Source organism: Mesorhizobium erdmanii USDA 3471 (genome assembly GCF_000472705.1).
Taxonomy (GTDB): Bacteria; Pseudomonadota; Alphaproteobacteria; order Rhizobiales; family Rhizobiaceae; genus Mesorhizobium; species Mesorhizobium erdmanii.
The window spans coordinates 1-56,509 of sequence record NZ_AXAE01000029.1; the positions used below are offsets into that span (position 1 = coordinate 1).

Genomic DNA, 56,509 nt, shown 5'->3' on the forward strand with positions numbered 1-56,509 from the left:
CATCGTCAACCAGACACCTCTTTTAGCCCAGCGGTTGAAGCGATTGTAGACCGTGGTGTAGGGGCCATATCGTTCGGGCAGATCGCGCCAAGGCGAGCCAGTCCTCAAAACATAAAATATGCCGTTCACCACACGTCGATCATCGACCCGCTTCTTGCCCAAGCCGTGCGGCGGCAAAAGCGGCTCCACGATTTGCCATTCCGTTTCGCTTAGATCGTAGCGTGCCATCATCGCCTCCAAATCAAAGGCGTTGAATCACTGCTTCGAAAGTCATGCAAGGGTTGAGTACGCGCTCTAGAATCCATGCCGTTCGGCCTGCCGTAGAACGAATACGGTGCAGAAGAGGGTATCCTGTCCGCACCGTTGCGCCGCTCTTAGGTTTCGGCATGGATTCTAGGGTCTGCGCGCGTCGCTTTGCTCCTTGCTCCGCCCTAGAATGACGAAGTTGTGAGATGCCTGGCCTTCACCATTTTATTGACTCAGTCAACTAAGTGATCGATCCTGCGGAGACAGGAGAGAATGCCATGACCGTCCACAATCACCCCGGCAAGGATCGCATCGACGCGGTGCGCGCCTTCAACCGTTTCTATACCCGCCAGATCGGTCTGCTCGACGAGGGGCTGCTGAAGAGCCCGTTCTCGCTGACCGAGGCTCGGGTGCTTTATGAGCTTGCCCATCGCGATGGGCTGGTCGCCAGCGACCTTGTACGCGATCTCGGTCTCGACCCCGGTTATGTCAGCCGTCTGTTGAAGAAATTCGAGGAGCGTGGCCTTGTCGAGCGCGCCGCCAGCGAGGCCGATGCGCGTCGCGCCTCGATTGCTCTGACGCCGACGGGCAGCGAGGCCTTCGCGCCGCTCAACCAGGATTCGCACGATCAGGTGCGGGCGCTGCTCGATCGCCTGGCGCCCGCCGACCAAGACCGGCTGGTCAAGGCCATGCGCACCGTGCAGGACCTGCTTGGCGACAAGCCGGGGACCAAGGCGCCTTACATCCTGAGGCCGCTGCAGGTCGGCGACATCGGCTGGGTCACGCGCCGCCAGGGCATGCTTTATACGCAGGATTATGGCTGGGACGGAACCTATGAGGCGCTGGTCGCCGAGATCCTCGCGGCGTTCGTCAAATCCTTCGACCCGAAATGGGAGCGCAGCTGGATCGCCGAGCGCGATGGCGAGGTCGTCGGTTCGGTCTTCGTCGTGCGCAAATCGCCCGAGGTGGCCAAGCTCAGGCTGCTCTATGTCGAGCCTTCGGCGCGCGGCCTCGGCATCGGCAAGCGGCTGGTCGAGGAATGCATCGGCTTTGCCCGCGCGAAGGGTTACAAGACGCTGACCTTGTGGACCAACGATATCCTGGCCGCCGCCCGGCACATCTACCAGGCGGCCGGCTTCGAACTGATCGAGGAAGAGCCTCACCATTCCTTCGGCAAGGATCTGGTTGGCCAGACCTGGGATCTGAAGCTTTAGTCTTCCCTTCTTCCACAGTGGGGAGGGAGACGCGTTCAGCCCTTCACCGGGATCCAGATCTCCAGCCCGCCATTGCCGCTGCGCGGATCGAATTCTGGGCCGTAGCGTTCGAAGTTAGGTGCGTCGGCTATCTCGTGGCCGGAGGCCGGCAGCCATTTGTTCCAGATCGTGTTGACGCTGCGGCGGATGGTGGAGATGTGCTCGCGATGCGCAAACAATGCATATTTCTGCGCCGGTATGCGCACAAAGCTGAATTCGTTGGGAAGGTCGGAAAAGTCCGAAACCTCGACGCCGGCGATGTAGTCGAAATTGCCGGCATCGTCGCCGTTGGCGCAGACACCATAGGCGACGTCGCCGGTCTCGCCTGGAATGTTGCCGATATAGGGGCCAAAGCGCTGCCACTGCATGGGAATGGCGGCGCTGGTTTCGCAGCTGTAGCGCTCGCCCAGCCCCGCGACGAGGAAGGGTCGGGTGGTTTCGAAGCGCGGTGGTTCGAGATTGGCGAGAAGGGACTGGTCCATCAGAATTGGCTCCACGAGATCGAGTGTCTTTGTCGAGCCTTGCGCGCGCACCAGTTCCGGCGTGGTGCCGAACTGGTCGCGGAAGGCACGGGTGAAAGCCTCGTGCGAGTTGTAGCCGGCCTCGAGCGCCACCGCGAGGATGTCGGGCGCGCCGCCGGCCAGCTTGCGCGCCGCTTCACTCAAGCGGCGTGCCCGCATATAGCCCATGACCGAGCGGCCGGTGGCGGCGCCGAAAGCCCGCGTCACATGGAAGCGTGAGACGCCGCTGCTTTGCGCGACATCGTCGAGCGAAATCGCATCCGGCAGATGGCTTTCAACGAACCACAGAGCTTTCTCGGTCGGGTTCATGGGTTCCTCGCATTTGGCTCCTCACTCTGGCGCCTCGTAGCAACGCCAGTTTGATCGAAATTGCGCAGCACGCAAAATCGAACGGAAACAACCATCGAAGCGATTGCGCAAACGTTTCGATGCCGGTATGGAATCTGCCAACGCCGATAGAGCGGACCGGGAACGCGTCATCTGGGAGGAGCGCTTGCCAGCAGTCGATTTGAGTCGCCATGCCGACAATGGCTGAGGTCGCGCGTCGCGCCGGCGTGTCGGTTTCGACCGTCTCGCATGTCATCAACCGCACCCGCTTTGTCTCGCCGGAGAAGGCACAGCTCATAAATGATGTGATCGCGGCCATGGGCTATCAGCCCAATGAACTGGCGCGGTCGCTTAAAGTCGCCTCGACCAACAGCGTCGGCCTTGCCATCTCGGCGATCTCCAATCCCTATTTCACCGACATCATCTGCGCCGTCGAAGCCGAATGCGCGCGGCTCGGGCTGATGGTGTTCCTCTCCGATACGCAGGAAGATCCGGACCGCGAGCTGCAGGTGGTGCGCGCCTTCCATCAGCGCCGTGTCGACGGGGTGATCCTGGCGCCGTCAGGCGCACCGCAGCGCGCGATCGACTATCTCGCCGACAAGAAACTGCCCTGTGTCCTGATCGACCGTTTCGCCGACGACCGCTTCGACCAGATCGGCGTCGAGAACGAGACGGCGATGCATGCGCTGATCGACCATGTCGCGTCCTTCGGCCACAAGCGCATCGGTTACATTGCCGGCCAGCCGGGTCTTGCCACCACGCGCGAACGCATCGAGGCGTTTCGCAACTCTCTCCTGGCCAATGGACTTGAATGCTTGCCGCACTATGTCTCGCCGGACAACGTCGACACGGCGAGCGCCACAGCATCGACGCATGCGATCCTGTCGTTGGCCGCTCCGCCCACCGCACTGGTTACGGGCAACAACATGGCCACCATTGGGGCAGTCCGCGCCGTCAGCCAAAGGGGTCTTTCGATCCCGCGCGACCTGTCGCTGGTCGGCTTCGATGATTTTGAATGGGCGGACTGTTTCGAACCGAGGCTGACGCTCGTCGAGCAGCCCTGCACCGAGATCGGTCGCCAGGCGGCGGCGCTGCTCAGCGCCCGCATCGCCTCCAGCCACGCCGAACCTCACGCCGTTCGGCTCAAGGCACGGCTCCAGGTGCGTCAATCCTGTGCGAGGCCGGCATGAGCGCGCCCCTGCTTTCGGTTACCGGCGCGGTCAAGCGCTTTGGCGGCGTGCAGGCGCTGCGTGGCGTCGACTTCGATCTGAAGGCCGGCGAGGTTCACGCGCTGCTCGGCGAGAACGGCGCCGGCAAGTCGACGCTGATGAACCTGTTGTCGGGTGTCTACACGCCGGACGAGGGGGAGATCCGCATCGACGGCAAGCCGGTCACCTTCAACAATCCGCGCGAAGCGCAGGCGGCCGGTATCGCCACCATCTTCCAGGAACTCGACCTCGTGCCGTCGCTCGACGTCGCGGCAAACCTCTTTCTCGGACGCGAACTGATGCGACCGGGCGGGCTGCTCGACGTGCCGGCCATGCGCCGCGAGGCGAAGAAACGGCTTGAAGCGATTGAACTCGCCATCGATCCGGCACGGCTGGTCGCCGACCTCTCGATCGGCCAGCGCCAGGTGGTGGCGATCGTCAAGGCGCTATCCTATGCGTCGCGCGTGCTGATCATGGACGAGCCGACGGCTGCCCTGACTGTCGGCGAGGTCGAGCGGCTGTTCGACATCATGCGCAAGCTCGCCGCGACCGGCGTCGGCATCGTCTACATCTCGCACCGGCTGGAGGAAGTGCCCGAGATCGCCGACCGCGTGACTGTCATGCGCGACGGCCGGGTCGCCGGCGTCACCGAACCGAACGCGCCGCAGTCAGAACTGGTCCGCCTCCTGGTCGGTCGGCCGTTGGACGAGCTTTATCCGCAGCGGGCGCAAAGCGCCGGCCGGACATTGCTCAGCCTGAAAGATGCTAGCTTCAGGCTCGCCCGGGAAAGCGCCGGCTGGCAGCCGCCGAGCGGCATCTCGCTGGAGGTCAGGGCAGGCGAGATCGTCGGGCTCGCCGGCATCATGGGGGCGGGGCGCACCGAACTGCTGTCCGCTCTCTACGGCACCGGGCTCGCCGGCCGTTGGGAAGGCGGCGTCGCGGTTGACGGGAAACCGGTCAAGTTGTCCTCGATCGGCGCCGCGCGCGACGCCGGTATCGCCTTCGTCACCGATGACCGTCGTGGCAGCGGCCTGATGCTCAGAATGGCGGTCGGCCTCAACCTCGTTATGTCTGTCATCCGACGCATCTCGCCCGCCGGGCTGATGTCGGCGAGCCGGCAGGCGGATGCGATCAAGCAATCGTTTGGCCAGTTCGACATCCGGCCGAAGAACCCGGACATAGCGGTGGGAGCGCTCTCCGGAGGCAACCAGCAGAAGGTGGTGCTGGCCAAGGAAATCCTTGGCAATCCAAGGCTGCTGCTGCTCGACGAGCCGACGCGCGGCGTCGATGTCGGCGCCAAGGGCGAAATCTATGCGCGGCTGCGGCAACTGGCGGCGCAAGGGCTCGGCATCCTTGTCGCCTCCAGCGAGATGCCGGAACTGATCGGCCTGTGCGACCGGATCGTTGTGCTGCGCCAGGGGCGCAATGTGGCGGAATTCATCGGCGGCGTCGACGAGCACACCGTGCTGGCCGCGGCAAATGGCAGGGAGGCCTGATGTCTGAACAGAAGATTTCGGAGGCAAGCGGCCCGGTGGCCGCAGCACCCGTGCGTCGCGATCCGCTGGCTCTGGTGGTGCGCTTCCAGAGCCTGATCGGTCTCGTCGTGGTGGCGATCGGCGGCATCATCTTCTCGCCGCGCCGCCATGGAGAGATCCTGTTCCTCAACCCCGACAACATCGCCAACATCGTGCGCGCCGTGTCGGAGACCGGGATCATCGCCATCGGCATGACCTTCGTCATCATCACCGCCGGCATCGATCTGTCGGTCGGCGCGGTGCTTGGCCTCTCCAGCGTCGTCACCGCATCGATGATGATTTCGGGCGGCTTCGGCCTCATCCCGACCATCCTCGCGGTGCTCGTCATGGGCATCGTCTTTGGCGCCATCCAGGGCACTATTTCGACTCGTTTCAGGCTGGAACCGTTCATCGTCACGCTGGCCGGCCTGCAGGCGGCGCGCGGTCTGGCGCTGGTCGTCTCCGGCAACCAATACATCAACATTTCCTATGGCGAGGGGCCGGGCCTGGCGCCGCCGGTGTTCGCGGTGCTCGGCGAGCGGCTGTTCAACAACACCGTGCCGGTGGCGACCCTGGTCTTCGTCGTCTTTGCTGCCATCGCCACCATCGTGCTCAACACCACGCGCTTCGGCCGCTACGTTTTCGCCGTCGGCGGCAATGAGCGCGCCGCACGCATCTCCGGCGTGCCCGTCTCCATGGTGAAGATATCGGTCTATGCCATCACCGGCTTTGCCGCGGCGCTGGCAGGCATCGTGCATGCCGGCCAGTTCAATTTCGGCAGCGCCAATGACGGCATGGGCTATGAGCTGACGGCAATCGCCGCCGTGGTCATTGGTGGCACCAGCCTGTTCGGCGGCGCCGGCTCGATGGTCGGCACCGTTGCCGGCACCATCATGCTGGGCGCGCTCGCCAACATCCTGCAGCTCAACAACATCACGCCCGCCATGCAACTGCTCGCGACAGCCGCGATCATCGTTCTGGCGGCAGTGCTTCAATCCCTCGTTCGCCGCCGCGAGGGTTTGGGCCGTTGATGCATGCCGCGCAAAAAGTGAAATCGGTTTTGCGACAACGACATGCATCAACAAACAGGAGGAGAGACGGCAACGTTGACGTCAACCAAATGTCCGGCCCCCGGCCAGACGAGGAGGAGAGTGAGTAATGAAAACGATTTTCAGAAGCGTGCTTCTGGCAGGCTCGTGCCTGTGCGTTGCCGGCACTGCCTATGCCGCCGAGCCACTGGTGAAAGCCTGCGCCAAGGACGGCCAGTTCATCATCGGCTTCTCGCAGGCCAACAATGCCGAACCCTACCGCCAGCACGTCAATGACGAGCTGACCGCGGCGGCGAAGGAAGTGCCCGGCTTCACGCTGCAGATCGCCGACGGCGCCGGCAACGTCAACACGCAGACCTCGCAGGTCGACAATTTCATCACCCAGAAGGTCGACATCCTGCTGATCTCGCCCTTCGAGGCAGCGCCGCTGACGCCGGCTGTGAAGCGCGCCATGGATGCCGGCATTCCGGTCATCGAACTCGACCGCAAGACCGTTGGCGATCCCGGCAAGGACTACACTGCCTTCATCGGCGGCGACAATTACAAGATCGCGCTCGAGGCAGGCAAATATACCGCCAAGACCTTGCTGCCCGAAGGTGGCGAAGCAGCCGTGTTGGAAGGGTTGCCGAGTTCCACCCCGGCAGTCGAGCGGCTGAACGGCTTCAAGGACGGCGTCAAGGAAAATGCCAAGATACAGGTGGTGGCCGAGCAGGCTGCCGACTGGGTGCCGGATAAAGCCCAGACCGCCTTCTCGGCGATGCTCCAGGCGCATCCTGATATCAAGGTGCTCTACGCCTCGAACGACATGATGGCGGCAGGCGCGCTGCTTGCCGCCAAGGGGGCGGGCAAGCAGGTAAAGATCATCGGCACAGACGGCCTGCCGGGGCCGGCCGGCGGCATCGAGGCTGTTGCAAAAGGTGACTGGGCGGCGACCTTCACCTATCCGACCGGTGCCAAGGAAGCGATCGAGATGTCGAAGAAGATTCTGCTCGATTGCGCCTCGTCGGTGGAGCCGACGGTCACCGTCGACACCACTGCGATCACGCCTGAAAACGCCAAGCAGCTGTCAGGCAAGTAGGCGCGGCTGCCTTTCAGCTATGCGATTCAGGGCGGGGTTCACTCGAACTCCGCCCATCACTGAGCAGCCGCTGGCGGCGCCGAAAGTCCGCATCACATGAAAGCGCGGCACGCCGCTGCTTTGGGGCGGCACTGTCGAGTTTTACGGCCTGCGGGAGATGCATCCGGCCGATCCACCCTGGCAGCTTCGGCCTTTCGAGCTCCGAAATCCCGATCCGTTTTCTTAAAATTTGCCGATGTTTCGATGACCGGCTGCGATGCCGGGATTGACACCGTCGCTTGTGTTGGTATGTTATACTATAACAAAATTTGCGGATCTTGCGGACGTGTTGAGGGTCGGACCAGAAAACCGTTGCGGCGCGATCTGCGGAAATCTACGATGCTCGGGTGATGGTCCCCGCGCCGAAAGGCACGGGGTGAAAAGGGAACACGGTGAGACCCCGAGGGATCGAGACCGTGGCTGCCCCCGCAACTGTAAGCGGTGAGCAAGATCCGACATGCCACTGGCCGGCAAGGCTGGGAAGGCAGGATTGCGCTGAGACCCGCGAGCCAGGAGACCTGCCATCACTGAGTTGACCGGACGGGGTGTGCCGGGAGGAGACGTGGACGTCGGTCTTGTCGGCCGGCTCGCCAACATCCTTCCGTCGCCAGTTTTGGAAAGTGACGGAAAGTTGGACGGCGCCATCGATCATCGCATCATCGTGTGCACGCTTTGCCGTGACATCCCGACCGGCATCAAGTCGGGCGCAAGCGTGTGCGCCGATTTGCGGTCCCGGTTTTCGGCCCGCCACGAGCCCGCCTTGGCGTATGGCTTCACGATCGAAGGCGTCGAATGCATGGCGGGCTGCGCGCGGCCGCTGACGGTGGCATTCCAGGCGCCGGGCAAGGCGTCTTATCTTTTCGGGTCCATCGACGCCGAAGCCGACGCCGGCGATCTGGTGCGATTTGCCAGGCTCTACGCCTCGCTCGCCGACGGCTGGTGCAATTCCGGGCAACGTCCGCCGCGGCTGGCCGGCAAGACGCTGGCCCGCATCCCGGCGCCGGGCAAGCTTGCAGGTGACCGTCGATGACAACTGCACTCCTCGAATCCCGCGACCTCTGCGCGATCGCGAATGGCCGGGACTTGGTCCATGCGGTCAGCCTGTCGGTGGCGTCAGGCGATCGTCTTGCCATCATCGGTCCCAATGGCGCCGGCAAGACCACACTGCTGCGCATGCTGTCGGGTATGCTCAGGCCAAGTTCGGGCGAGGTGAAGCTTGGCGGGCGACGCCTGGACAGGATCTCGACCGCCGAGCGGGCTTTGTGCATTGCCGTCGTCGGCCAGACCGACCAGCCGGATCCGCGGCTGGCGGTGATCGACTATGTCGAGCTTGGCCGCGTTCCGCATGCCGGCTTGAGGCGCAGGAGCGAGGAGCGCGATATCGTCGTCGACGCGCTGCGCCGGACCGGCCTGTTGCCGCTGCTTGGCCGCACCATCGGTTCGCTGTCGGGCGGCGAACGCCAACGCGCCCAGTTGGCGCGCGCCATCGCACAGCAGCCGAAAGTGCTGTTCCTCGACGAGCCGACCAACCATCTCGACCCACGTGCCCGCGCCGAGCTGCTCGAACTCGTGGCTGGCTTCGGCATGACGGTCATCGCGGTCCTGCACGATCTGGCCCTTGTCGCACCGTTCGCCACCAGGGTGGCGGTATTGAACCATGCCCGTCTGCAAGCGCTCGCCGCGCCGCGCGAAGCGCTGACCCAACAGTTGATCCGCGAGATTTTCGGCGTCGACGTGTTTCGCCTGCGTCACCCCACCGAGGACCGGGAACTCACGGTCTTCGATGTCCCGAACCGCGCCGCGCCGCCTTCCTGATCGAGCTTTCTTGATCGAACCCTTCCTTCATTCGACATCGTTCAACCAAGGAGCAAAACCTGTGAAACGTCTCGCACTGTCGCTCGTCTTCTCGCTGCTGGCCTCGGCAGCCTTTGCTTTCCCGGTCACCGTCGACAGCTGCGGCAAACCGCTGACCTTCGAGGCTCCGCCCAAGCGCGCCGTCATCCATGACCTAAATATGGCCGAGATGGCCTTCGCGCTGAAGCTGCAGCCGTCGATCGTGGGCCTGACCGGTATCACCGGATGGTACAAGGTCGGCCCCGAATTCAAGGCCGAGCAGGGCTCGATCCCCGAGCTGGCGCCAAAATACCCGACGCTTGAGAATCTCGTCGCGGTCGAGCCCGATTTCTTCTTCGCCGGCTGGTACTATGGCATGAAGCCCGGCGGCGACGTGACCCCCGACACGCTCGCCCCGTACGGGATCAAGACGCTAGTGCTGTCCGAAAGCTGCATCCATCTCGACAAGAACCGCCCGGCCGCCTCCATGGACCTTCTGTATGGCGACGTCGAAAAGCTGGGCAAGATCTTCGGCAAGGAGGCGGACGCGGAAAGGCTCGTCTCCGGCTGGAAGGCACAATTGGCCGGCATCACAGCGAAAGTCGGCAGCGCCAGGGGGACGCGCGTTTTCCTCTATGATTCCGGCGAGGACAAGCCGTTCACATCAGGAAAATTCGCCATCCCGAGCGCCATGATAGCTGCTGCCGGCGGCGACAACATCATGGCCGACATGGAAACGAGCTGGGGCAATACGGATTGGGAAACCGTGGCGTCGCGCAATCCGCAATTCCTCATCCTGCTCGATTACCAGGATGGCGACGGCTACAAGAAACTGCTCGATTTCCTTAAGGTCCATCCGGCCATGAAAGAGACGGACGCGGTCAAGAACGAGCGCTTCGTCGCGCTCCGCTATGCCGAACTGACGCCCGGGCCGCCAAACATCGAGGCGATCGAAAAGATCGCCAGGGCGATGCATCCGGAAGCGTTCTGATGCTTCTGGCCTCGGTGCATAAACCCGGTGCGCTTTCAGGACACAAGGCATTCGCGGTGGCGATAGTGTCGGGCATGGTGGCGGTCGTCGCCCTCGTGTTGCTGTCGATCGCCTATGGTTCGACGCTGATCCCGCTGACCGACGTCATCGCCTCGCTTGGCCATGTCGTCGGGCTGAACGAGCGCCAGGTGTCGGGCCCGGTCGGCAAGATCGTCGTCGATCTCAGGCTGCCGCGCACGATCCTGGCGGTCTGCGTCGGCGGCGGCCTTGGCATCACGGGTGCCCTGTTGCAGACGGTGACCCGCAACGATCTCGCCGATCCCTTCCTGTTCGGCCTGTCGTCGGGCGCGGCCGCGGGGGCTGTCTCCGTCATCACCGTCTTTGGCGACAGTTTCGGTATCTGGACCTTGCCGGTCGCGGCCTTCACCGGCGGCATACTGGCCGCCTGCATCGTCCTGCTGCTGGTCGCGCGGGTGAGGGGGCAGGGGCCGGAACGGCTGATCCTCGCCGGGCTTGCCGTCTCCTTCCTGTTCACCGCCTTGACCAACTATCTGGTCTTTGCCGGCGACCAGCGTGCGGCCCATTCGGTGCTGTTCTGGACGATGGGCGGGCTCGGTCTGGCGCGTTGGGACAATGTGTGGCTCGGCGCCGTTGGCGCCGGCACGATTGCCGCGTACGGATTGTGGAACCATCGCAGGCTGGACGCCTTCCTGGCCGGTGAAAGTGCCGCCGAGAGCCTTGGCGTGCCGGTGGCGCGGATGCGCAGGATGACCTTTCTCGTCGCCGCCTTCTCGACGGCAATTCTCGTCTCGGTCGCCGGCGTCATCGGCTTTGTCGGGCTGATGATCCCGCATCTGTCGCGGCCATTGGCCGGTCCCCTGCATCTGCGCCTGATTGCGAGCTGTGCGCTGTTCGGCGCGGTGCTCCTGCTGGCAAGCGACCTTCTGGCGCGGACCTTGCTGCCGCCTCAGGAACTGCCGATCGGCATCATCACCAGTTCGCTCGGCGCCTTCTTCGTCGTCACGCTGGTTGTGCGAAATCGCCTGTGAAGATGGCTGGTTCTGCCGTCTTGCGACGTTCATCGATCGCTAACCACGATCACGTTGGACCACCGTCACGCGCATCTGGCGGATCCTCCCGCAACGAGACATCTTGAATAGTAAGCACGCTTATTATATCTATCGCTCATGGTTTCTGACGGCATAGACAGACTGGGATTTTTGATCCACGACGTGCAACGTCTGCTGCGCAAGCGCTTCGAGACGCGCGCCAGCGGGCTTGGCCTCTCGTCCGCGCAATGGCGCCTGATGGTGCGCGTCGCCAAGGAGGAGGGTGTTACCCAGGCCCGCCTCGCCGAATTGCTCGAAATCGAGCCGATCAGCGTTTCGCGCCTTGTCGACCGGATGGAGGAAGGCGGCTGGATCGAGCGCCGCGCCGACGCCGCCGACCGCCGCGTGCGCATGATTTTCCCGACCGCCAAGGCCAGCGCCGCCTACGCCGAGGTCAAGAGCCTCGCTGGCGAAGTCTATGAGGAATCGCTTATCGGCGTTTCGCCGGAGGACCGCCGCGTCCTGATCAGGGCGCTCGACGTGATCGTGAAGAATCTGGCCGACGGCGAAGCTTCGTCGCTTGAAAAGATCAAGAATGCGGAAGGCGCGGCAGCATGAACGCGGTAGCAAAGGTCAACAAAAGCGCACCCGAGGTTGAAATGGAAGCGCCGGCACAGCCGGCTGCTGCTCCCGTTGCGGTCGCTCCTCCCCTGGAGCCGGTATCGGCGCCGAAGAAGAAGCGCCCCTTGGGCCGCTTCCTTTTGATGTTTGCCTTGCCGGCGGCGCTGATCATCGGTGGCGGCTATGTCTGGGTGACCGGCGGGCGCTATCAGGAGACGGAGAACGCCAATCTGCAGCAGGCCAAGGTGTCGATCGCCTCGGACACGGCCGGCCGCATCGTTCAGGTCGCCATAGCGGACAATCAGGTGGTCAAGCAGGGCGATCTCCTGTTCGCCATCGACCCCGAGCCTTACCGGATCGCGCTTGCCCAGGCCGACGCCGCGGTTGCCGCCGCACGCCTCAACGTCGAGCAGCTGCGCGCTGCCTACAGCCAGTCGATGGCGCAGGAGAAATCCGCCAGCAGCGAGGTCGACTATGCCCAGTCGCAATATGACCGAGCCGCCGATCTCGCGCAGAAGGGCATCAACGCCAAATCCTCTTTGGATCAGGCACGCAACGATCTCGACAAGGCAAAGCAGCAGCTTGCCGTTGCCGGTCAAGGCATCATCAGCGCCAAGGCCGCGCTCGGCGGCAATCCCGACATCGAAACCGACAAGCATCCAACCGTGATGTCAGCGCTCGCGGCACGCGACAAGGCCGCCTACGACCTAGCTCAGACCACGGTCAAGGCGCCGGCCGACGGCGTGATCTCTCAGGCCTCGTCCTTCAAGGTCGGCCAGTATGTCGGTTCCGGCACGCCGCTGTTTTCGCTGGTCGAAACCGGCGACACCTGGATCGATGCCAATTTCAAGGAAACCCAGCTCACCAATATGCGGCCGGGCCAGAAGGCCGAAATTGTCGTCGATACCTATCCGGGCAGGACCTTCGAGGCGACGGTCAAGGCGATCGGGGCCGGAACGGGTGCTGAATTCTCGCTGCTGCCGGCTCAGAACGCGACCGGCAACTGGGTCAAGGTCACGCAGCGCATCCCGGTGCGCCTGGAACTGACCGATCCCGACGCCAGGATGGCGCTGCGCACCGGCATGAGCGCCAGCGTCTCCGTCGATACCGGCGTTGCACGTGGTTTTCCCGCCATATTCGGTCACGCCACGGCTGGCGAGGCCCCGCAGTAAGTCAGCAAAAGCCCGCGGACCAGCGGGTGGAAGTGGAGTTCAGGATTGGTCTGATGGGAGGAGTGGGAAGGATCAGCGCTCGGTTCGGGCTGCCTAGTGGCTTGGCCGAAATCTGAAATCTTCGACACGGACCCGTTGGTCCTCATGTTTCCGGGCGGCAGGCCTCCGCTAGAATAGAGACTTTCAATCGATGTAACCCCCACATCGATAATCGCGTCCCACCGCGACGAGGGTCTCTCGACGGAAGGCGTTGCCGCCCGGAAACCCCGTGTACACGTTTTTGTTACCTGCTGGAAGTTCCGCATCATGAGCACGCCAGAATCATTTCGAGAAGTGCCGCATCGCGGCCTGATCACGGTTGCGCTCATGCTGGCGACGGTCATGCAGGCGCTCGACACGACCATCGCCAACGTCGCCCTGCCGACCATGGCAGGCGATCTCGGCGCCTCTCCGGACAACATCAACTGGGTGCTGACTTCCTACATCGTCGCCGCCGCCATCATGACGCCGGTCACCGGCTGGCTCGCCGACCGCTTCGGCCGCAAGGAATTGTTCCTGATGGCTGTGGTCGGCTTCACCATCTTCTCCATGCTGTGCGGCCTGGCATGGAGCCTTGAAACCATTGTGCTGTTCCGGCTGATGCAAGGCGTGTTCGGCGCCGCGATCGTGCCGCTGTCGCAGACCTTCCTGCTCGACATCAATCCCAAGGAGCGTCACGGCCAGGCCATGGCCATCTGGGGCGCCGGCATCATGCTGGGACCGATCCTGGGTCCGACGCTGGGCGGCTGGCTGACCGACAACTTCAACTGGCGCTGGGTGTTTTTCATCAACCTGCCCGTCGGCATCGTCGCCTTCCTTGGCATGGCCGCCTATCTGCCGGTTGTTGCCCGCCGTGTGCGCAGCTTCGATTTCTTCGGCTTTGCCATGATATCGCTCGGCGTCGGCGCGCTGCAGCTGCTGCTAGACCGCGGCGGCGAGGTCGACTGGTTTTCCTCGGTCGAGATCTGGATCGAACTCGGCTTGGCCATCACCGGCTTCTGGGTGTTCATCATTCACACGGTGACGGCGGAACATCCCTTTATCGACCCCAAGATATTCCGCGACCGAAACTTCGTGACCGGCCTGGCATTCATCTTCGTCATGGGTGTGCTTATCCTGGCCTCGATGTCGCTGCTGCCGCCAATGCTGTCGACCATTTTCGGCTATCCGACTGTCACCATCGGCATCGTCATAGGCCCGCGCGGTGTAGGCACGATGATTTCGATGCTCGTCGTCGGTCGGCTCATGGGCAAGATCGACGCCCGAATTCTGGTCGTCATCGGCTTTCTGCTGACCGCGCAGTCGCTCTACACCATGGCCAGCTTCACCCCGCAGATGGATAACTGGCTGATCCTCAGCTCCGGCGTCATCCAGGGCCTGGGCATGGGAATGGTGTTCGTGCCGCTGTCCACGGTTGCCTTCGCCACGCTCGACGCACGCTACCGCACCGATGCAACCTCGTTGTTCAGCCTGGTGCGCAATCTGGGCTCGTCGATCGGCGTATCTGTGGTCACGGTGCTCCTGGTGCGCAACACGCAGATCAACCACGCCGAGCTTTCAGCCTTCATCAACCCGTTCAATCCCAATCTCTGGGCGGTCTCGCCGGCGGCCGCGGGCGGCAATCCGATGGCGCTGTCGGAGGTCGACCGCATGGTCAATCTCCAGGCGATGATGATCTCCTACGTCAACGACTTCAAAATACTGATGATGATGACGCTGCTCGCCATTCCGTTCGTGTTCCTGCTGCGCAAGCCGGCGCGGGCCCCAGCCGGTGGCGCGCCCGCAGCGCATATGGACTAGGGGCCGCGGTGGCGCTTGAGTCTCCGTGGCAGGACGCGAGAATCCAGGTGACGAGCGGACGGGCCGGGAAGCACTATTTGCCGAGAACCAGCGACCAGTAGCGCAGGTTGGGGTCACGTCCATCGCGGACATAGGCTAGTCCGAAGCGGCTGAAGTCCGGGTCAAGGATGTTGCGGCGGTGGCCTTGCGAGTGCATCCAGATATCGAACAGTTTCTGCTGGTCGAAGCGGCCTTCGGCGATGTTCTCGGCCGCGGCTCCCCGCACGCCATTGTCCTTCATGCGCGAGGCGAAATCCTTGCCCCATCCGGTGGTGTGGCTCATGCGCTCCCGCGACGCCATGTAACCAGCCTGCTGTAACGCCGCCTGCTCGAGCTGGGTGTCCGGCGTCAGCGCGCCAAGCCCGGCTGTCGCGCGCAAGCCCGCCAGAGTGGCCGTGGCGGAGGAAGAGACGCCCGCGCCTCCGCCCGTCGGTACAGAGACGGTGCTGCAGGCGGCTAGCACAGCCAAGGACGCGATACCGGCAGCCTTGAGCCATTTGCGCCTGCCTAAATTCGTGATCTGGTCAGTTTCGTTTCTCGTAGTGGTCATGCCTGCCTGAGATAGTCGCGATCATGGCTTTTGCCGGGCAGTACGGTGAAAATCTGAGATCGAAACGGCAATTGACCGCTCATTTCACAAGTGTGATGTGGCGGCTGGCATACATGTCTCGATTTCCAAACACAGCCGTGCAGTCGGTTTTGATGGATGAGTTTCCAGTCATCTGCACGGTCAAGCCAACAAGCCTCAGACAGTCCCCCTGACCGCTCATATCTGAGTTGCCGGCAAAGGAAATGGCCGCGTCAGGCGCGTAGACAAACCCGCTGATCACGGAATTTGCGCCGCCATTCAGCGTCAAGGCTGATGTGTTTCCGCGGTTCTCGAAAATGGTGATGCCGGCGTAGGGACCGCTGGTGGGTGGGGATAGGTTCACCTGTTCATTGGCATTTATGTAGATCTGCGACCCCTCCATGAGGAATAAAGTCACGCCCGGACCAGTCAGGCTGCCGTTGCCGCCCGGTTTTATGGTGACGCCACGCAGGATGTAGACTCCAGGATTGAGCGTGATGTTTCCTGACAAAGTCTTGTCGCAATAGGTTCCGGGAGACAGCGTATAGGTTTTGCCGTTCGGGACGGGCAGGCACAACGTGTAGGGCGGAGGCGCGACATCAGCCAGTGGATCGAAGGACGCATATTGATGTTCGAGTGGGGCTCCGCAGTTGAGATTGGCGCTGGGCGGCGAAAGCCCGGAAGTGCTGCCCACCGTTGAGACGCAGCCCGCCGAAACCAGCGCGGAACCGCCTCTGCTGACCGCATCGGAGGCATCCGAGTTTGCCGCGATCACGCAGTTGCTCATGGAGACATCGGTCGAGCCCTGCAGGCTCACGGCGGCCGACGCATGTGGATCGAGCGCCAGCACGCAGGCCTGCGAACCCGGGTTCATCTTGACCGTGGCCGAACGGTGAGCTGGCCAGGCCGCCGCGCCATTGATGAAGCTCGGATGGTTGATGCCGGACGAAAGCGAGATGTAATAGGCGCTGGGGTCGCCGCTGGCGATTGCCGAAAAAGCGGAGACGCTGCCTGCATATTCCTGCTGGTCGGCGAGGCTCAGGTTGGCCGCGAAGAATGTCAACCCAAGTCCCTGCACATCACTCGCGGCCATGCTGGGTAGGTACTTCGTGCCGACCGCAAGTCCGGCCGCGTCCAGCGAGTTCTGCAACTGCGCGGCGTCATCGCTCGTGCCCGTCAGATCGACCGTTCCAGCGACGACAGCCATTATCGGCAGCATCGCTATGGCGGTGGCCATGGCAAAGTTGCCGCGCTTCGAAGACCAGAGGCCTTTCAATCTCAACATTGCCTATCGCCCAAAATTTGTAAGATTCAGGTTGATAAGCCAAGGGTCTCTACGATGAATTTAAGCAATATCTAAAATACTTAAATGCTAAAATTGATCGCAATGGTCGGCCAAAGGAGGGTCCGCCCAAGCACGCCAAATGAGGGGCGACATGAAGAGAAGATCACAACGAGCAACGGATCTAGGTCAGCGACAACCCCTGGCAAATCGGCTATGCTGCCACATCTACTAGTGGCAGCTGCGGGCGGCCATCCCGGCGGTGACCGCCCCCGACACACGGGAGGATGGTTATGGCCGGCTTTCATGTCATGGCGGACGCCTACGGGATGCATGTGCAGCCCACGGTGCGCCGCATCACCACGACGGATCTCTGGGACGCGCTCCAGCTCGGCGCCGAGGATTTCTGGGCAAAACCGTCCCACTACGTGTTCCTGTGCCTGATCTATCCGATCGTCGGCCTGATCCTGACGCAGTGGACGTCGGGCTCCAATGCTGTCCAACTCGTCTATCCCCTGATGTCGGGCTTTGCCCTTGTCGGGCCCTTTGCCGCGATCGGGCTCTACGAAATCAGCCGCAGGCGCGAACTCGGAATGAATACGGATTGGCGCCATGCGCTGGATGTGCGTCGTTCCCCGGCGCTGCCGTCGATCGCGGTCATCGGCATCATGCTGTTTGCGCTGTTCCTGCTGTGGCTGTTCACCGCGCAATCGATCTACACCAGCCTGTTCGGCGACCAGCCGCCGGCTTCGATCGGCGCCTTCGTCCGCGAGGTGCTGACGACCGGCAAGGGCTGGACCTTGATCCTGCTCGGCAATGCGGCCGGTCTTGTCTTTGCCGTGGTGGTTCTCGCCACAACGGTGATCGCCTTTCCGTTGCTGCTCGACCGTGATGTCGGCGCCGTCTCGGCAATCGAAACCTCGGCTCGAGCGGTAATGGCAAATCCGCTGCAAATGGCGCTGTGGGGTCTGCTGGTTGCCGTGCTGCTGGTGATCGGCTCGATCCCGCTGTTTGCCGGACTGGCCGTGGTCATGCCGATTCTGGGCCATGCCACCTGGCACTTCTATCGCAGGGTGATCGAGCCTGCGCAAATCCGGCCGATCCGCCGGCCGATGTAGGGAGCTATTCGTCTTCAGCGTTGCGCATCGGTCGCCATTTTCAGCGCCAATGCCGTCAGCACGCCTCCCATCATCCAGCGCTGGATGACCAGCCACAATGGCCGTCCGGCAAGGAAGGTAGCGATCGAGCCGGCCGTCACCGCGATGATGGCATTGACGGTCAGGCTGATCGAGATCTGCGTCGCGCCGAGCACCAGAAGCTGCGACAGGACATGGCCTTTGCCAATGCTTATGAATTGCGGCAGCAGCGACAGATAGAGAACGGCCACCTTGGGGTTGAGCAGATTGGTCATCAATCCCATGGCGAAGAGCTTGCGCGGCCGGTCTTTCGGCAGGTCGCGCACCTGGAAAGGCGAGCGGCCGCCAGGCTTCACGGCCTGCCAGGCCAGCCACAAGAGATAAAGCACACCGGCAAAACGCAGCGCGTCGTAGGCGTAGGGCACGGCGAGTAGCAGCGCTGTGATGCCGAATGCCGCAGACACCACATAGAACAGGAAGCCAACCGCAACCCCGCCAAGCGAGATCAGCCCGGCCTTTGGTCCTTGCGATAGCGAGCGCGAGATCAGGTAGATCATGTTCGGGCCTGGCGTCAGCACCATGCCGAGGCAGACCAGCGCGAAGGCGATATGGTTGGCGGTATCGGGCATTGTTTGTCCCCAGGCACGCCCACGACGGATGCACGATCCCGCGAGCGGCCAATATGTGCCCGTCAGGGCAGGCGCCTGCAAGGGGCTTGCCGGAACCAGGCATTGCACCAGGGAAGGCAACCTTGTCTAATGCATGTCCGTTCAGGCGCTATGCGTCTTAGCCAACCACCCGCAAATTCGATAATTCGTTGCCGATTTCCTTGAAATCGTTCGACAGGCTGGCGCCGGTCGCATTCCAGAACAGTTTCGCCGGTTTGGTCGGATCCGTCGGGTCCTTGCGGAAGCGCGAGTCCGATGAGCAGGATTTCAGCGCATCGATCGCCAGCTTGTCGCTGGCCTTTGTCGTCGACAGGTCGAGCGCCACCGTCATCACCATGATGTTGGCCGCCTTGGCGTTGTTGCAAAGCGTTGCCATCTGCTCGTTGAGTGCGTTGGTGTAGTTGCCGTTCGAATAGTCGAGCTGGCCGATGGCGCTCGATGTACCCATGAACATGCGCCCGACCGTGGTGCCGTTGTAGCCGGGATTGAGATAGCCGTAGGACGCATAGGTCGATTTCGAGTTGGCGGGGTCCGAATAGCTTAGCGAGGACGGCGTATAATAAGTGTTGGCGCCGTCGGTCAGCACGATCACGACCTTGTCGTTGCCCTTTTCCGTTTCCAGGCGCCCCTGCGTGAACGGCTCGCCGCTCGAGACCGCCCGCCAGCCCCACGCCATGCCCTCGGGAACATTGGTGCCGCCATTCGGCTGCATCAGGTCGATCGCGGCCTTGATCGAGGTGATCCCATCGGTGACGCTGACATCGGTCAGCGGCGTGATCGGGTTGGTGGTGCAGCTGTAGTTCGGGCCATTGCCGGTGGGCAGGGCCGGCGCATCGATCGGCCGCGGCATGAAGTACTTGGTCATGGTGCGCAACTGGGACTGGCCGGTGCTGCTCGCTGGATCATCGTTCCACCAGCTGTTCACGGCACCGTAGGCCTTCGGGGTCGCCTCCTTTGGGTCCTGCGTTACCTTCCACTGGTTGCCGGGTTCGTCCGGCGCGAACATCGGCACGAACATCGTCGCCGGGTCGCCGATCCCTATGCCGGTGTTTGCAGAGCCGCCCGACGGCGGAGCATCATTGACATTGTACGGGTAGGGCCGGGCCTCGACACATCCTTGCCAACTGGCGAACGGGCCGTAGGTATCGACGTAGTCATAGGCGTCGTAGCTGCGCTTGCAGGTATTGTTCGAATAGTACTCGGCACAGACGACACGCTTGCTGTTGACGACGCGCTCGTGGTTCGTGACGACCTGCATGTCGCGGTAGAGCGAGAACCGGGTCAGCATCTGGCCTTCCTGGGCACCCCATCCCGAGCCGCGCTTGTACCAGATGCCGTTGGTCTGCTGGGCGTATTTGTCGGCGGCGTTCAGCGTCGACCAATCGAAATTCTCGTTCGACACCGGCGACAGGCCCTCCGTGTCCATCCACGACGCGTTGCCATTGCCTGGGCCGACATTGACCGAAGCGGCAAAGGGCACGAGGCCGAATTGCACCGGCTTGTCGACCTGCTTGATCATCGCCGCCTGCTGCGCCAGCGTGTCGACCAGCTGCTTGGACGCGGTCTTGAGCAGATCGATGCGCTTCTGGCCAGAGCCCGTGCCGAGCGTGGTCATCGATCCGGAATTGTCGAGCACCAGGGCAACTTCCAGCGTGTTCTTCAGCCGGACCTGGGAAGTGACGTTGAAGTTGATCCTCTGGTTGGCATCGGTTCCGGATTCACCGACGAGCTGGGCGAAGGCCGGATAGAAATAGGGCTTGTAGGCAAGCTGTGCCGTCATCGTCAGCAGGCCGCCGCCGCTGGTGTTGCTCGGCAAGGTGACGTTGAGCGTCGTGCTGGCCGGATCGATGTCGTTCAAATTGGCGTTGAAGAAATCGAGCGCATAGGCTTTCAACTGGTCGTCGGTTGCCCCTTCCGTCAGCCGGCGCGCGGTGGCGAAGTTGGCGGCGTCGAGCGCATTCGTCACCATCTGCTTTTCACGGTTCATTTCCGTGAAATCGATCGCGATCGCCAGGCCGCCCATCAGCGGGGCCATCGCCACGACTGTCATAAGAGCATAGTTGCCGCGTCTGTCGCGGCGGAACCGACGCCAAAGTTCATGCATGTCTTGCAGCGGCCCCCGCCGGCGGATTCTCGATTGACGTCAACTTTCCACAAAACGCTGAAGGACGGGTTTGGGAAACCGCTCTATTGCTCGGTCGGCGCTTCACCAACCGCTAACCAATCCGAGGCCGATGTCGCGACCCGCCCAAAAACAAAACGCCCTGCCGAGGCAGGGCGTTTGCGAGAGGAACCCCGACGATCAGCTGACGATGCGCAGGTTGGACAGTTCGTTGCCGATCGCCTTGAAATCGTCGGAGAGCGTTGCTCCGGTCGAATTCCAGAACAGCTTCTCTGGCTTGCTGGGATCTGTCTGATCCTTGCGAAAGCGGGAATCAGAGGAGCAAGCCTTCAAAGCATCCATCTGGGCTTTTTCGGCTGTGTTCTTCGAATCAAGATCGAGTGCGATCGTCATGACGATGATATTGCCAGCCTTGGCGTTGTCGCAAAGTGCGGTGAACTGCTCGTTCATGGCATTTGAGTAGTTTTCTTCCGTGTAGGTGGACTTGCCGATATTTGAGCTGGTGTTCATGTACATCCGCGTTGTGCTGGTGCCGCTGTATCCGACGCCGGTATAGCCAAATGCGGAGTAGCTTGATCTGTTGTTGGCGTAGTCGTTCCTACGGAAGTACCCGGGGGTGTAGTAAGTGTTCGCGCCGTCCGTCAGCACGATCACCACCTTGTCATTGCCTCTCTCCGTCTCCGGTCGCCCTTCGGTAAACGGCGCCCCGCTGGACAATGTACGCCAGCCCCAGGCCAGCCCTTCTGGAACGTTCGTCGCACCGACAGCTTGCATGTTGTCGATTGCAGTTTTGATCTTGTTCAATCCGGAACTGATGGTGACGTCGGTCAGCGCGGTTATCGGGGTGGTTGTGCAACTGTAGTTCGGCCCTCCGTCGATCGGGTCCGGGATGGCAAAGCCCATGGGGGCCGGGTAGAGATACTTCGCCATGTTCGTCTGGCGCGCCAATTGCGAGATCTGGCTGGTGTTGGTCGAGGTGTTGTTGTCGTCCCACCAGCTATTGATGACGTTGAAGGTTTTGACGGAACCATTGCTCAAGGTCCATTTGTTTCCAGGCTCGTCCGGCGCGAACATTGGCACGAACATTGTAGCGGGCGTTCCCGTAGAGGCAGCAGTATCGCTGATGTTATGAGGGCTTGGTCGGGCTTCGACGCATCCACCCCAAGCTGCCGTCCGTCCATAGTCGGGGACGGTGACGGTATCGGGTACGCATGTGGTCCTGCCGCTTCTTGTAGTGCAAGTCTGGGTTCCTGTCGGCGCCTGATGTGAGCCTATCTGGGTCTGCATCAGATCGAACAGGGAAAATCGCGTGAGCGGTCGGTCCTTCTGGGCGGCACTCCACCCGGCTCCTTTGGCATACCAAACGCCAGCGAGATTCTCGGCGTACTTGTTCGATCCCCATGGCGAAGCGGACGGACTCATGCTCGCCAGCCAGCCGAAATTCTCGTGATGGATCGGCGAGATGCCGGTGGTATCCATCCAGGCCGCCGAAGCATTGTCCGGGCCGACATTCACTGACGCGGCGAAGGGAACCAGGCTGAACTGGACTGGTCTGGTGACCTGTCTCATCATCTGGGCCTGACCGGCCAACTGATCGACCAGCTGCTTGGCGGCACTCTTGAGCAGGTCGAACCGGACCTTATTGGAACCTTTGCCGAGCTCGGTCATCGAGCCGGAATTGTCGAGCACCAGGGACACTTCCAGCGTATTTTTCAGGCGGACTTCGGAACATGTGTTGAAGGCGACGTTGGCATCCCCGCCAGTTCCGCCCAACAGGATTCTCGCCGTCGGCGCGAAGTAGGGCTTGTAGGTCAGGGTGCCGCAGAGCTTCAGGGTTCCGCCGCCGGTGTTGTTGTTGGGCAGTGTCACGGCCAGCGTCGTGTTGGCCGGGTCGATATGCGCAAGATTGGTCTCGAAGAAATTCTTGGCATAAGCCTTGGCGTCGGCGTCGCTGGCACCGGCAACGATCTGCTGGGCGGTGGCGATGCCGGCGGCATCCAGGGCATTCAGGGCGTTCTGCCGCTGGCGCGACATTTCGGTAAAATCGATACCGAGCGCCAGACCGCCGATCAGCGGGACCGTGGCCAGGACAGTCATCAGCGCGTAATTGCCACGCCGATCGTTTCCGAATTTACGGATCATTGCCTCGAAATACCCCCGCCAAATCAATTGTTCGTGAGGACGGTGTCATAAATCGTTAAATTTCAGGTTGCCGGAATATCTCCAAGGTCGATCTGCCCTTTCAACGCGCGTTAACCAAATGCTGTCCAATGGCGGCTCTTGGCCAGCGGATAGCGGCGATCGGGCGGAAGAGGCGCCTTCGCCGTCGATCTCCAGGTGAAAGCTGGTGACAGCATGGATCGGTTCGGATAATTCCAACCCGCTCGGCGAACCGTCGGCCGCGGCACTCGCAACGCTCATATTGAAGGAAACGGCATGGCGGATTCGCCCGAAATCGTCGGCTCGCTCGAAGACGTCTCGAAAGCCTATTCGGCAATTCTTTGCGATGTCTGGGGCGTGGTGCACAATGGCGAATGGCATTTTCCGGCAGCCGCGGCGGCGCTCGCCAGGGCAAGGGCGGCCGGCATTCCCGTTGTTCTCATCACCAATTCGCCTCGCCGCAGCGCAGATGTCGTGGCTCAGATGAGTGCGATCGGCGTTCCGCCGTCTGCCTACGACCGTGTGGTGACCTCGGGCGATGTGACCCGTGACCTGATCGCCGATGGACCGCGCAAGGTCTTCCACATCGGCGCCGACCGCGATCTGACCCTCTATGACGGCCTCGACGTCGATCTCGTCGAGGAGTTCGAAGCAGCCGGCGTCGTGTGCACCGGGCTGTTCAATGACGAGGTCGAGAAACCTGAGGACTATGCCGACCTCTTGCGCCGACTGCGTGCCAGGAACCTGCCGTTTATCTGCGCCAATCCCGATATCATGGTGGAACGCGGCGAACGGATCATCTGGTGCGCCGGTGCCCTGGCGCGCGACTATGCCCAGCTCGGCGGCCGCACGCTGATCGCCGGAAAGCCCTACGCGCCTGTCTACGATGTCGCGATGAAGGAGGTGGCGGAGGTGCTTGGCCGCCCGATTGAACGGTCTCGGATATTGGCCATCGGCGATGGCATGATGACCGATGTGAAGGGCGCCGCCGACAATGGTTTCGACGTTCTCTATGTCTCCGGCGGCATTCATGCCCGCGACTACGGCGACGCATCCCGGCCGGATCCGGCAAAGCTCGGGCTCTTCCTGGAACGGCACGGCTATCGTCCGGTCGCCGTCATGGTCAGGCTGCAGTAGGTGGCAATGGTGGGCTTCCAGCATCTCTCGGCAACCGCGCCGCTGCCCGCCAATCTGCGTGGCGGCGTTGTCGCGATCGGCAATTTCGATGGCGTCCACCGCGGTCATCAGGCGGTGCTCGAACGGGCGTTGGCCGAGGCTGTGCGGCGTGACGTGCCGGCCCTGGTGCTGAGCTTCGAACCGCACCCGCGAAAGGTCTTCAGGCCCGACATGCCGTTGTTCGTGCTGACGCCGCCGCCGATGAAGGCACGGCTCCTGTCGTTGCTGGGCTTTGCCGCGCTCGTCGAGCAGCCATTCACCCGCGACTTCGCCTCGCTGTCGGCGGAAGCGTTCGTCACCGACGTGCTGGAGAGGACGCTCGGCATCACCCACGCGGTGACCGGTTTCGATTTTCATTTCGGTAGGGATCGCCAGGGCGGGCCGGCCTATCTGATGGCGGCCGGCGAACGCCATGGGTTTGGCGTGACACTCGTCGACGCCTTTCGCGACGAGGGCGCCGAGGTGGTGTCGTCGAGCCGTATCCGCGGCTTGCTATGCGATGGCAATGTGGCCGAGGCCGCTGGCCTGCTCGGCTATCGCTTCACCGTGGAGAGCGAGGTGGTGGGCGGCCAGCAACTCGGCCGCACGCTTGGCTTCCCGACAGCCAACATGAGACTTTCGCCGGAAGCGACTCTCAAGGAAGGGATTTATGCCGTCCGCTTTCGGCGCGCCGACGGCACCTTGCACGACGGCGTTGCCAGCTTCGGCCGCCGCCCGACCGTCGACGACAATGGCGCGCCGCTTCTGGAAACATTCGTCTTCGATTTTTCCGGCGATCTCTATGGCGAGACCTGCGAGGTCTCGTTCTTCGGCTTCCTGCGCAGCGAGATCAAATTCGACGGGCTCGATGCATTGGTGGTGCAGATGAAGCGCGATGAAGCCGAAGCACGCGCCCTGCTTGCCGGCGTCAAGCCGCTTTCGCAGCTCGACGCCGCCATTGCATTCTGACTTACTTTTTGAGCGCCAGGCCGACGGCGATGAAGGTCCAGCCCTGGAAGATCAAGTCGATCGCCAGGAATAGTCCGAGCACCCACAGGCTGTTGACCGGCCAGCCCATGGCGATGATCAGGCCGGCAAGCACGCTGATGAGACCCGCCGCGACAATCCAGCCCCAGCCCCTTTCCGGACGGTGACTGTAGCCGACCCAGGCCCGCAGCGCGCCGGAAGCGACGAGCGCAACGGCCAGCAGGAAGGTCAGCACCGCCGAGGCCAGCAGCGGATTGTCGAAGGCGAAAAATCCGGCGACCGCGTAAAGAAGTCCACTGAGCAGCCAGTAGAAGAAGCGGCCCCAGGTCTTGACGCCGAAAGCATGCATGATCTCGATGATGCCGGCCACCAGCATCAGCCAGCCGACGACATAGACGGAAGCCACCGTGGCGATGAACAGATTACCGAAGGCAATGCCGCCGAGGATCAGCAACAACACGCCAAGGCCGACAAACCATCCCCACTTTGCTCGGGTCTCGCCGATCGCGTTCTTCAGTGTATCGCCGTGCAATGTCATGTCGCCACCTCCATCGGGGACCGCCAGCATGCAACGAAATTAGCTCCCGTGCCGGTCCCCGTCCAGCCGATGGTGCAGGCGATACGAAGCGGATGTCTCATCCTTAAATCAAATTTTACCAAAGCCTCGTCAAAGCTGTCACCGAGAGACAGTTGTATCGTGTTAGTGGAGTGGCCATGAGTCCGGTCGGGAAGATTTCTGCAGCCTTGGCTGCCGTGATGCTGGCGACGTCAGGCGCGGCCGAGGCCGGCGACGGGGCTTTCGGCTGGCTGTCCGGTGACTGGTATCTGACGGTTGGTGCCACTGGCCTGGTCGCGCCGAATTTCGAGGGCGGCAAGAAATACATGCTGAGCGCCCAGCCCATTATCTCCTTGGGCAAGGCTGGTCCCCAGGCACGCTTCACCTCCCGCAACGACAACATTTCGTTGGCGCTTGTCGATGATGGCAGTGTGCGTGCCGGCCTGACCGGCAAGTTCCTCTTCACGCGTGACGACAGCAATGCCGATGAACTCAAGGGGCTCGATCCGGTCCGCTGGGGTGGCGAGGTCGGCGGCTTCTTTGAATTCTATCCGACCGACTGGCTGCGCGCGCGAGCCGAATTGCGGCACGGCATCCGTGCCCATAACGGCTTTGTCGCCGATATCGCCGCCGACGCCTTCTATGATGTGACGCCGACTGTCAGAATTTCAGGTGGCCCGCGCGTGTCCTTCGCCTCGGCCAACTATTTCGACGCCTATTATGGCGTCAATGCGCAGGAAGCGGTGGCCTCGGGCCTGAGCCAATACAGTCCCGGTGGCGGCCTGAAGTCCGTTGGCCTCGGCGGCGCGGTGACCTGGAAGGTGACCGATCCGATGACCGCCAGCCTGTTCGGCGAATATTCGCGCCTGGAGGGTCCAGCGGCCGATTCCAGCCTGGTCAAGGAGCGTGGCGACCGCAATCAGTTCATGGTCGGTGTGTCGACCACCTATCGCTTCGACTTCAAGATGTAGGCGAATCGAACGAGACGCTTTATTCCTGCGCCTATCTCCGCTAAAAGCCACGCCATGATGAGCTTTTCGCGCCTTTTCGCGATCGCGATACGAATTACTGGCCCGGTGCTCCGGGTGGCCTGAGCGCCGCCGGAGCCGCCGGGAGTTTCGCGCTCGCCCCGCGCTTTTCCAGAACATTGACGCATATCGCCCAAAAGTGGGTCCGGTTTGGGAAACGATATGCATCAACCCAAAGACTTCAACGCCCGGGCTTTTGTGCCGACGGGCTATGCAGATGGCAGATCAATGACCGACACTGTTGAAACGATCGACTATTCGAAGACGCTCTACCTGCCGCAGACGGATTTCCCGATGCGGGCCGGCTTGCCCGAGAAGGAACCGGTGCTGGTCAAGCGCTGGCAGGACATGGACCTCTACCGCAAGCTGCGCGAGAGTGCCGCCGGCCGCACGAAATACGTGCTGCATGACGGGCCGCCCTACGCCAATGGCAACATCCATATCGGTCATGCGCTGAACAAGATCCTCAAGGATGTCATCACCCGCTCGTTCCAGATGCGCGGCTACGATTCGAACTACGTGCCTGGCTGGGACTGCCACGGCCTGCCGATCGAATGGAAGATCGAGGAGCAGTACCGCGCCAAGGGCAAGAACAAGGACGAGGTGCCGGTCAACGAGTTCCGCAAGGAGTGCCGCGAGTTCGCCGCGCACTGGATCTCCGTGCAGGGCGGCGAATTCCAGCGGCTTGGCGTCATCGGCGACTTCAAGAACCCCTATACGACGATGGCCTTCCATGCCGAGTCGCGCATCGCCGGCGAATTGCTGAAATTCGCCATGTCGGGCCAGCTCTATCGCGGCTCGAAGCCGGTGATGTGGAGCGTCGTCGAGCGCACCGCGCTGGCCGAGGCCGAGATCGAGTACCAGGACTATGAGTCCGACACGATCTGGGTGAAGTTTCCGGTGGCCAATCTCGCTGTCGCCAGCGTCGTGGACGGGCAGCCGGCGGAACTCAACCCGGACCTGAGCGGGCGGTCGCTGGATTTGCTGGATGCCCATGTCGTCATCTGGACGACGACGCCGTGGACCATCCCGGGCAACCGTGCCGTCAGCTATTCGCCGCGTGTCGCCTATGGCCTCTACGAGGTGACGGCGGCCGAGAATGCGTTTGGCCCGCAGCCGGGGGAGAAGCTGATCTTTGCCGACGCCCTGGCCGAGGATAGCCAGGCCAAGGCCAAGGTCACCTTGAAGCGCCTTCATGGCATCGGCACCGAACAGCTTGGAAATCTTGTGCTTTCGCATCCCTTCAAGGGTCTCGGCGGCGGTTACGAATTTCCGGTGCCGATGATCGCCGGCGATCACGTGACCGACGATGCCGGTACCGGTTTCGTTCACACCGCCCCCAGCCATGGCCGCGAGGACTTCGACGCCTGGATGGACGCGGCACCCGAGCTGCGCGCACGCGGCATCGACACGGTGATTCCCTTCACCGTCGACGATGCCGGCTTCTTCACCAGGGAGGCGCCGGGCTTCGGTCCCGATCGCGAGGGCGGACCGGCGCGCGTCATCGACGACAACGGCAAGAAGGGCAACGCCAACCAGGCGGTCATCGACGAACTGATCAAGCGCAACGCGCTGTTCGCGCGCGGCCGCCTGAAGCACAGCTACCCGCATTCCTGGCGGTCGAAGAAACCGGTGATCTTCCGCAACACGCCGCAATGGTTCGTCTACATGGACAAGGATCTCGGCGACGGCACGACACTGCGCAGCCGCGCCTTGAAGGCCATCGACGATACCCGTTTCGTACCGGCAGCCGGCCAGAACCGCATCCGCGCCATGATCGAGGAGCGGCCGGACTGGGTGCTGTCGCGCCAGCGCGCCTGGGGCGTGCCGATCGCCATCTTCGCGGATGAGGATGGCAATGTGCTGAAGGACGAGGCGGTCAACCAGCGCATCAGGGACGCGTTCGAGGAAGAGGGCGCCGACGCCTGGTTCGCCGCCGGCGCCAAGGAGCGTTTCCTCGGCAATCACGATGCCTCCCGTTGGCGGCAGGTAATGGACATCCTCGATGTCTGGTTCGATTCGGGTTCGACGCACGTCTTCACGCTGGAGGACCGTCCTGACCTGAAATGGCCAGCCGACGTCTATCTCGAAGGCTCCGACCAGCATCGCGGCTGGTTCCATTCCTCGCTGCTCGAAAGTTGCGGCACCAGGGGCAGGGCGCCTTACGACACCGTCGTCACCCATGGCTTCACCATGGACGAGGACGGACGCAAGATGTCGAAGTCGCTCGGCAACACGGTGGTGCCTCAGGACGTCATCAAGCAGTCGGGCGCCGACATACTGCGCCTGTGGGTGGTGACGACGGATTATTGGGAAGACCAGCGGCTCGGCAAGAACGTGCTGCAGACCAACATCGACGCCTACCGCAAGCTGCGCAACACCATCCGCTGGATGCTGGGCACGCTCGCCCATGACGATGGTGAGACCGTGCCGCTGGAGGCCATGCCGGAGCTGGAGCGGCTGATGCTGCACCGGCTGGCTGAACTGGATGAAGTCGTGCGCTCTGGCTACGACGCCTTCGAGTTCAAGCGCATCACCCGCACGCTCATCGATTTCATGGTGGTCGAGCTGTCGGCCTTCTATTTCGACATCCGCAAGGACGCGCTTTACTGCGATGCGCCGTCGAGCGTGAAGCGCAAGGCCTCGGTGCAGGTGGTTCGTCATCTCTTCGATTGCCTGGTGAAATGGCTGGCGCCGATGCTGCCCTTCACCATGGAAGAGGCTTGGCTCGACCGGCATCCCGATGCCGTATCCGTGCATCTCGACCAGTTCCCGGAAATCCCGGCGGATTGGAAGAATGAGGCGCTGGCGGAGAAATGGCGCAAGGTCAGGCAGGTGCGCCGCGTCGTCACCGGCGCGCTCGAGATCGCGCGCGCCCAGAAGGTGATCGGCTCCTCGCTGGAGGCAGTGCCGGTCGTCACCATCAACGATGCAACGCTCGAGGCGGCGATAGCGGATGTCGACATGGCCGAGATGGCGATCACCAGCGATCTCGTCATTGCCCATGGCCCAATCGGTGATCAAGCGCCGGCAGCTGCTTTCACACTCGACGACGTCAAGGGCGTCGCCGTGGTGGTCGAGAAGGCAGAGGAGCGCGGCCTGGTCAAATGCGCGCGTTCCTGGCGCTACACGGCCGATGTCGGGCAGGATCCTGCGTTTCCCGATGTCTCGGCGCGCGATGCCGCAGTGTTGCACGAATTGAAGGCGCTCGGCCGGCTCTGATGCATGTCGCCCAAAAGTGTACAGCGGTCTTGGGACAACGACATGCATCCACCAAGTGCATGTCGCCCAAAAGTGTACAGCGGTTTTGGGACAACGACATGCATCTGATCAATAGTGCACAAATGCCACGCCGGGCGGGCGAAAACCGCCCGTGCGTTGCCCTTAACGAGTGGTTGAGGTAAACACGCGAAACTCCGGAAGACAAATTGTCGCCGGATTTCCGTCGCAAGTGCTTGGACGATGGGGGCCGGTCACAGGACCGGCGGCGATCGAGAGGCTGTCTAGAGTGGGACTTTTTGGCATGACCGAGAGATATAATGCGCGCCTTGCGCTGCTGGCGCCGCTTGTCGCATCGGGCCTGGCTTTGTCCGGCTGCATGGGTTCGCCGACCTACGGCACCGACAAGACGGCTGCCGAACAGCTGGCCGGCGATCTCACCGGCGCCGTTTCCTTCGCGCCGAAGCGCAAGGACCCGATCGACTACAAGCCGCGCCCCACCTTGGTGAAGCCCGCTCCCGGACAGAAGGAAGCGCTGCCTGCACCGCAGGACAGCATCCAGTCGGCAAGCGCCGAGTGGCCCGAATCGCCCGAGCAGCGCCGTGCGCGGCTGCGCGCCGACGCCACGGCCCACCAGAACGATCCGAGCTATCAGGCCGAGATCGTCGACGACGTGCAGACCGATCCGGCCTCAGTCAAGAAGGCAATGGCGGACTCAGGCTCCAGCCATCCGCCGGCATGGTCGCCCGCGGACTCCGACAAGGGCCGTGCCGCCGAAATTCAGCGTCGTCTTGCGGCCAGCAAACAGGGCGACCCCAACACCCGCAAATATCTGAGCGAGCCACCGTTGGCCTACCGTGTCGCGTCCGACACGGCGCCGCAAAACGAACTCGGCGAGGATGAGTACAAGAAGGAACGCCGCCTGAAGAAAGAGGCGGAGGGCAAGAAGGGCGGCTGGTTCGACTGGTTGCCGTCGCTGTAAGAACGACGACGCGGCCCTTTTCCGGCTGGATGGCGTGGTTCAGTCGCGACGTTCCCTGAAAAACTCCTTAAGCAGCAGGGCCGCTTCGGTCTCGCCCATGCCCGGATAGATATCGGGCGCATGGTGGCATGTCGGCGAGGCAAAGAAGCGTGCGCCATTGACCACCGCACCGCCCTTTTCGTCTGCGGCGCCGAAATAGAGCCGGCGCAGCCTGGCGAAGGAAATGGCTCCGGCGCACATGGCGCACGGCTCCAGCGTCACATAGAGATCGTGGCCGGTCAGCCGCTCGCTCGAGAGTTTCCCGCAGGCTTCGCGGATAACCAGCATTTCCGCGTGCGCCGTTGGGTCGGCAAGTTCGCGCGTGCGGTTGCCGGCTTTTGCAACCACTGTGTTGCCGGTGGCGATGACGGCGCCGACCGGCACTTCGCCCCGCAAGGCTGCCGCTTCGGCCTCCCTCAGCGCCAGTGCCATGAAATCAGGCCGCTTCACGCGGATTCCATTCCCATTATCTCCTCGCCCCTCCAGGTTTTCGGTCTTCGTTTGTCTTTCCAGAAAAACCGGCAGCCACTTTTCCCTGACAAACGCCGATGATCCTGTTATTGAGCGCATCAACCCGAAAATCGGACTCGATTTTCGGAAAAGATCATGCGCCAAATCAAAGTGCACCAGCGTTCGTTGCGCGCCCGAAAGGTTGCGCCACGCTGTAGCAGCGCAAACGGACAAAGGCCACATGGACGACACCGACAAGAAATCTCCGCGCCAAAAAGGCCCGGGCAAGACACCTGCGGCTCCGCGAGGCGACAGAAGCGGCAAGCCATCCTTCGGCGCGAAGAAGCCTTACGCGCCGCGCGGCGATCGGCCAATGGCCGCCGAGGGTGAGCACCCGAAGCGCGACTTCAAGGGCGGCGACAAGCCGTTCGGCAAGGGGCCACGCCCCGCGGGCAAACCGTATGAGAAGCGCGAAGGACCGCGCAAGCCCTATGCGCCGCGTGGCGACCGCCCGATGGTGGCCGAAGGCGAGCGCAAGCCGTATGAGAACCGCGAAGGACCGCGCAAGCCCTACGCGCCGCGTGGCGACCGCCCGATGGCGGCCGAAGGCGAACGCAAGCCGTATGAAAAGCGCGAAGGGCCGCGCAAGCCCTACGCGCCGCGTGGCGACCGTCCAATGGCGGCCGAAGGCGAGCGCAAGCCCTATGAGAAGCGCGAAGGACCGCGCAAGCCCTACGCTCCACGCGGCGACCGTCCAGTAGCCGCTTCGGCGGAAGGAGGCGAAAAGCGCTTCGACCGTCCCAAGCGTGACTTCGGCGACCGTCCCAAGCGCGACTTCGCGGATCGCCCCAAGCGTGACTTTGGCGATCGGGCGCAAGGGGCGGGCGGCTTCAAGCCGCGCCCACGGCCCGCCGAAGCCACGGAAGAGGCCGGCGAACGTATCGCCAAGCGGCTGGCACGTGCCGGCCTTGCCTCGCGCCGCGACGCCGAGGAACTGATCGCGGCCGGCCGCGTCAAGGTCAATGGTCGCGCTCTGACTTCGCCTGCGTTCAATGTCATGCCTGGCGACATCATCCATCTCGACGGCATGGAGATCCCACCGATCGAACGCACGCGCCTGTTCCTGTTCCACAAGCCTGCCGGCGTCGTCACCACCAATCGCGATCCCGAGGGCCGCAAGACCGTGTTCGACGTGCTGCCGGCCGAATTGCCGCGGCTTATGACCATTGGCCGGCTCGATATCAACACCGAAGGCCTGCTGCTGCTCACCAATGATGGTGGCCTGTCGCGCGTGCTCGAACTGCCGGCCACCGGCTGGCTGCGCCGCTACCGCGTGCGCGTCCACGGCAAGGTCGAGGAAAGCGCGCTTGCCGGCCTGCGCGAAGGCATTGCCGTCGATGGTGTCTTCTATGGTGCGATCGAGGCGAGCCTCGATCGCGAGCAGGGTTCAAATGCCTGGCTGACGCTCGGCCTGCGCGAAGGGAAGAACCGCGAGGTCAGAAACATTCTCGGCGCGCTCGGCCTCGACGTGACGCGGCTGATCCGCATCTCCTACGGTCCCTTCCAGCTCGAGGATCTTCCTGAGGGCCATGTGCTGGAGATCAAGGGCCGCGTGTTGCGCGACCAGCTTGGCGAGCGCCTGGTCGAGGAATCCGGCGCCAATTTCGACGCCGAGATAACAAAGCCGTTTTCCAACAAGCCGGTACGGCGCACCGAAGTTCGCGAGCCGGAGCCAGAGCGGCCGAAATTCACCCGCGACGGCGAGCGCCGGCCGATCGGCGAGGGTGGACTGATCAAGAACCGCAAGCGCCGCGAAGGCAGCCGCGACGAGGCGCTTGGCAAACTGTCGACCAGTCCCGACAGGGGCGAGAGGCCGGAAAAGAGCTTCGGCGAACGCGGCCCCAGGCCCGAACGCGGCGCATTTGGCGACAAGCCACGTAGCGGCTTTGGCGACAAACCGCGCGGTGGCTTCGGCGACAAGCCGCGTGGCGGTTTCGGCGGCAAGAAATCCGAACGCGAGCAGCGGCCGATCGAGCCGCCCGGCCAGCGCAAGGCCAATGTCTGGATGGCGCCCGGTGCCAGGCCGATCGGCAAGGGCAGGGCGGAAGCCGACGCCGCCAAGGCGGCGGACGCCAAGGCGCGCAAGGCCGCGTTCAAGCCGTCTTATGGCAAGCCCGGCGGCAAACCGGACGGCGCAAAGCCGTTCGGCAAGCCGCGTGGCGAGCGCCCCGGCGGCGCTGGCGGTGAACGGCCGCGCGGCGGCCCCAAGGGGCCTCGGACAAGATGAGGCCGGGGACAAGATGAGAATCGTTGGCGGTGAGTTTCGCGGGCGTCCGCTGGCGACGCCCCGCAGCAGCGCCATCCGTCCGACGACCGACCGCACCCGCGAGGCCGTCTTCAACGTGCTGGCGCATCGCTTCGCCGAACAGCTGGACGGCGCGCGCGTGCTCGACCTGTTTGCCGGCACAGGCGCGCTTGGTCTGGAAGCGCTGTCGCGCGGCGCCTCCTATGGTGTCTTCATCGAGGAATCGGCCGAAGGCCGCGGCTTGATCCGCGACAATGTCGAGGCCTTCGGTCTGACCGGCCGCACCAAGATCTTTCGCCGTGACGCGACCGGCCTTGGCGAGGCGGGCACGCTGGCACCGTTCGGCCTCGTCTTCGCCGACCCGCCCTATGGCAAGGGCCTGGGTGAACGCGCCTTGCAGTCGGCTAAGGCCGGCGGCTGGCTGCGCCCTGGCGCGCTGTGCGTGGTCGAGGAGGCGGCGGCGGCGCCCTTCGAGCCAGGTCCAGGCTTTGCCGTGCTGGATGAGCGCAACTATGGCGAAACCATCATTCGCTTCATCGAGGCCGCCTGACACACGCGTTCAGCGCCGGCCTCTTTGCCGCCGCCTTTGCCGGCAACAACAATTCACTTTGCTTGTCGCCAGCACCTTGCCTATCGTTCTCTAGGGAAAACCGGAGCCATTGATGACATCCAGGACTGAATGGCTGCGGACAACACTGCTGGCGACGTCGCTGGCCTTCACACTCACCGGCTCCGCGCTGGCGGATGGCACTGTCTCGCCAAACACCAAGCCGGCCGAATTCAAGGTGACGGATTTCCTCCTCGACAACGGCATGGAGGTGGTCGTCATTCCCGACCATCGCGCGCCGATAGTCACTCATATGGTCTGGTACAAGATCGGCAGCGCCGACGAGCCGCCGGGCAAATCCGGCATCGCGCATTTCTTCGAACATTTGATGTTCAAGGCGACGACCCATCACGCGGCCGGCGAGTTCGACCGCGCAGTCTCCGACATTGGCGGCTCCAACAACGCCTTCACCTCCTACGACTACACCGCTTTCCACGAGACGGTGGCGCCGTCGGCGCTCGAACAGATGATGGGCTTCGAGGCCGACCGCATGCGCAACCTCATCCTCACCGACGATGTCATCAAGACCGAGCGCGATGTCATTCTCGAGGAGCGCCGCTCGCGCATCGACAACAATCCGCAGGCGGTGCTCGACGAGGAAGTCGATGCCACGCTCTGGCAGAACCAGCCCTATCGCATCCCCGTCATCGGCTGGATGCAGGAGATGGAGCAGCTCAACCGCGTCGACGCCACCGCCTTCTATGACAAATACTACCGGCCCAACAACGCCGTGCTGATCGTGGCCGGCGATGTCGAACCGGAGACGGTCAAGGCACTGGCCGAGAAAACCTATGGCAAGGTGGCGCGCGGTCCGGACCTGCCGCCGCGCATCCGCCCGGTCGAGCCGGAACAGAACACCAAGCGCACCGTCACGCTCTCCGACGCCCGTGTCAGCGTGCCGAGTTTCTCGACGCAGTGGGTGGTGCCGTCCTATCACACGGCCAAGCCCGGCGAGGCGGAAGCGCTTGACCTGCTGGCCGAAATCCTCGGCGGCGGCAACCGCAGCCGGCTCTACCAGGCTTTGGTCGTCCAGCAAGGCATTGCTGCCAGTGCCGGCGCCTATTTTCAGGGCACCATGCTCGACGCCACCAATTTCACCGTCTATGGCGCGCCGCGCGGCGACGCCAAGCTGGCCGACGTGGAGGCCGCTGTCGATGCCGAAGTGGCGCGCATCGCCAGCGGCGGCGTGACAGCCGATGAGCTCGAAAAGGCCAAGGACCGCTACGTCAGGTCGATGGTCTTTGCCCGCGACAAGCAGGACTCCATGGCCGAAATCTATGGCTCGACACTGGCCACCGGCGGCAATGTGCAAGACGTCCAGCAATGGCCGGAGCGCATCCGCAAGGTCACGGCGGACGAGGTCAAGGCCGTCGCCGCGCGCTATCTGGTGCTGGCCCGCTCGACGTCGGGCTATCTCTTGCCGCAACAACAGGCGGGGAATTGATGATGACCTCGATGCATATGCGCAAATCGGCGAAGGCGCTTTCCCTTCTCCCACAAGAGGAGAAGGGAAGACCGCGCGCGAGCGCCGCGCTCGCAACCCTTGTCCTTTCCATCCTCTTCCTGATCCTGCCGGCGCTGGCCGCCCGCGCCATGGAAATCCAGCAGGTCACCTCGCCAAAAGGCATCACGGCCTGGCTGGTGGAGGATTATTCGGTGCCGATCGTCGCCGTCCGTTTCGTCTTCGGTGGTGGCTCGACGCAGGATCCGGCGGGCAAGGAAGGACTGGCCAATCTGATGACCGGCCTGTTCGACGAGGGCGCCGGGCCTCTCGATTCGGAAGCCTTCCAGATCAAGCTCGACGATGCAGGCGCCGAGATGAGTTTCGACGAGACCCGCGACGGCATCTACGGCTCCATGCGCATGCTGGCAGAACAGCGCGACGAGGCCTTCGACCTGTTGCGGCTGGCGGTCAACGAGCCGCGCTTCGACCAGGCGCCGATCGACCGCATCCGAGCCCAGATTCTGTCCGGCATCATCGCCAACGAGAACAATCCCGACACCGTGGCGCAGAGCAAATGGGCGCGCGCCATCTATGGCGACCATCCCTATTCGCGCTCCGACCAGGGCACCAGGCAGAGCATCGCCGCCGTCACGCAGAACGATCTGAAAACCCTGCACAAGGCAGTTTTCGCACGCGGCGGCCTGCATGTCGCCGTGGTCGGCGCCATCGACGCCGAGACGCTGAGGAAGAAGCTCGACATGGTGTTCGGCGACCTGCCGCAAAACCAGGCGCTCACCCCCGTCGCCGATGTCGAGCCGAAGCTGGCGCAGCATCTGGAGGTCAATTACGACCTGCCGCAGACCTCGCTGCAGCTTGCCTGGCCGGGCGTGAAGCGCAAGTCGGCGGATTTCTTCCCCGCCGTCCTGATGAACGAGATCCTTGGCGGCGGCACCTTCACCTCGCGCCTGTACCAGGAGGTGCGCGAAAAGCGCGGGCTCGCCTATGGCGTCAACTCGTCGCTGGTCAACCAGGACCATGCCAATGCGCTGATCGTCACCACCGGCACGCGCTCCGACCGCGTCGCCGAGACGCTCGGCATTGTCCGCGATGTCGCCAGGCAGCTGGCTGAGGACGGCCCGACCGAGGCAGAACTGGCGGCCACCAAGAAATATCTGATCGGCGCCTATGCCATCACCAATCTGGACTCTTCGAGTTCCATCGCCGCGACGCTGGTCGAATTGCAGCTCGACGACCTCGGCATCGACTACATGCAGCGCCGCGCCGGCTATATCAACGCGGTGACGCTCGACCAGGTCAAGGCGGCGGCCAAAAAGCTGCTGACGACCGAGCCGACGATCATGGTGGTCGGGCCGCCGCTGGCCGGGGACGGCAAGGGATGAGCCCGACTTTCGGCATAGCTTTCGGCGGCGGCGGCGCGCGCGGGCTGGCGCATATCCATGTCATAGAGGCGCTGGACGAGCTCGGCATAAAGCCGGTGGCGATCGCCGGCTCGTCGATCGGCGCCATCATGGGCGCCGGCATGGCCGCGGGCATGACCGGCAAGGACATCCACGACTATGCCCGCTCGATCCTCGGCCGCCGCGCGGAGGTGGCGAGCCGCATGTGGCGCGCCCGCCCGGGCACGATCGCCGAAGCCATGCAAAACGGTATCCGCGTCAGCCAGTTCAATGTCGAGCGCATCCTGAAGGCGTTTTTGCCGGATGCCATTCCCGAAACCTTCGCCGCGCTGAAAATCCCGCTGAAGGTGACGGCGACCGACTATTTCGGCCACAAGCTCGCCGTCTTCGATGAAGGCGACCTGCATTCCGCGCTCGCCGCCTCGGCCGCCATTCCCGCCGTATTCCGCCCGGTGATGCGCGACGGCAGGCTGCTGATCGACGGCGGCATCTACAACCCCGTGCCGTTCGACCTCATCGAGAACGATGCCGACATCATCATCGGCGTTGACGTCGTCGGAGCACCCGAAGAGGCCGACCGCAAGCACCCCACCTCTGTCGACCTGATGTTCGGCGCAACCCAGCTGATGATGCAGTCGATCATCGCCAACAAGCTGAAACAGTGCCAGCCCGATATTCTGGTCCGCCCGGCGGTGTCGAAATACCGCGTGCTCGATTTCCTGAAGATCGACGCGCTGATGAGCGAGACGGCGGATATCAAGGATCAGCTGAAGCGCGAGGTGGAGCGAGCGGTTGAGACGCGGGGCGGGAAGGGGAAGAGGGGGAAGCGGCTGGCTAGGTAATCGACGGGTTTTCTGGCTCGATAATCAGGGAGCGAGGCGACGCTTGATGCGATCGACCACTGTGCGAATTGGGGCGGATGTGCGCCAGGTCGTGCTGGAAATTATGGCGGCCAAGTGAGTCTGCGCGTCCAGGCTCGCCTTTCGTATGCATTCAATCTCTTCAATCAGCTTTGAGTTATCAGACCGCAGTCGGCCTATTTCGGCGTGGATTTTTGGAGAATGCACCTCAGTTATGTGTGACCATAGCTGCCGCTGCGACCGCTCCAGATAGGTCTCCCGATCCAACGCATGAGGTTGAAGCTGATCCCGGACCGCTGAGGCCACACTGCCCAGGCCCACAACGGCCACGGTGTCTGGAAGGAACACTGTTTCGTACGTGATACCGAGATGATCGAGGAAACGTTCCGCGTTGACTATCGCGTCCGCGATTAGGTTGGCGTCGTGGAAGGAAATGATGCAGTCCGGGTTCATAAGTGGCAAAACACCGACAAAGTCCGAAAAGCAGGCTCTGTTCGTGTGCTCGCCGTCGATCAGTGCAAGTGTGGCCTTGAAGTCGACTGCGTCGGGGCGCAGATCCGAGACGTCGCTGTCAATCGTGGTCAGCTTGGCCATTGCGGCAGGGGGGAGCCAATCCGACAGTCCGGCGATCATGCGGGCAGCTGAGTTTTCGGGATAGTGGAAGACTTGCGAGCGTTCGTCAGGCTGCGCGGGGGGGCGCGGATCAACCGATATCGCAGCCTCGCAGGCCGGATCAATCAGGTGTGGGAACAGGCTGCCGCCAAGATGCGATCCGACCTCCAGATATACATAATGGCCCAGCACCGACCGAGTGACGTTCTGCACGCGCAAGAAACTCTTCCGATCACTGAGGGTGCTCTCGGTCTTGACCTGGAAGACGGCAATATCGAGCTTCTCGATCATGCCTATGGCTTGATCCGGGGTTGGCATTGGGCGGCTCCCTACGCATCTGGTTGCGATTGCACGTCGCGAATTGATGGTCGTTCCGTTGCACTTTGGCTGGATATCCGCAACAGCATATTTGGATAAGGAAACGTGATGCACTGAAAGGTCGACTGTGAACCGCCTCTATACAGATCTCTTGATCAAGATCATTACCAATACAATCTACGGCTCCGGCTCGCAGGTGATGGACCCCGCGAGAATTGGCGAGTCGACTCCGTTCAATCGCGAGGATCGGCTCAATGGCCGCGATTGGCCAACGGTCGCCCATTCGATGGCTGGCATCAAGCGCCTGACCAATCTGCGCGACCTCGTCCAGCGCGCCATTGATGAGAATGTGCCCGGGGATTTTATCGAGACCGGCGTCTGGCGCGGCGGCTGCTGCATCCTCATGCGCGGCGTGCTGGCCGCCAACGGGATCAAGGACAGGAAGGTTTATGTCGCCGACTCATTCGACGGTCTGCCGCCGCCCGATCCCGAGAATTTTCCGGCGGATCGCGGCGACAGGCTGCACGAGTTCCGTCAATTGGCGATCGATCAAGCGCAGGTTGAATCAAATTTTGCCGCCTATGATTTGCTGGATGAGCAGGTGGTCTTCGTCAAAGGACTGTTCGGCGACACACTACCCAGCCTGAAAGCTGGTCCCTTCGCCCTGATCCGGTTGGACGGGGATCTATACGAGTCGACAATAGACAGCCTCGAGGCGCTCTATCCAAGGCTGTCGCCCGGCGGTTTCGCGATCATCGATGACTTGGCGCTGCCGACTTGCCGTCAGGCGGTCGAGGATTACCGCGCACGCAACCAAATCACCGCACAGATGTACGAGATAGACTGGACCGGCGGTTGGTGGCAGAAGTCCATTGCCGACACCTGAGGCACGGAAGCGCGATGAAGCAGAACCACGTGTCGGTCATTGTTGTTGCCTACAACATTCCCCGAGAACTGCCCCGAACCCTGCTTTCACTTGCATTGCCCTATCAGCAAGGAGTGACGACCAACGACTATGAAGTCATCGTCGTCGACAATGGATCATCACCTGCGGTCAGCGCGAGCCTTGTAGAGGAATATGGGCCGAACTTTCGCCTGCTATGCATAGATGACGCGTCACCTTCGCCCGCAGCTGCCGTGAACCTCGGAATCATGGCGGCCCGGGGAGACAAGATCGGCGTCATGATCGACGGTGCACGTATTGTCACGCCCGGCTTGGTGCATTTCGCTGGCGTCGGCACAGTCATGGGGCGGGCTGCAGTGGTGGCCGCGCCCGGATGGTACCTTGGGAGCGACATTCAGGGCAATGCGCCCCGGAATGGATATACACGGATGGTCGAGGATTCGCTTTTGCAATCGATCCGATGGCCGGAGGACGGATATCGACTGTTCGAAATCGGCACGATGGACGAGTCCTCGGTCGATCCGTGGTTCTCGCCGATAGCCGAAGCCAATGCTCTCTTCATGAGCAGGAAGAGTTGGCACGCGATCGGTGGCATGGATGAACGTTTCAGACAGCCTGGAGGCGGCCTCGTTAATCTCGATACGTTAGAGCGTGCGATGAACCTGCCGGAGGCAAAGCTAATCCTCACTTTGGGAGAGGCAACATTTCACCAATTGCACGGCGGCATATCCACCAACGCACCCATAGAACAGCAGTCCAAGAACTGGATACGCTGGAAGGCCGAAAGGGATGCATTAAGGGGACAGGAGGACCTTCGATTTCATATCCCTTCCGCGTTTGTGGGATCACTGCCTCGATCACTGTTGCCGCATCTTGCCCGTGCAACGATAGCATCCCCTTTCAGGGTTGGCCCGGCCGTTGTCGCCGGGTTTAGGGCGGAACTGAAGCCGCCAGAGGGTTCCCCACCAACGAATCAGACAGCAGCAACACTGGTTAGCTTGGCCAAGGTACAGTTTCAATCAGGGCATTACCAAGCGGCGGCAGATATCCTTCGCATGGCAAGCACACATGCTCCCGCGGAACTGGCGGCGTCGCGACTTCTTGCATTTTCCGGCATTCTTGCTCGACATAATCCGGTTCGAGATGCCACCTACTTTGCCGGAATCGGCGATGCGTACTTCGCCATTGGCGAGACTGAAAAGGCTACGGTTCAGTACCGAAAGGCGTTGGATCTCAACTCCGGTGCCGTGGAGCCAGTGGTTGCGCGGCTCCAAGCCAATCTGGGGGAAGAAAGAGGAGAGCTGTCAAGGCGGTTAGTATCGGTACAATCAGAGGTCGAGGAGAATTTGATGGGTGGATTTCTGCACCAGTATTTTTTGAACAACAGCGGCAAGGAGATATACAAATGGCTGCACTATTTCAACGTTTATGAACGTCATTTCGAAAGGTTCAGGAACCGGAGGCCTGTCGTCGTGGAGGTGGGCGTCTACAAAGGAGGATCGCTTGAAATGTGGCGAGCCTATTTCGGTGAGGGGGCTCGGATTGTTGGCATTGATATCGACCCTGCATGCAAGGCACACGAGGCAGAAGGCATTGAGGTTTTTATCGGCAGTCAGGATGACACTGAACTTCTCGATAGGGTCGTTGGCAAGTACGGCCCCATAGACATTGTCATCGATGACGGCAGTCACATGATGGATCATGTGGTTGCGACATTTGAGCATCTCTATCAGCACGTGCAGCCGAACGGGATTTACCTCGTCGAGGATACACATACGAGCTATTGGGATGATTATGGCGGCGGGCTCCGCAAGCCGGGGTCTTTCATGGAATTCGTCAAGAGGAAGCTCGACGAGATCAATGCGCATCACGCGCGCGGCACATTGTCGGCGACCGCGTTCACCAATTCGACGGACTCAATCTGTGTCTATGACAGCATTGTCGTCTTTGAAAAACGACAGCAAGGCAAACGCCAGTCGATCATGACCGGTAAGAGCTAGAGACTCTCTTGGCCGCCCTTCCCGTAGCCCAAAATCCGGCTATGCCGTCCGAAAGCAGCTGGCCGCAGCTTGGTGCCGGCCTGGGCTAGATGCCGGCTGAACCAATCAACTGCCCTTAATCCTTCGCACGCTCCACATAGGACCCATCGGCCGTCATCACCACCACCCTGGTGCCCGGCGCGATGTGCGGCGGCACGGTGGTGCGCACGCCGTTGGAGAGCACGGCGGGTTTGTAGGAAGACGAGGCCGTCTGGCCCTTGGTCGTCGGCTCGGTCTCGACCACTTCGAAGGTGGCGCGTTGCGGCAGCACGAGCGCGATCGCGATGCCGTTGAACTGCGAGACCTGCACCGGCATGCCTTCCTGCAGATAGGGGGCTGCATCGCCGACCACGGCTTCCGTCACCGCCACCTGGTCGTAGGTTTCCGGGTTCATGAAGTGGTAGCCTTCGCCGTCGGCGTAAAGGAAGGTGTGCTCGCGCTCCTCGACATAGGCGCGCTCCACCTGCTCGGTGGTGCGGTAGCGCTCCGACACCTTCACCCCGTCGCCAATGCGGCGCATGTCGAGCTGCGTCACGGGCGTGCCCTTGCCTGGATGGATGTTTTCGGCAAAGAGGATCACATAAAGCTTGCCGTCCTTGTCGACGACATTGCCTTTGCGGAGCGAACTGGCGATGACTTTCACCACGGTTTTTTATCCTGCGAGAGTTGACGGGCGTTTGCCGGCTTGTGCGGCGCTGGAACGGGGCCTAGCGCATCTTGGCGCGAACCGCCAGCCCCCCATGCTCACCGGCATGCCTGCAAACCACCCATGACCGCTGCTTCACCGTGGTGGACGCCACATGTCCACGCCGACCGCCGCCCGCGATTGCTGTTGCGCAATGGCCTCACCGCGGCCTTGCGCGACTGGTTTGCCCAAAACGATTTCATCGAGGTCGAAACGTCGGCGCTCCAGGTGTCGCCCGGCAACGAGGCGCATCTGGCGGCTTTCGCCACCGAGGCGGTCGGACCGGATGGCGCGCGCTCGCCGCTTTATCTCCGCACCTCGCCGGAATTCGCCTGCAAGAAGCTGCTCGCCGCCGGTGAGGTCAGGATTTTCAGCCTCGGGCCGGTCTACCGCAACCGCGAGCGCGGCCCCTTGCACCATCCCGAATTCACCATGCTCGAATGGTACCGGGTGGGCGAGGCCTATGAGAACCTGATGCGCGATTGCGCCGATCTGCTGGCGTTGGCCGCGACAAGGGCAGGGGCCACGCGCTTTTCCTTCCGGGGCCGCGACTGCGATCCGTTTGCCGAACCGGAGCGGCTGACGGTGGCGGACGCATTCTCCCGCCTTGCCGGTATCGATCTCCTGGCCACGGTCGCCGCCGATGGTGGCACCGATCGGGATGCGCTTTACGCCGCCTTGACCCGTGCGGGTCTGCGCACGGCGACCGACGACAGCTGGGCCGACCTGTTCAGCCGCGTGATGGTGGAAAAGATCGAGCCCAATCTTGGCTTCGGCCGCGCCACCATCCTCTACGAGTATCCGGTCGCGGAGGCCGCACTTGCCCGGCCGAGCCCGCGCGACCCGCGCGTCGCCGAGCGCTTCGAGCTCTATTGCTGTGGTGTCGAGATCGCCAACGGTTTTGGCGAACTGACCGATGCCGAGGAGCAGCGCCGGCGCTTTATCCTCGAGATGGATGAGAAACAGCGCATCTATGGCGAGTGCTACCCGCTGGACGAGGATTTCCTCGCAGCGCTCGCCATCATGCCGCAGGCTAGCGGCATCGCGCTCGGCTTCGACCGGTTGGTCATGCTGGCAACCGGCGCCCAGAAGATCGAGGATGTGATCTGGACGCCTGTGGCGGCGTCCTGAGACCACCAAACGCAGGGGTTGCCCCTTCATCCGCTGGCCTGGAGTCCATGCCGATGCCGGCGGCAATCACGCCATGGATTCCGGTCTTCGCCATTGCACAAGCCGGGTCGGAACAATAGATGGGTGGGCGCGGCCGCAAGCTGGCCGCGACAAGCAGGATCACGGGCATGGCCGACACATCAGACGCTAAAAAACTGACCGACCGCGTCGCGGCACTTGTCGAGGCCGCCAAAAAGGCAGGCGCCGACGCTGCCGACGCGGTCGCCGTGCGCGGCCGCTCCACTGGAGTGTCGGTGCGGCTCGGCAAGGTCGAGGCTACCGAATCGTCCGAGGCCGAGGACGTCTCGTTGCGCGTCTTCGTCGGCCAGCGGGTGGCGAGCGTCTCGGCCACCGCCGCGTCCGATCCGCGCTCGCTGGCCGAGCGAGCCGTTGCCATGGCCAAAGTCTCGCCCGAGGATCCCTTTCAGGGTCTCGCCGACCCGGCGCTGCTGGCCAAGCAAACGCGCGATCTCGATTTGTTCGACGCCACCGAAGTGTCGGCCGACCAGTTGAAGGAAGCAGCGCTGGCGGCGGAAGCGGCAGGGCTTGCCGTCAAGGGCGTGACCAATTCGTCCGGCGCCAGCGCCGGTGCCGGTCTCGGCGGGCTGGTGCTGGCCACCTCGCACGGCTTCATTGGCCACTATGTCGGCTCGCGTTTCTCGCGTTCGGCCAGCGTCATCGCCGGCGAGGGCACCGGCATGGAGCGCGACTATGAATTCTCCTCGCGCCTGCATTTTGCCGATCTCGATGCGCCCGAAGACATCGGCCGAAAAGCCGGCGAACGCGCCGTGCGCCGCCTCGGCGCTCGCAAGGCTGCGACCGGGCCGGTAGACGTGGTGTTCGATCCGCGCGTGGCGCGCGGCATCGCCGGCCATATCGCCGGGGCCATCAATGGCGCGTCCGTGGCGCGCAAGACCTCGTTCCTGCGCGACATGATGGGCAAGCAGGTGGCCGCATCCGCGATCACCGTCACCGACGAGCCGCTCCGACCGCGTGGCCAGGCCTCGCGTCCGTTCGATGGCGAAGGTATCGAGGGCGAGAAGCTGCTCATGGTCGAAAAGGGCGTGCTCAACCACTGGTTCCTGTCGACTTCCGCCGCACGCGAACTCGGCCTTGTCACCAATGGGCGCGGATCGCGCAGTGGTTCTTCCGTCTCGCCGTCCTCGACCAATCTCGCCATCGAACCGGGCGAGCGTTCGCCCGAGGATATGATCAAGTCGCTCAGGACGGGCTTCTATGTCACCGAAGTGTTCGGCCACGGCGTCGACATGATCACCGGCGAATACAGCCGCGGCGCGTCCGGCTTCTGGATCGAGAATGGCCAGCTTGCCTATCCGGTCGCCGAAGTCACCATCGCCTCGAACCTGAAGACGATGTTCCTCAACATGGTGCCCGCCAACGACCTCGACCGCAATTTCGGCACCGCCGCCCCGACGCTCCTGATCGAAGGCATGACCCTTGCCGGGGCCTGAACCGACCGCTTCCCCTTCCGGCGACATTGGGGATCTGCCGCTGCTGCGCGACGCCGCCCGCGAGGCGGGGCTCATCGCCATGCGCTACTTCGGCAACAGCCCGCAGGTCTGGATGAAAGGCGGTACCTCGCCGGTCAGCGAAGCCGATCATGCGGCGGACGCCTATCTGCGCGACACGCTGCTGGCGGCGCGGCCGGATTACGGCTGGCTGTCGGAGGAGACGGTCGACGATCCGGCCCGGCTTTCGGCGCGCCGCACCTTCGTCGTCGATCCGATCGACGGCACGCGTGGCTTCCTGGAGGGACAGCGCACATGGTGCGTCAGCGTCGCCGTCGTCGAACATGGCCGAACGCTTGCCGGGGTGCTCGAATGTCCGGCGATGGACGAGACCTACTGGGCGCAGCCCGGCCAAGGCGCCTTCCGTAACGGCAAGCGCATCGCGGTGCGTACGCTTGGCGACAAGGCCGAGATATCAGGGCTGAAGCAATTGATCGACCTGGTGCCGGCCAACTGGCAGAAGCGGCTGACACGGGCGCCCTACAGCCCTTCGCTCGCCTATCGACTGGCGATGATCGCCAATGGCACGCTCGACGCCACGTTCGTCAAGCCGAATGCGCATGACTGGGACATCGCCGCCGCCGATCTCATCCTGCGCGAGGCCGGCGGCCTGTTGCTCGACCCGCATGGCCGCGCGCCGCTCTATGCCGGCGAGGTGACCCGCCATGGCGCGCTCGCCGCCGGCAGCGGTGAATTGCTGGCGGTGCTCGTCGATGTCATCGCCGGACTGCATGCGTGAAACCACATTCGCAGGTTCCAAAGTCGGCGGCTTTGGTCTAGACCTGTCACAAACTCACAATATGTGAAGGACCGGCATGACCGCGGAAGACGGGAAGAAGCAGCTTTTGCACCTGGTGTTCGGCGGCGAACTGAAGAAGCTTGGCGGCACCGAGTTCCGGGATCTCGACGGGCTCGACATTGTCGGCATCTATCCGGACTATCAATCCGCGCACACGGCGTGGAAGGCCAAGGCGCAAGCCAGCGTGGACAATGCCCATATGCGTTATTTCGTCGTTCATCTCCATCGCCTTCTGGACCCCGACAGCAAGGTCGTCGGTTGACTTCGATGGAGCATGACCTGGCGAAGGAGCCAGCCAGCGAGGCCGCGTCCACCGGCAGGGGCCGCAGCCGCACGACCAAGGCGTTCTGGCGCAAGATCCGCGAACCGCTAGCGCAGTCGCGATTCGTCAAGAACGCCATTGCCAGCCTGCTCGCCCAATTCGTGCGCCTGGTTCGCCTGACCAGCCCCCTGGTCGCCGGATCGGCGCGCTTTTCGGGCGGCGCCTATGCTGAGTTCGAGCCCGGCATCATCGCTCTGTGGCATGGCCAGCATCTTTTGACGCCAGCCTATTATCCTAAGCGCAAACCGCTGGTCGCCATGGTGTCGCGCAGTGCCGATGCCGAGCTCAATGCGCTGATGCTGGAGAAATTCGGCATCGAGGCGGTGCGCGGTTCGGGTGGGCGCGACAATGCCAGGCATCTCGACAAGGGTGGGGCCAAAGCGCTCATCGCCCTGAAAAAGTCGCTCGTTGCCGGCAAGAACGTTGCCATGATCGCAGACATTCCGCACGGCACGCCGCGCGACGCGGGGCTCGGTATCGTTCTCCTGGCGCGCCTTTCGGGCCGGCCGTTGCTGCCGGTCGCCATCGCCACCAGCCGCCGCAAGGTGCTGGAGAAGAGCTGGGACAAGACCACCATCAACCTGCCGTTCGGCCGATCCGCCGTGACCATCGGCACGCCGATTTTCGTGGCGGCCGACGCCGACGACGCAGAAATGGAGCGCAAGCGCCAGGAAGTCACCGCCGCTCTCAATGCCGCGACGGCCGAGGCCTATCGTCTCGTGGATGGCCGGCGATGAGCGGCCGCTGGGCGCGTACCATGCTGACGGCATACCGCTTCGCCGGTGCGGCAGCCTATCCGTTGGTCGGCCCCTATGTCGCCTGGCGCACCTCGCGCGGCAAGGAAGACCGCAACCGCCGCCGCGAGCGCTACGGCGTCGCCGGCCGCCCGCGCCCCGAAGGGCCCGTGATCTGGATCCATGCCGCGAGCGTCGGCGAGACCATAGCCGTCGTGCCGCTGGTCGAAAGCATTCTCGACTATGGCGTCAACATCGTGCTGACGACCGGCACGGTGACATCGGCCCAGGTTGCCGACGAGCGGCTCGGCGACCGCATCATCCACCAATATGTGCCGCTCGACCTGAAGCCGGCGGTCAGCCGGTTCCTCGACCACTGGCGGCCGGACCTGGCGATCATCGCCGAATCCGAAATCTGGCCGATGACCATCCTCGAACTTGGCGCGCGCCACGTACCGCAGGTGCTGGTCAATGGCAGGCTGTCCGATCGCTCGTTCACCTCGTGGAAGAAGCGGGCCAACATCGCCGAGGCGCTGTTCGAGAACCTGGCCCATGTCGTCGCCCAGTCCGATGTCGATGGCGAGCGTTTTCGCGCACTGGGTGCCCGGCCGGTGACGGTGTCGGGCAACCTCAAGGTCGATACCAACCCGCCGCCCGTCGACGAACGGGCGCTGGCCACCATGCAGCGGCAGATCGGCGGCCGACCGACCTGGGCGGCAATCTCGACCCATGATGGCGAGGAAGTGGTCGCGGCGGAAGTCCACGCGACGCTGCACAAACGTCACCACGGCCTGCTGACGATCGTGGTGCCGCGCCATCCCGATCGGGCGGAAACCCTTGCCGCGCAGATTTCCGGCATGGGCCTGAAGGTCGCGCGGCGCAGCAAGGGCGACCGCATCGGGCCTGACACCGATATCCTGCTCGGCGATACGATCGGCGAGATGGGGCTTTATCTCCGGTTGACCGAGATCGCCTTCGTCGGCCGCTCGCTGACCTCGGAGGGCGGCCAGAATCCGCTCGAGCCGGCCATGCTCGACACCGCGGTTCTGGCCGGGCGCAACGTTCAGAATTTCCGCGAAGCCTATCAGCGCCTGATTGACAGCGGCGGCGCCAAGCTGGTGCGCGATCGCGACATGCTGGCAGGTGCGGTCAATTTCCTTTTGACCAACGAAGTGGCGCGCCACGAGATGATGGCGGCAGGGATCGCGACCGTCGACGAGATGCGCGGCGCGCTGGCGCGCACGCTGAGATCGCTCGAACCCTATATCCAGCCGCTGGTCGTCAAGTCGCGCCTGAAGGGCGCCAACGGGCGCTAGCGTGGCCTCCGAAGCACCACCATTCTGGTGGGAAGAGCCGGACTGGAAAGTCCTGGCGCTGTCGCCGTTGTCGGCTATCTACGCACTCGTTGCCGGCCGTGGCATGCGGCGGGCCCGCCGTGAGAAGATCGAGGCGCCGGTTCTGTGCATCGGTAATTTCACTGTCGGCGGCACTGGCAAGACGCCGGTGGCCATCGCGCTCGCTGAACAGGCCAAGCGCATGCGACTGAAGCCCGGTATCCTGTCGCGCGGCCACGGCGGATCCTTCGCCGAGCCGCACGTCGTCGATGCCGATCACGATGCCGCCAAGCATGTCGGCGACGAGCCGCTGCTTTTGGCCGAACACGCCCCGGTGGCGGTGACGCCGAACCGCGCCGCCGGCGCCCGGCTGCTCATGGAAAAGCACGGCTGCGATTTCCTGATCATGGACGATGGCTTTCAGAGCGCGCGCATCCATATCGATTATGCGCTGGTCGTGGTCGATGCCCGCTACGGCATCGGCAATGGCCGTGTCATTCCGGGTGGCCCGCTGCGGGCCAAGATCGTCGACCAGCTGGTCTTCACCAGCGGACTGTTGAAGATGGGCGAGGGTACCGCCGCCGACGCCGTGGTGCGCCAAGCGGCGCGCGCCGGCCGGCCGATCTTCGAGGCTCATACCGAGCCAAACAGCAAGGCGGGGCTTGCCGGCAAGCGCTTCCTGGCCTTCGCCGGCATCGGCCATCCTGACAAATTCTTCGACACGGTGCGGGCGGCAGGCGGCGAGGTCGTTCTCTCAAAGCCCTTTCCGGATCATCATTTCTATGCCGAGGATGAGTTGGCCGAACTGGCGGCGACGGCGCTTGCCGAAGGCATCGGCCTCATCACCACCGCCAAGGACGCCGCCCGGCTGCGCCACGGCGCCGCGCAGGACTTTCTCGACAAACTCGAGGTGCTGGAAATCGACGCGGTGTTCGAGCTCGACCACGTTCCCGAACGCATCATCGAGGAAACGCTCGATGCCTGGCGGCAGCGCAAGCTGAGGGGCTGAACAGCAATCGGCGTCGTCTGTGGCGCACTCGGGCGTGCTTCCGCTCCCTCAGCGCCGGCTGCGCAGCTCCGGATGCACCTCGATTTCGCGGCGCAGCGAGGCGGTGGCGCTCACATAAGGCTCCTGCCTGGCGACGCTCCAGTATTTCAGCTCATCCAGGGGGATGCTTTCCCCGGTCACCGCGCAGCGCACGAACGAGCCGGGGCTGGTGACCTGGAAATCGCCATCAAGATAGCGGATGCGGGCTTCCTTGCCGCCCGGGCCTTCGAAACGGTTCATCATGCGGTGGTGCCGAGGTTCATACGGATTTCATCGCCACAAATCGCGGGCCAGGTCAAGCATGTGACAAGCTTGGGACAATGCTGAGGCGTTAACACAATCTTAAAAGTTTCTGTTTTGGGGGCATGATGGATATTTCTTCCGCCCGCCTGGCTTCCTTGCTCAAGGAGGCGGTGACGCCGCAGCCCGTGCCGTTGGCGAAAGCCGATCCGGTCAGGACGGCGCTGGTCAGGGAACTGGTCCAGCCCGCCGCGCCCTCCCTGTTCGCCCAACGCACGGCGCCGGCTTTGCTGGCGATGCCTGTGGCACCCATCGCCGTCAAATCGCAGCAGATCGCTTCTTCCGGTATCGTCGAAGCCTATCAGGTCCAGCTCGATACGCGCGACGAGGCGGTATTGGCAACGGTGGTGGGGAGAAAGGCAGCGCCCGAAGCTGAAACGCAGCGCGGCGCCTTACCGCCTTCGGCAACGGCCAATGACAACGCTCCCGCCAGGGCTGCCGGGGTGTCCTTGCTGTCGTTTATCCCGCCGCAGGCTCCTGTCCTGCAAAACGCTGCTGCCCTGGCTACGCCGGCGGGACGGCGAAGGCCTATCAATCAATCCCACGCTGCGGCAGCCAACCCCGAGGGTTTGCTGGTGAGGATCGGCTTTGTGTCGATCATGACCGGCTTGTTGGCGACAGTGATGTTCGGGTTCGTTTTGCTGCTGCTTCGCTGAACGAATCGGCGATAGGCCAGGAGGCCTATCGCTCCGCTTCGATGAAAGCCTCGATCTTGTCCGGCGCCAATCCGGCCTGCTGCGCGATGCGGCGGGCAAGGTCGGCGGCGGCAGTGCGTGGCCGTCCCAGCGGCCGGTCAAGCCAGTAGGACACCGGATTGAGCGCGGTGCGCTCGTCGACAGCGGTGATGCGGCCCGATTCCAGCTGATGCCCGGTCAGCGGCGGACGCGCCAGCGCGATGCCGAGCCCATAGGCAGCGGCATCCAATACCAGATTATAGTCTTCGAAACGGCGGTCCTGTGGGCGCGGGCGATAGTCCATACCTTGCGCGGCGAACCAGGCACGCCAGCCTGAGGCATCGGAATCGTTGATCAGCGGAAATCTCAGCAGCCGGGCAGGATCGCCACGGCCGATTTCGCGCGCCAGTTCGGGCGAGGCGACCGGGAAGACATGCTCCTCGAACAGCTGCACCGACACGCGGCCTGGAATGCCGCCCCGGCCGCAGCGGATCGACAGGTCGATGCCTTCATCGGCAAGGTCGGCCTGGCGGATGTCGACATCGAGCACGATGCGCAGCTTGGCGGGATTGTTCTCCAGCGCCGCCATGCGCGGCATCAGCCAAAGCCCGCTGACAGAGGGGATCGACGTCAGTCGCACCACCGCCGTGCCGCGCGGCTCGACCCAGCGATCGGAATGGCTCGATATCAGCGCGAAAGCCTCCGACGTGCGCAGATGCAGCCGGTTACCTTCGATCGTCAGTGAGACGCCACGCGCGCCGCGATCGAACACTTTCAAGCCCAGCCAGTCCTCGAGCTTGGCGATCTGCCGGCTGACGGCGCCATGGGTGATGTTGAGCTTTTCGGCAGCCGCCGAAAAGCTGCCGGTGCGCGCCGCCGCGTCGAAGGCACGCAAGGTTTCGAGCGGAACCATCGTATCTGAGCTGTGATCCATAGTCACAGGTGATCCTCGATTTGGTCGTTTGTCAACCAGCAGGAAAAGGCGTTCTGTGGCTTTCGAGATGGAAGAACAAGGAGGACAGTGAGATGGGCGCGATGACGGGCACGTTGAATCAGACACAGCGGATGGACACCACGGCGGCTGTCGCGGTTGCGCTGACGGTGGTTGGTTGGGCGTCCGCCTTTCCGGCGATCCGTGCCGGCCTTGCCGCCTTTCAGCCGCTGGAGCTTGGCGCGCTGCGCTTCGCCATCGCCGCGGTGCCGGCGGCGATCTTCCTTGCGGTCAAGCGCCCGGCGCTGCCGAGGATCGGCGAATTGTGGCGCTTTGCCTTTGGCGGCGCCATCTTCGTCGCGCTCTACACAGCCATGCTCAATTTTGGCGAATTGACGGTCTCGGCGGGCGCCGCCGGCTTCATCATCAATGTGAGCCCGATCTTCACCGCCATCATGGCGATGGCGCTTCTCGGCGAGCGCTTCTCGCGCCTGGCCTGGCTCGGCACGGCCATCTCCTTTGCCGGCATTGGCATTATCGCCGTGGCCGACGGCCATGGCCTGCACTTCAACGCCGGCGCGCTGCTGGTGCTTGGCTCCGCGCTCTGCTCGGCTGTCAACACCATCGTCCAGAAGCCGTTGTTTGCCCGCCACCACCCGCTGACCATCGCGGCGTCCAACATGGTGCTCGGTGCGCTCTGCCTGGCGCCTTTCCTGCCCGCCGCTTTCCAGCAGGCCGCCGTCGCCGACACCGCCGGTCTCGGCGCCGTCATCTATCTCGGCATCGTGCCGAGCCTGATCGCCTATGCCGCCTGGGCGACGGCCCTGTCGCGACTGCCGGCGGCGCGCGCTTCGAATTTCCTCTACCTTGTCTCGCCGATGTCCGCCTTGATCGGCTTCTTCTGGCTGGGTGAAGTGCCGACCCTGCTCGGCATCTTCGGCGGCGCGCTGGCGCTCGGCGGCGTCATCGTGGTGAATTTGAAGAGGTAGAACAGAAGGTTGGAAGGTTTCCCTGAATCGAAACCTCCCCTACGGAGAGGCAGCGAACTGCGCCGAGAGCGCCTTCACCGCCGCCCGAATAGCCGCTCGATATCCGCCAGCTTGAGCTCGATATAGGTCGGCCGTCCATGGTTGCAGGTGCCGGAACCGGGCGTAGCTTCCATCTGGCGCAGCAGCGCGTTCATCTCCTCGGCCTTGAGCAGACGGCCGGAGCGCACCGAGCCGTGGCAGGCCATGGTGGCGGCGATCTTGTCCAGCCTGTCCTTGAGTGTCTCGACGGTGTCGTTGTCGGCGATCTCGTCGGCAAGATCGCGCACCAATTGCTGGACGTTGGTCTCGCCCAGCATCGACGGCGTCTCACGCACTGCCACCGCTCCCGGGCCGAAACGCTCGATGCCGAGGCCGAAGCGGGCCAGTGTTTCGGAATGCATGGCCAGACGCTCGGCATCCTCTTCCGGCAGATCGATGATCTCGGGCAGAAGCAGTATCTGCGAAGGGACGGGGCGCGAATGCAGGGCGTTCTTCAGGGCTTCGTAAACTAGCCGTTCATGAGCGGCGTGCTGGTCGACGATGACGAGCGAATCCCTGGTCTGGGCAACGATGTAGTTCTCGTGCACTTGGGCGCGAGCCGCACCGAGCACTGCGCCAAGCAGCGTCTCGGCCGCCTCGCTCTGCCCGGCGCGCGCATCGGCGCTGACAAGCGGGCCGCTATCGAACGCCGCCTGCTCATTCTCACGCAGGCCGCTATGCTCGAAACCGGCGCCCTCGAAACCCATGTCGAGTGGCCGCTGCGGCGATCGGTTCGCGTCGAAGCCAGCCGAACCTGACGCGCGGTAGGCCGCGTCGTAGCTGCGATGACCGTTGGCCGGGCCGCCATGGCCGTAGGCGGCGGCGCCTGGTCGGAACGCCGCCATCATGCCGGCGGCTCCCGTCGTGGCCGAGCGGATGCCGGCATCGGCGAGTGCCTGGCGGATGGCGCCGACGATCAGCCCGCGCACCAGGCCTGGATCGCGGAAGCGCACATCGGCCTTGGCCGGATGGACGTTGACGTCGACGATGGCCGGATCGAGCGTCAGGAACAGCACCGTCACCGCGTGGCGGTCGCGCGGCAGCACGTCGGCGAAGGCGCCGCGAATGGCGCCGGCGATCAGCTTGTCGCGCACCGGCCTGCCATTGACATAGGCATATTGCTGCAGCGCGTTGGCGCGGGTGAAGGACGGGATCGAGACGTGACCGGTGAGATGCACACCTTCGCGCATCGCGTCGATGGCAATCGAATTGGCGGGAAACTCGGCCCCCATGACCTGGGCGACGCGGCGCAGGCTGCCTTCCGGACCGTCGTCGGTCGCCGGCAATTCAAGTGTCGACCGATCCGTGCCGGCCAGCGTGAACCGCACGGTGGGGAAAGCGATGGCGATACGCTTGACGACATCGCTGGTGGCAGAGCTTTCGGCGCGCTCGCCCTTCATGAATTTCAGCCGTGCCGGGGTGGCGAAGAACAGGTCGCGCACCTCGACGGTGGTGCCACGGTTGGCTGCCGCCGGCCTGACGGGGAGCACACGGCCACCCTCTATGCCGATCTCGGCGGCGCTGTCGCCCAAAGCGGTGCGCGACCGGATCGAAAGCCGCGACACCGAACCGATCGACGGCAGCGCTTCGCCGCGAAAGCCCAGCGAGCGGATGTCATTGATATCTTCGGCAAGCTTGGACGTGCAGTGGCGCGCGATCGCCAGCGAAAGCTCCGGTTCGGGGATGCCGTAACCGTCATCGGTGACGCGGATCAGGTTCAGCCCGCCGCCTGACGTGACGATTTCGACGCGTGACGCGCCGGCATCCAGCGCATTCTCGACCAGTTCCTTGACCACGCTTGCCGGACGCTCGATGACTTCGCCGGCGGCGATCTGGTTGATCATCGTTTCGGAAAGCTGGCGAATGGGCATGACGACAGTATAGGCGGATTCGTGTCATGCGGGAGGGGAGAATTGCCCGAGTGGTTCAGTTTGCAGCACGGATTTCGCGCACGCCCCGGTGCAGCCGCCGGCGCAACAGGTTGCGCAGCGTCACCCCGTCGCCATACCCGACCTTGGCCGCGATTTCATCGACGCTGTCGGATGTGCTCTTCAACAAATGCACAGCCTGCTCCACGCGCAGATCCTGGAAATAGGACAGCGGCGTCTTGCCCAACACGTCATTGACCCGTCGCGACAGCGTCCGCTTGCTGACACCCAGCACCGATGCCGCTTCGTTGAGATCGAAGCCGGCGGCAAGATGGCCGCGCGCCCAGCGTTCGAATCGCTCGACCAGCGGGTTCGAATGGCTGAGGTGGTCCGAGATCGCGTAGGCCGATTGCAGCGGCCGGCTGTCGACGATCAGATATTTCGCCGTCAGCGCCGCCAGCTCCGGGCTTGCCTGGCGGACGACCATCAGAGCCAGATCGATATGGCCGAGTGCAGCACCAGCGGTCGCGAACTGCCCGTCATTGATCAGCATACGCGAGGCGTCGAGCCGCACTTGCGGGTAAAGTTGCCGAAACATCGGCGCCAGCCACCAGGTCGTGGTCGACGGCCGCCAGTCGAGCAGGCCGGTTTCCGCCAGGATGAAAGTGCCGATACAGGCGGCCCCGATACGGGTGCCGGTATTGGCGGCGGCGCGCAACGCCCTGGTCGCCCTGGCGATGTCGCTTCGCTTCAATGCCTCGGCAAGCGGATCCGGCATCTTCTGGCCGATCGCCGGGATCATGAGCCAATCGGGGGGCGGCTCAGTGCCCATCGAGACGACTGGCACCTGAAGGCCTTGTCCCGTGTAGACGGTATCGCTCACCCCGACGACGGTGGTGACGAAACGGCCGGGCGACGTCGCCATCATTCCAGCCAGTTCGTTGGCGGTGCCGAAAACGTCGAGCATGGTGGCCAGGCCGGTGTCGAAGACGCCATCGAGCGCAAGGACGGAGATGTTCATGGCAATAATGATATCAAAGATGTCATTATTGCCAATACGGTTTCCGCTTCGATGCTGCGACTATGCTCATCGACGGCCTTGGCCGTGCAAACGACGAGGAGAAGACATATGATCAAACTTGCATTGTTCGCGCGCTTCGAAGCCAAGCCCGGCAAGGAGAAGGACGTGGCCGCGTTCCTCGCGACCGGGTTGCAACTCGCCAATCAGGAAGCCGGGACACCGATCTGGTTCGCCTTGCAGCTCTCGCAGCGCGTCTTCGGCGTATTCGATGCGTTCCACGACGAGGCTGGGCGACAGGCGCATCTCACCGGCGAGATTGCCAAGGCATTGATGGCCAATGCCGAAACCTTGTTTGTCGGCCCGCCGACCATCGACAAGATCGACGTGCTCGGCCTCAAGAACGACGGTTCGGTCTGATCTCCAGCATGTGAACGCAATCCGGTCACGCGCCGGATTGCGCCGCGAACCTATGCCTGCGCCGCCAGCCAATCCCTGACCTTGCGGGCATTCTCGCTAAGCTCGCGGTTCTTCGGCCAGACGATGTAGAAACTTTTGCCGGTCTTGAGCACATGATCCGTCACCTGCACCAGCAGACCTGTAGCCAGCAGCCGCTCGGCTAGGTGCCGCCAGCCGAGCGCGATGCCTTGCCCCTCCATCACACCCTGGATCACCAGGCCATAATCGTTGATGCGCAAGCCGCGCGCGGTGTCGCCCAGTTTGCCGCCGGCTGACTGGAACCATTCGTCCCAGCTCGCCGCCTCGCGGTAAGGCTCCTCGAGATGGATGAGGCGATGCATGGTCAGGTCCGCAACGCTGGTCGGCATGCCGAACTTGGCCAGGTAGCTGGTACCGGCGACGGGGAAAATCTCCTCATCGGCTAGCGGCAGCGAATGGTAGTCTGGCCAGTCCCGTGGCTCGCCGCCGCGCACCGCCAGCGGGATGCCTTCGGCGATGATGTCGAGGTCGCGGTCGGCGGTCTGGATGCGCAGATCGATACCTGGCAATTCGTCGCGGAACTGTTGCAGGCGCGGCATCATCCAGAACGAGCCGAAAGCGGTCGATGCGGCGAGCGTCACATGGCCGCCCGTCGCCTGCAGGCGCAGATCCTCGGCCGACTTGCGAATATGCGACAGCCCCAGCGAGACATCGGCATGGAAACGTTCGCCGGCTTCGGTCAGGCTGACCTGCCGGTGGCGGCGCTGGAACAGCTTGGCACCGAGCTGTTCTTCCAGCCCGCGCACCGCATAGGAGACAGCTGCCTGCGTCATGCCGAGCTCGCGCCCGGCGGCGGTGAAGCTCGACAGCCTGCCGGCCGCCTCGAAGACGATCAGGCTGCCGGCTGAGGGCAGGAGGTGGCGCAGGCTTCGCATAAGCACAGCTTATACAGAA

Annotated in this window: 51 protein-coding genes and 1 riboswitch; of the genes, 35 read left to right on the top strand and 16 right to left on the bottom strand. The window is 63.2% G+C overall.

Annotation, left to right across the window (positions count from 1 at the left end; translation table 11 throughout):
• Positions 1-228, bottom strand: a 228-nt coding sequence (locus tag A3AU_RS0122710) for a transposase (RefSeq protein WP_027053407.1), incomplete at its 3' end; no start/stop codon positions are given.
• A gap of 296 nt (positions 229-524) precedes the next feature.
• Between A3AU_RS0122710 and A3AU_RS0122715 the strand changes: the two genes are divergently transcribed.
• A complete protein-coding gene (locus A3AU_RS0122715; RefSeq protein WP_027054919.1) occupies positions 525-1,460 on the top strand; it encodes a bifunctional helix-turn-helix transcriptional regulator/GNAT family N-acetyltransferase in 936 nt (311 codons plus the stop codon).
• Positions 1,461-1,495: 35 nt separating this feature from the next.
• Here A3AU_RS0122715 and A3AU_RS0122720 read toward each other — a convergent pair whose 3' ends face one another.
• A complete protein-coding gene (locus tag A3AU_RS0122720; RefSeq protein ID WP_027054920.1) occupies positions 1,496-2,329 on the bottom strand; it encodes an AraC family transcriptional regulator in 834 nt (277 codons plus the stop codon).
• Positions 2,330-2,538: 209 nt separating this feature from the next.
• Between A3AU_RS0122720 and A3AU_RS0122725 the strand changes: the two genes are divergently transcribed.
• The 11 genes from A3AU_RS0122725 to A3AU_RS0122775 all read left to right on the top strand — a co-directional run bounded on the left by A3AU_RS0122725 (position 2,539) and on the right by A3AU_RS0122775 (position 14,740).
• Complete coding sequence (locus A3AU_RS0122725) at positions 2,539-3,537, top strand: LacI family DNA-binding transcriptional regulator (RefSeq protein ID WP_027054921.1); 999 nt, start codon at positions 2,539-2,541, stop codon at positions 3,535-3,537.
• Complete coding sequence (locus tag A3AU_RS0122730; protein ID WP_027054922.1) at positions 3,534-5,051, top strand: sugar ABC transporter ATP-binding protein; 1,518 nt, start codon at positions 3,534-3,536, stop codon at positions 5,049-5,051. Before A3AU_RS0122725 ends, A3AU_RS0122730 begins: the two co-directional genes overlap by 4 nt.
• On the top strand, positions 5,051-6,100 hold the full coding sequence (locus A3AU_RS0122735) for an ABC transporter permease (RefSeq protein ID WP_027054923.1): 1,050 nt from the start codon (positions 5,051-5,053) through the stop codon (positions 6,098-6,100). Before A3AU_RS0122730 ends, A3AU_RS0122735 begins: the two co-directional genes overlap by 1 nt.
• A 127-nt stretch (positions 6,101-6,227) precedes the next feature.
• Positions 6,228-7,196: a substrate-binding domain-containing protein gene (locus A3AU_RS0122740; protein WP_027054924.1), complete on the top strand. Its 969-nt coding sequence runs from the start codon at positions 6,228-6,230 to the stop codon at positions 7,194-7,196.
• A gap of 373 nt (positions 7,197-7,569) precedes the next feature.
• Positions 7,570-7,774: riboswitch (cobalamin riboswitch) on the top strand.
• A 92-nt stretch (positions 7,775-7,866) separates the two neighbouring features.
• Positions 7,867-8,265 carry a DUF1636 family protein gene (locus A3AU_RS0122745; RefSeq protein ID WP_032917946.1) on the top strand — a complete coding sequence of 133 codons (399 nt, stop codon included), beginning with the start codon at positions 7,867-7,869 and terminating at the stop codon, positions 8,263-8,265.
• The gene (locus A3AU_RS0122750; protein ID WP_027054926.1) at positions 8,262-9,050 is read left to right on the top strand and encodes an ABC transporter ATP-binding protein; all 789 of its coding nucleotides are present in this window, start codon (positions 8,262-8,264) and stop codon (positions 9,048-9,050) included. The genes A3AU_RS0122745 and A3AU_RS0122750 overlap by 4 nt, the downstream gene beginning before the upstream one ends.
• Before the next feature lie 61 nt (positions 9,051-9,111).
• Positions 9,112-10,059, top strand: coding sequence for an ABC transporter substrate-binding protein (locus A3AU_RS0122755; protein ID WP_027054927.1), 948 nt, complete (start codon positions 9,112-9,114; stop codon positions 10,057-10,059).
• The gene (locus tag A3AU_RS0122760) at positions 10,059-11,108 is read left to right on the top strand and encodes a FecCD family ABC transporter permease (protein WP_027054928.1); all 1,050 of its coding nucleotides are present in this window, start codon (positions 10,059-10,061) and stop codon (positions 11,106-11,108) included. Before A3AU_RS0122755 ends, A3AU_RS0122760 begins: the two co-directional genes overlap by 1 nt.
• A gap of 138 nt (positions 11,109-11,246) precedes the next feature.
• Positions 11,247-11,726 carry a MarR family winged helix-turn-helix transcriptional regulator gene (locus A3AU_RS0122765; RefSeq protein WP_027054929.1) on the top strand — a complete coding sequence of 160 codons (480 nt, stop codon included), beginning with the start codon at positions 11,247-11,249 and terminating at the stop codon, positions 11,724-11,726.
• Positions 11,723-12,901, top strand: a complete 1,179-nt coding sequence (locus A3AU_RS0122770) for an HlyD family secretion protein (protein ID WP_027054930.1) — start codon at positions 11,723-11,725, stop codon at positions 12,899-12,901. Before A3AU_RS0122765 ends, A3AU_RS0122770 begins: the two co-directional genes overlap by 4 nt.
• 306 nt (positions 12,902-13,207) lie before the next feature.
• Positions 13,208-14,740, top strand: coding sequence for a DHA2 family efflux MFS transporter permease subunit (locus A3AU_RS0122775; protein ID WP_027054931.1), 1,533 nt, complete (start codon positions 13,208-13,210; stop codon positions 14,738-14,740).
• A gap of 73 nt (positions 14,741-14,813) precedes the next feature.
• Here the strand turns inward: A3AU_RS0122775 and A3AU_RS0122780 are convergent, their stop codons facing one another.
• Both A3AU_RS0122780 and A3AU_RS0122785 read right to left on the bottom strand, forming a co-directional pair.
• On the bottom strand, positions 14,814-15,329 hold the full coding sequence (locus A3AU_RS0122780; protein WP_027054932.1) for a CAP domain-containing protein: 516 nt from the start codon (positions 15,327-15,329) through the stop codon (positions 14,814-14,816).
• Positions 15,330-15,408: 79 nt separating this feature from the next.
• On the bottom strand, positions 15,409-16,632 hold the full coding sequence (locus A3AU_RS0122785; RefSeq protein WP_027054933.1) for a Tad domain-containing protein: 1,224 nt from the start codon (positions 16,630-16,632) through the stop codon (positions 15,409-15,411).
• Positions 16,633-16,922: 290 nt separating this feature from the next.
• Between A3AU_RS0122785 and A3AU_RS0122790 the strand changes: the two genes are divergently transcribed.
• Complete coding sequence (locus A3AU_RS0122790; protein WP_027054934.1) at positions 16,923-17,747, top strand: DUF2189 domain-containing protein; 825 nt, start codon at positions 16,923-16,925, stop codon at positions 17,745-17,747.
• A gap of 14 nt (positions 17,748-17,761) precedes the next feature.
• Here the strand turns inward: A3AU_RS0122790 and A3AU_RS0122795 are convergent, their stop codons facing one another.
• The 3 genes from A3AU_RS0122795 to A3AU_RS0122805 all read right to left on the bottom strand — a co-directional run bounded on the left by A3AU_RS0122795 (position 17,762) and on the right by A3AU_RS0122805 (position 22,697).
• Positions 17,762-18,394 carry a LysE family translocator gene (locus A3AU_RS0122795; RefSeq protein WP_027054935.1) on the bottom strand — a complete coding sequence of 211 codons (633 nt, stop codon included), beginning with the start codon at positions 18,392-18,394 and terminating at the stop codon, positions 17,762-17,764.
• A 157-nt stretch (positions 18,395-18,551) separates the two neighbouring features.
• A complete protein-coding gene (locus tag A3AU_RS0122800; RefSeq protein ID WP_027054936.1) occupies positions 18,552-20,537 on the bottom strand; it encodes a TadE/TadG family type IV pilus assembly protein in 1,986 nt (661 codons plus the stop codon).
• A 198-nt stretch (positions 20,538-20,735) separates the two neighbouring features.
• The gene (locus A3AU_RS0122805; RefSeq protein WP_027054937.1) at positions 20,736-22,697 is read right to left on the bottom strand and encodes a TadE/TadG family type IV pilus assembly protein; all 1,962 of its coding nucleotides are present in this window, start codon (positions 22,695-22,697) and stop codon (positions 20,736-20,738) included.
• Between the two features lie 294 nt (positions 22,698-22,991).
• Between A3AU_RS0122805 and A3AU_RS0122810 the strand changes: the two genes are divergently transcribed.
• On the top strand, positions 22,992-23,852 hold the full coding sequence (locus A3AU_RS0122810) for a TIGR01459 family HAD-type hydrolase (RefSeq protein ID WP_027054938.1): 861 nt from the start codon (positions 22,992-22,994) through the stop codon (positions 23,850-23,852).
• Between the two features lie 6 nt (positions 23,853-23,858).
• The gene (locus tag A3AU_RS0122815) at positions 23,859-24,839 is read left to right on the top strand and encodes a bifunctional riboflavin kinase/FAD synthetase (protein WP_027054939.1); all 981 of its coding nucleotides are present in this window, start codon (positions 23,859-23,861) and stop codon (positions 24,837-24,839) included.
• A 1-nt stretch (position 24,840) separates the two neighbouring features.
• Here A3AU_RS0122815 and A3AU_RS0122820 read toward each other — a convergent pair whose 3' ends face one another.
• The gene (locus A3AU_RS0122820; RefSeq protein ID WP_027054940.1) at positions 24,841-25,395 is read right to left on the bottom strand and encodes an HdeD family acid-resistance protein; all 555 of its coding nucleotides are present in this window, start codon (positions 25,393-25,395) and stop codon (positions 24,841-24,843) included.
• Between the two features lie 176 nt (positions 25,396-25,571).
• Here A3AU_RS0122820 and A3AU_RS0122825 point away from each other — a divergent pair, with 176 nt between their 5' ends.
• From A3AU_RS0122825 to A3AU_RS0122835, 3 genes are all read left to right on the top strand, one after another.
• Positions 25,572-26,384 (top strand): MipA/OmpV family protein, encoded by an 813-nt coding sequence (locus A3AU_RS0122825; RefSeq protein ID WP_027054941.1) that lies wholly within the window; start codon positions 25,572-25,574, stop codon positions 26,382-26,384.
• Between the two features lie 285 nt (positions 26,385-26,669).
• Positions 26,670-29,663 (top strand): isoleucine--tRNA ligase, encoded by a 2,994-nt coding sequence (ileS, locus tag A3AU_RS0122830; RefSeq protein WP_027054942.1) that lies wholly within the window; start codon positions 26,670-26,672, stop codon positions 29,661-29,663.
• A gap of 301 nt (positions 29,664-29,964) precedes the next feature.
• On the top strand, positions 29,965-30,642 hold the full coding sequence (locus A3AU_RS0122835; RefSeq protein WP_027054943.1) for a metal ABC transporter substrate-binding protein: 678 nt from the start codon (positions 29,965-29,967) through the stop codon (positions 30,640-30,642).
• Positions 30,643-30,681: 39 nt separating this feature from the next.
• Here the strand turns inward: A3AU_RS0122835 and A3AU_RS0122840 are convergent, their stop codons facing one another.
• Positions 30,682-31,131 carry a nucleoside deaminase gene (locus tag A3AU_RS0122840; RefSeq protein WP_027054944.1) on the bottom strand — a complete coding sequence of 150 codons (450 nt, stop codon included), beginning with the start codon at positions 31,129-31,131 and terminating at the stop codon, positions 30,682-30,684.
• Positions 31,132-31,372: 241 nt separating this feature from the next.
• On the opposite strand from A3AU_RS0122840, the gene A3AU_RS0122845 reads away from it, so the two are divergent.
• The 5 genes from A3AU_RS0122845 (at position 31,373) to A3AU_RS0122865 (ending at position 37,747) form a co-directional block, all read left to right on the top strand.
• Positions 31,373-33,418 carry a pseudouridine synthase gene (locus A3AU_RS0122845; protein WP_027054945.1) on the top strand — a complete coding sequence of 682 codons (2,046 nt, stop codon included), beginning with the start codon at positions 31,373-31,375 and terminating at the stop codon, positions 33,416-33,418.
• A gap of 13 nt (positions 33,419-33,431) precedes the next feature.
• The gene (gene rsmD, locus A3AU_RS0122850; protein WP_027054946.1) at positions 33,432-33,986 is read left to right on the top strand and encodes a 16S rRNA (guanine(966)-N(2))-methyltransferase RsmD; all 555 of its coding nucleotides are present in this window, start codon (positions 33,432-33,434) and stop codon (positions 33,984-33,986) included.
• A 112-nt stretch (positions 33,987-34,098) separates the two neighbouring features.
• On the top strand, positions 34,099-35,487 hold the full coding sequence (locus A3AU_RS0122855; protein WP_027054947.1) for a M16 family metallopeptidase: 1,389 nt from the start codon (positions 34,099-34,101) through the stop codon (positions 35,485-35,487).
• Between the two features lie 11 nt (positions 35,488-35,498).
• The gene (locus A3AU_RS0122860) at positions 35,499-36,887 is read left to right on the top strand and encodes a M16 family metallopeptidase (RefSeq protein WP_245235552.1); all 1,389 of its coding nucleotides are present in this window, start codon (positions 35,499-35,501) and stop codon (positions 36,885-36,887) included.
• Positions 36,884-37,747, top strand: a complete 864-nt coding sequence (locus tag A3AU_RS0122865; RefSeq protein ID WP_027054949.1) for a patatin-like phospholipase family protein — start codon at positions 36,884-36,886, stop codon at positions 37,745-37,747. The genes A3AU_RS0122860 and A3AU_RS0122865 overlap by 4 nt, the downstream gene beginning before the upstream one ends.
• 24 nt (positions 37,748-37,771) lie before the next feature.
• Here A3AU_RS0122865 and A3AU_RS0122870 read toward each other — a convergent pair whose 3' ends face one another.
• Positions 37,772-38,668, bottom strand: coding sequence for a class I SAM-dependent methyltransferase (locus A3AU_RS0122870; protein ID WP_161633526.1), 897 nt, complete (start codon positions 38,666-38,668; stop codon positions 37,772-37,774).
• Positions 38,669-38,846: 178 nt separating this feature from the next.
• On the opposite strand from A3AU_RS0122870, the gene A3AU_RS01000000135890 reads away from it, so the two are divergent.
• Positions 38,847-39,581: a TylF/MycF/NovP-related O-methyltransferase gene (locus A3AU_RS01000000135890; RefSeq protein WP_245235550.1), complete on the top strand. Its 735-nt coding sequence runs from the start codon at positions 38,847-38,849 to the stop codon at positions 39,579-39,581.
• A 14-nt stretch (positions 39,582-39,595) separates the two neighbouring features.
• Positions 39,596-41,599: a glycosyltransferase gene (locus tag A3AU_RS1000000138220; protein WP_081709632.1), complete on the top strand. Its 2,004-nt coding sequence runs from the start codon at positions 39,596-39,598 to the stop codon at positions 41,597-41,599.
• A gap of 115 nt (positions 41,600-41,714) precedes the next feature.
• On the opposite strand, the gene efp is transcribed toward A3AU_RS1000000138220, so the two are convergent.
• Entirely contained in the window at positions 41,715-42,284 is a 570-nt protein-coding gene (gene efp / locus A3AU_RS0122890) for an elongation factor P (protein ID WP_081294356.1), read from the bottom strand.
• A 123-nt stretch (positions 42,285-42,407) separates the two neighbouring features.
• On the opposite strand from efp, the gene epmA reads away from it, so the two are divergent.
• From epmA to lpxK, 7 genes are all read left to right on the top strand, one after another.
• Positions 42,408-43,454, top strand: a complete 1,047-nt coding sequence (epmA, locus tag A3AU_RS0122895; RefSeq protein ID WP_027054952.1) for an EF-P lysine aminoacylase EpmA — start codon at positions 42,408-42,410, stop codon at positions 43,452-43,454.
• A gap of 167 nt (positions 43,455-43,621) precedes the next feature.
• A complete protein-coding gene (locus A3AU_RS0122900) occupies positions 43,622-44,965 on the top strand; it encodes a TldD/PmbA family protein (RefSeq protein WP_027054953.1) in 1,344 nt (447 codons plus the stop codon).
• The gene (locus A3AU_RS0122905) at positions 44,952-45,761 is read left to right on the top strand and encodes a 3'(2'),5'-bisphosphate nucleotidase CysQ (protein WP_027054954.1); all 810 of its coding nucleotides are present in this window, start codon (positions 44,952-44,954) and stop codon (positions 45,759-45,761) included. The genes A3AU_RS0122900 and A3AU_RS0122905 overlap by 14 nt, the downstream gene beginning before the upstream one ends.
• Before the next feature lie 76 nt (positions 45,762-45,837).
• Positions 45,838-46,083, top strand: a complete 246-nt coding sequence (locus A3AU_RS0122910) for a DUF4170 domain-containing protein (protein ID WP_027054955.1) — start codon at positions 45,838-45,840, stop codon at positions 46,081-46,083.
• A 5-nt stretch (positions 46,084-46,088) separates the two neighbouring features.
• Complete coding sequence (locus A3AU_RS0122915) at positions 46,089-46,880, top strand: lysophospholipid acyltransferase family protein (protein ID WP_027054956.1); 792 nt, start codon at positions 46,089-46,091, stop codon at positions 46,878-46,880.
• Positions 46,877-48,193, top strand: a complete 1,317-nt coding sequence (waaA, locus tag A3AU_RS0122920; protein ID WP_027054957.1) for a lipid IV(A) 3-deoxy-D-manno-octulosonic acid transferase — start codon at positions 46,877-46,879, stop codon at positions 48,191-48,193. The genes A3AU_RS0122915 and waaA overlap by 4 nt, the downstream gene beginning before the upstream one ends.
• 1 nt (position 48,194) lies before the next feature.
• On the top strand, positions 48,195-49,220 hold the full coding sequence (lpxK, locus tag A3AU_RS0122925; protein WP_027054958.1) for a tetraacyldisaccharide 4'-kinase: 1,026 nt from the start codon (positions 48,195-48,197) through the stop codon (positions 49,218-49,220).
• Positions 49,221-49,268: 48 nt separating this feature from the next.
• On the opposite strand, the gene A3AU_RS0122930 is transcribed toward lpxK, so the two are convergent.
• On the bottom strand, positions 49,269-49,502 hold the full coding sequence (locus tag A3AU_RS0122930) for a DUF2093 domain-containing protein (RefSeq protein WP_027054959.1): 234 nt from the start codon (positions 49,500-49,502) through the stop codon (positions 49,269-49,271).
• A 125-nt stretch (positions 49,503-49,627) separates the two neighbouring features.
• Between A3AU_RS0122930 and A3AU_RS0122935 the strand changes: the two genes are divergently transcribed.
• Positions 49,628-50,215, top strand: a complete 588-nt coding sequence (locus tag A3AU_RS0122935) for a hypothetical protein (RefSeq protein WP_027054960.1) — start codon at positions 49,628-49,630, stop codon at positions 50,213-50,215.
• Between the two features lie 25 nt (positions 50,216-50,240).
• Here A3AU_RS0122935 and A3AU_RS0122940 read toward each other — a convergent pair whose 3' ends face one another.
• A complete protein-coding gene (locus A3AU_RS0122940; RefSeq protein WP_027054961.1) occupies positions 50,241-51,167 on the bottom strand; it encodes a LysR substrate-binding domain-containing protein in 927 nt (308 codons plus the stop codon).
• Positions 51,168-51,259: 92 nt separating this feature from the next.
• Here A3AU_RS0122940 and A3AU_RS0122945 point away from each other — a divergent pair, with 92 nt between their 5' ends.
• A complete protein-coding gene (locus A3AU_RS0122945) occupies positions 51,260-52,153 on the top strand; it encodes a DMT family transporter (protein ID WP_027054962.1) in 894 nt (297 codons plus the stop codon).
• 74 nt (positions 52,154-52,227) lie between these two features.
• Here A3AU_RS0122945 and mutL read toward each other — a convergent pair whose 3' ends face one another.
• Positions 52,228-54,102: a DNA mismatch repair endonuclease MutL gene (gene mutL / locus A3AU_RS0122950; RefSeq protein ID WP_027054963.1), complete on the bottom strand. Its 1,875-nt coding sequence runs from the start codon at positions 54,100-54,102 to the stop codon at positions 52,228-52,230.
• Between the two features lie 55 nt (positions 54,103-54,157).
• The gene (locus A3AU_RS0122955; RefSeq protein ID WP_027054964.1) at positions 54,158-55,120 is read right to left on the bottom strand and encodes a GlxA family transcriptional regulator; all 963 of its coding nucleotides are present in this window, start codon (positions 55,118-55,120) and stop codon (positions 54,158-54,160) included.
• Positions 55,121-55,228: 108 nt separating this feature from the next.
• On the opposite strand from A3AU_RS0122955, the gene A3AU_RS0122960 reads away from it, so the two are divergent.
• A complete protein-coding gene (locus A3AU_RS0122960; protein ID WP_027054965.1) occupies positions 55,229-55,537 on the top strand; it encodes a putative quinol monooxygenase in 309 nt (102 codons plus the stop codon).
• A gap of 50 nt (positions 55,538-55,587) precedes the next feature.
• Here the strand turns inward: A3AU_RS0122960 and A3AU_RS0122965 are convergent, their stop codons facing one another.
• Positions 55,588-56,490, bottom strand: a complete 903-nt coding sequence (locus A3AU_RS0122965; protein ID WP_027054966.1) for a LysR substrate-binding domain-containing protein — start codon at positions 56,488-56,490, stop codon at positions 55,588-55,590.
• Positions 56,491-56,509 lie beyond the last annotated feature (19 nt).

What these genes read in the sequence shown, in the direction of transcription:
- A3AU_RS0122790 (WP_027054934.1), top strand. Translation starts at nt 16,923, where the DNA reads ATGGCCGGCTTTCATGTCATGGCGGACGCCTACGGGATGCATGTGCAG.
- A3AU_RS0122820 (WP_027054940.1), bottom strand. Translation starts at nt 25,395, where the DNA reads ATGACATTGCACGGCGATACACTGAAGAACGCGATCGGCGAGACCCGA.
- A3AU_RS0122715 (WP_027054919.1), top strand. Translation starts at nt 525, where the DNA reads ATGACCGTCCACAATCACCCCGGCAAGGATCGCATCGACGCGGTGCGC.
- A3AU_RS0122775 (WP_027054931.1), top strand. Translation starts at nt 13,208, where the DNA reads ATGAGCACGCCAGAATCATTTCGAGAAGTGCCGCATCGCGGCCTGATC.
- A3AU_RS0122815 (WP_027054939.1), top strand. Translation starts at nt 23,859, where the DNA reads ATGGTGGGCTTCCAGCATCTCTCGGCAACCGCGCCGCTGCCCGCCAAT.
- A3AU_RS0122935 (WP_027054960.1), top strand. Translation starts at nt 49,628, where the DNA reads ATGGATATTTCTTCCGCCCGCCTGGCTTCCTTGCTCAAGGAGGCGGTG.
- A3AU_RS0122825 (WP_027054941.1), top strand. Translation starts at nt 25,572, where the DNA reads ATGAGTCCGGTCGGGAAGATTTCTGCAGCCTTGGCTGCCGTGATGCTG.
- ileS (WP_027054942.1), top strand. Translation starts at nt 26,670, where the DNA reads ATGACCGACACTGTTGAAACGATCGACTATTCGAAGACGCTCTACCTG.
- A3AU_RS0122810 (WP_027054938.1), top strand. Translation starts at nt 22,992, where the DNA reads ATGGCGGATTCGCCCGAAATCGTCGGCTCGCTCGAAGACGTCTCGAAA.
- A3AU_RS0122740 (WP_027054924.1), top strand. Translation starts at nt 6,228, where the DNA reads ATGAAAACGATTTTCAGAAGCGTGCTTCTGGCAGGCTCGTGCCTGTGC.
- A3AU_RS0122770 (WP_027054930.1), top strand. Translation starts at nt 11,723, where the DNA reads ATGAACGCGGTAGCAAAGGTCAACAAAAGCGCACCCGAGGTTGAAATG.
- A3AU_RS0122865 (WP_027054949.1), top strand. Translation starts at nt 36,884, where the DNA reads ATGAGCCCGACTTTCGGCATAGCTTTCGGCGGCGGCGGCGCGCGCGGG.
- A3AU_RS0122900 (WP_027054953.1), top strand. Translation starts at nt 43,622, where the DNA reads ATGGCCGACACATCAGACGCTAAAAAACTGACCGACCGCGTCGCGGCA.
- A3AU_RS0122860 (WP_245235552.1), top strand. Translation starts at nt 35,499, where the DNA reads ATGCATATGCGCAAATCGGCGAAGGCGCTTTCCCTTCTCCCACAAGAG.
- A3AU_RS0122910 (WP_027054955.1), top strand. Translation starts at nt 45,838, where the DNA reads ATGACCGCGGAAGACGGGAAGAAGCAGCTTTTGCACCTGGTGTTCGGC.
- A3AU_RS0122795 (WP_027054935.1), bottom strand. Translation starts at nt 18,394, where the DNA reads ATGCCCGATACCGCCAACCATATCGCCTTCGCGCTGGTCTGCCTCGGC.
- A3AU_RS0122720 (WP_027054920.1), bottom strand. Translation starts at nt 2,329, where the DNA reads ATGAACCCGACCGAGAAAGCTCTGTGGTTCGTTGAAAGCCATCTGCCG.
- A3AU_RS0122965 (WP_027054966.1), bottom strand. Translation starts at nt 56,490, where the DNA reads ATGCGAAGCCTGCGCCACCTCCTGCCCTCAGCCGGCAGCCTGATCGTC.
- A3AU_RS0122805 (WP_027054937.1), bottom strand. Translation starts at nt 22,697, where the DNA reads ATGATCCGTAAATTCGGAAACGATCGGCGTGGCAATTACGCGCTGATG.
- A3AU_RS0122760 (WP_027054928.1), top strand. Translation starts at nt 10,059, where the DNA reads ATGCTTCTGGCCTCGGTGCATAAACCCGGTGCGCTTTCAGGACACAAG.
- waaA (WP_027054957.1), top strand. Translation starts at nt 46,877, where the DNA reads ATGAGCGGCCGCTGGGCGCGTACCATGCTGACGGCATACCGCTTCGCC.
- A3AU_RS0122780 (WP_027054932.1), bottom strand. Translation starts at nt 15,329, where the DNA reads ATGACCACTACGAGAAACGAAACTGACCAGATCACGAATTTAGGCAGG.
- A3AU_RS0122725 (WP_027054921.1), top strand. Translation starts at nt 2,539, where the DNA reads ATGCCGACAATGGCTGAGGTCGCGCGTCGCGCCGGCGTGTCGGTTTCG.
- A3AU_RS0122955 (WP_027054964.1), bottom strand. Translation starts at nt 55,120, where the DNA reads ATGAACATCTCCGTCCTTGCGCTCGATGGCGTCTTCGACACCGGCCTG.
- A3AU_RS0122735 (WP_027054923.1), top strand. Translation starts at nt 5,051, where the DNA reads ATGTCTGAACAGAAGATTTCGGAGGCAAGCGGCCCGGTGGCCGCAGCA.
- A3AU_RS0122915 (WP_027054956.1), top strand. Translation starts at nt 46,089, where the DNA reads ATGGAGCATGACCTGGCGAAGGAGCCAGCCAGCGAGGCCGCGTCCACC.
- A3AU_RS0122730 (WP_027054922.1), top strand. Translation starts at nt 3,534, where the DNA reads ATGAGCGCGCCCCTGCTTTCGGTTACCGGCGCGGTCAAGCGCTTTGGC.
- A3AU_RS0122960 (WP_027054965.1), top strand. Translation starts at nt 55,229, where the DNA reads ATGATCAAACTTGCATTGTTCGCGCGCTTCGAAGCCAAGCCCGGCAAG.
- A3AU_RS0122870 (WP_161633526.1), bottom strand. Translation starts at nt 38,668, where the DNA reads ATGATCGAGAAGCTCGATATTGCCGTCTTCCAGGTCAAGACCGAGAGC.
- A3AU_RS0122845 (WP_027054945.1), top strand. Translation starts at nt 31,373, where the DNA reads ATGGACGACACCGACAAGAAATCTCCGCGCCAAAAAGGCCCGGGCAAG.
- A3AU_RS0122930 (WP_027054959.1), bottom strand. Translation starts at nt 49,502, where the DNA reads ATGATGAACCGTTTCGAAGGCCCGGGCGGCAAGGAAGCCCGCATCCGC.
- mutL (WP_027054963.1), bottom strand. Translation starts at nt 54,102, where the DNA reads ATGCCCATTCGCCAGCTTTCCGAAACGATGATCAACCAGATCGCCGCC.
- A3AU_RS0122835 (WP_027054943.1), top strand. Translation starts at nt 29,965, where the DNA reads ATGACCGAGAGATATAATGCGCGCCTTGCGCTGCTGGCGCCGCTTGTC.
- A3AU_RS0122765 (WP_027054929.1), top strand. Translation starts at nt 11,247, where the DNA reads ATGGTTTCTGACGGCATAGACAGACTGGGATTTTTGATCCACGACGTG.
- epmA (WP_027054952.1), top strand. Translation starts at nt 42,408, where the DNA reads ATGACCGCTGCTTCACCGTGGTGGACGCCACATGTCCACGCCGACCGC.
- rsmD (WP_027054946.1), top strand. Translation starts at nt 33,432, where the DNA reads ATGAGAATCGTTGGCGGTGAGTTTCGCGGGCGTCCGCTGGCGACGCCC.
- A3AU_RS0122940 (WP_027054961.1), bottom strand. Translation starts at nt 51,167, where the DNA reads ATGGATCACAGCTCAGATACGATGGTTCCGCTCGAAACCTTGCGTGCC.
- A3AU_RS0122945 (WP_027054962.1), top strand. Translation starts at nt 51,260, where the DNA reads ATGGGCGCGATGACGGGCACGTTGAATCAGACACAGCGGATGGACACC.
- A3AU_RS0122750 (WP_027054926.1), top strand. Translation starts at nt 8,262, where the DNA reads ATGACAACTGCACTCCTCGAATCCCGCGACCTCTGCGCGATCGCGAAT.
- A3AU_RS0122785 (WP_027054933.1), bottom strand. Translation starts at nt 16,632, where the DNA reads ATGTTGAGATTGAAAGGCCTCTGGTCTTCGAAGCGCGGCAACTTTGCC.
- A3AU_RS1000000138220 (WP_081709632.1), top strand. Translation starts at nt 39,596, where the DNA reads ATGAAGCAGAACCACGTGTCGGTCATTGTTGTTGCCTACAACATTCCC.
- A3AU_RS0122855 (WP_027054947.1), top strand. Translation starts at nt 34,099, where the DNA reads ATGACATCCAGGACTGAATGGCTGCGGACAACACTGCTGGCGACGTCG.
- A3AU_RS0122800 (WP_027054936.1), bottom strand. Translation starts at nt 20,537, where the DNA reads ATGCATGAACTTTGGCGTCGGTTCCGCCGCGACAGACGCGGCAACTAT.